The following is a 57,671-nucleotide window of genomic DNA, read 5'->3' on the forward strand; positions in this document are numbered from 1 at the left end:
TCAACCGGTTTCAGCACCTCAGGCCCGACTACGACCTGCAACAGGACGGTTTAAACGACTTTCTGGACGATGCCCGCCAGGTAAGTTCCCTGCAAAGTCTTTCCGAGGACCGGCGCCCCCACGCCGTGGCCCGCAAGCAGGTGGTGTATGACGAAGGCGACGTGGCTGCGCGGATTTACTTTGTGCAGGCCGGCCAGGTGAAAACCAGTAAAATCACCACCGCGGGCAAGGAGTTGATTACGGGGCTCTACCAGGCCGGCGAGTTTTTCGGCTACAAAGCCCTGCTCGAAGGCACCGCTCACTCCGACTCGGCCGCGGCTACGGAGAATTCGGTGCTACGCTACATCCCGGCCGACGACTTCACCCAACTCCTGCTGCGTAACCCCGAGGTAAGTCAGCAGTTTGTGCGCCTGCTGGCCGGCCGGGTGCGCGAGCAGGAAGTGCTGCTGCTGGACATGGCCTACAATTCCCTGCGCCGGCGCGTAGGCAATATGCTGTTGCGGCTGTATCAGAGAGAGTGTGAGCTGACGCCTGCAGCCCCGCACATCCATATCTCCCGCGACGATATGGCCGCGCTGGTGGGCACGGCGCCCGAGTCGCTCAGCCGCACCCTGAGCGAGTTTCGCCAGGCCGGCATCGTGGAGCTGACCAGCAAGTTTATCCGGGTAGTGCAGCCCGAAAAGCTGCGTAGTGCCAACTGGTAAATGGCGCAAGCTAGCAGCCTTCGGGCTACTAGTTTGCGCTTGAATTTAATAGTCTGGCCTCCGTTTGGGGTAGTACAGGAGCCTGATAAATCCGCATCATGTTCTGATAACCAGCTCATAGCGTTACTGCCCGGGTGGGTGGCCCGCTGCCGGCAAATCGGGAAAGCGACTCCGGAGCAGCTCTTCGAAGGTGCGGGAACGGTCGTGGGCGAAGATGGCGTGGTGAAAGTGGTCGAGTTTGAGCAGCAGGTACAGAAGCTGGCGCCGCTCCGCCGGCTCCAGGTTGCCGGCAATCATGTACGCTACCTGGCTCATCCGGCCGAAGAGCCCGAACAGCACCTCCCGGCCGCTTTCGGTAAGGGTCAGGAGCTTACGGCGGCGGTCCGTCTGGTGGCCTTGCTCGGCAATAAAGCCCTGCTTAAGCAGGCGCTTAATGATTTCGGTGCCCGTGGGCTTCTCGTGAATGTTGCGCTCGATAACCTCCGTCTTGCTTATAGGCTGGTGCCCATACACCGTCACCAGGTACGTGAAATCGTCGGACGTAATGAGTGGGGAGCCTGCTAGCGCCAGCCGCAGATAGGAGCGGGCATAGCGGTACATAAACGTGATAAGCTTGCCGATAACGGACTCATCGAACTCGCCGGGCTTGGCCGCCGACCGGGTTACCGGGGCCGTATCGGGCGCCGGAGCCGTACGGGCGTGTAGCCAGCTGGCAAAGGCGGCCATAGCATCGGGCTGCCCGGCGGCAGGGTGTTGAGCTTCGAAGGTTTCCGCCAGATTCAGCAGCTGACGAAAGAAGGCATAATTCATTACACAAAAATAAGGCAGCAACTGAAGCGGCAGTAAATGATACTAAAACATACAAGACATGAACATGTTTGCATGATTAAATAGTAAACGGCCTGGCTTAGATCAACCCATATGAAACTCCTTTACTTAGTGCTTTTCCTGCTGATCAGCTTCAACGGGCTGGGACAGTCGACGGGTATTCTGACCGGCGTGGTGCGTGACCGGAAAACCCAGGAGACTATTCCGGGGGCTACCATTGTGCTGGAAGGCACGAGCTTAGGCGTTTCCAGCGACGCGGAAGGTCGGTACCGGCTCAGTGAAATTCCGACAGGCAGCTACAACGTGCGGGCAACATTGGTGGGCTACGAGCCGTTGTTGCGCGCCAACGTGGTTATTACCTCCGGCAACGCGGCCATCATCAACCTGGAGCTGTCCGGCAGCAGCCAGCAGTTGGGCGAGGTGCAGGTAGTGGGCAGCCGGGCCATTCGGGTGGCCACGGCCGAAACGCCGCTTTCCGTGCAGCGCATCAACACCGAGGAAATCAAGAGCAACCCCGGCGGCAACTTCGACATCTCGAAGGTTATTCAGACGCTGCCGGGCGTGGGCGGGGGCGGCACGGGCGGCACCTCCGGCTTCCGCAACGACATCATCATCCGCGGCGGGGCACCCAACGAAAACGTCTATTACCTCGACGGCATTGAGGTGCCCGTCATCAACCACTTTCAGACCCAGGGCTCGGGCGGCGGGCCCACGGGCATTCTGAACGTGTCGTTTATTGAGGACGTGACCCTCAGCTCCTCAGCGTTTGAGGCCCGCTACGACAACGCCCTGTCGTCGGTGCTGCAGTTCCGGCAGCGCGACGGCAACCCCGACCGGGTGCAGGGCAACGTGCGCCTGAGCGGCACCGAGGTGGCGGGCACGCTGGAAGGGCCGCTGGCTAAAAATACCACGTTTCTGGCCTCAGCCCGGCGCTCTTACCTGCAGCTGTTGTTCAAGGCCATTGACTTGCCCATCCGGCCCAACTACTGGGATTTTCAGTACAAGGTCACCACCAAACTCTCGCCCAAAACCACGCTTACGTCTCTGGGGCTGGGCGCCATCGACCACTTCGAGCTGGCCGTGCCCCGCAAGACCAGCCCCGACAAAGAATACACCCTGCGCTCTACGCCCACCATCGACCAGTGGAACTACACCGTGGGCCTGGCTTTGCGCCAGCTGCTGCCCGGTGGCTACCTGAATGTGGCCCTGAGCCGCACCCAACTCGACAACAAGCTCGACCAGTTTGAGGACCGCACTACCACCGAGGAAGCCGACCGGGTGCTGCTCACGCGCTCCGGCGAAACAGAAAACAAGCTGCGCGTCGATGTAAACAAGTCGGTGGGCCGCTGGCAGTATGCCTACGGCGTGGTAGGCCAGTACGTGCAGTACGACAGCCGCTTTTTCAACCGCGTACGCAGCGAAGTGCGCGATGCCCAGGGCAACCTGATGTCGCCGCAGGTGAATGTAAGTTTCCAGACGGCTATTGACTTTGCCCGCTTTGGCGCCTTCGGGCAGCTCACGCGCACCCTGCTTCCCGACGACCGGCTGACGCTTTCGGCCGGTTTGCGGGCCGATGGTAACTCTTTCACCGACGGTGGTGCCAACCTGCTGCGCACCTTGTCGCCGCGGGTGTCGGCCTCCTACGCCCTGGCCCAGCGCTGGAACCTGAATGCCTCGGTGGGACGCTACTACAAGATTCCGCCGTCCACCATCCTGGGGTTTCGGGATGAGGCCGACCGAGCCGTCAACCAGAAAGCCCGCTATATCCGCTCCGACCATTACGTGGCAGGGCTGGAATTTCTGCCCGCCGCCACTACGCGCTTCACGCTCGAAGGCTTCTACAAGAAATACAGCCACTACCCGGTGTCGGTGCGCGACGGTATTTCGCTGGCCAACCTGGGCGGCGACTTTGCGGCCCTCGGCAACGAGGCCGTGCAAAGCACGGGCCTGGGCCGGGCCTATGGCGCTGAGCTGTTTTTTCAGCAGAAGCTGACGCGCAAAATCTTTGCGGTGGCCTCGTTCACGGCTTTCCGCTCGGAGTTTTCGGGGGTTAATGGGCATTTCCGGCCCACGGCCTGGGACTCGCGGTTTTTGGCTTCGGCCCTGCTGGGGCGCAAGTTCAGCAAGGGCTGGGAAATGGGCTTTAAGTACCGGTTTGCGGGCGGCTCGCCCTACACGCCGTTCGACCTGGAAGCCTCCCAGGCCAGCTACCTGGCCGTGGGCCGGGGCGTGCTCGACTACTCCCGTCTGAACACCGTTCGCCTGGGCAATTTTCAGCAGTTCGACTTCCGCCTCGACAAGAAGTTCAACTGGCGCCGCACCAGCATCGACCTGTTTGTGGACGTGCAGAACGCCTTCCTGATTGCCAACCCCGGCACGCCCAGCTACACCTTCCAGCGCACCGCCGATAACAGCGGCTTCCAGACCACCGACGGCCAGTCCATTCGGCCCGATGGTAGCAACGCCCTGCCCATCCTGTTGCAGGACAACGACCCGACCGTAACGCCCACTATCGGTTTTATCCTGGAGTTTTAGGCAGGCAGATGCAGTATAGTGGTCATCCTGCGGGTTGATTTCAACCGGCCACCGGCATAGAACTCATCAGGGACGGATGAGCACCTTGCGCGTGAGTACGCCGCCTTTGCCTTCCAGCCGAAGCATATAGAGGCCGGCTGCGGCGGGTAGCGCCAAACGCTGGCGCGGCTGGCCGTTCCAGGCCCAGGTGCGCACGGGGCGGCCCAGGGCATCCAGGAGCGTGAGCTGCCGTGCTGCAAAGGAGGCAGGTATTTCCACAACCAGGCTGCCAGCGGCCGGGTTGGGGTACACCTGCCATTGTACCACTGCCGCAGTTGAGCGCACGGGCGTAACCGTTTTGTCGTACTCTAGCCGCGCCACGTCGGCGGCGGCCTGCAGGCTGTCCAGGGAGCCGGCTCCCAGAATGGCAAAAGCCACCCGCGTGGAGTCGCCGGGCGCCAGCGCGGGCAGCTCAGCGCCCACCACGTGGGAAACATCGGCGCCAGCGGGTTGCTCGTTGATGGTATTTACCGCCGTGCCGCTGCTCAGCATCAGGTATTTCTCGGCATTGCTGAAGCCGTCGGCCAGCCGCACGGGGGCACCTTCCGGGGCACTGTTGTTGATGGCGTAGGTGGAAACCGGGCCGCCATGCAGGAGCTGCACGCCCGCGTGCAGGGTAGGGGCCAGCTGGTCGTACACGTACCCAAGCTGCCGCCCCGCGTCCCAGCCGGCGGCGTTGCGGTTGTTGGCCAGCGGCAGGTCCCAGTCCATGTACAATCCGACGTACAGGGGGCGAAGCGTGTCGGCAGTCGTATTGGTAAGGGTATATTCCACTACCACGTAGTTGCGCCGCCGCTCATCAGCCCAGGCAAACCCACGCTGCCGAACGCTCACACCCACGGTACTGTCGGAAAGCGTATCCCGAAAACGGCTCATGATTTCCTGGTCGGCGCCCCGTGCCGCTCCTACGAAGTGCAGTGGGCTAACGCTCATAAAGTCCTTGTCAACGCTTTTGGCCTCGTTCAGGAGCCGATCCGATACGCGCTCCGGCGAGGTAGCTACCAGCAGGCCGCCAATGGATAAGAGCGAAGGGCCATTGCGGTAGCTTACGCCCTCGCCCACGGCCGGGTTGATAGCGTCGTAGCCGATATTGCCCTGGCTGGTGACGGACACGTGCAGGTTGCCGGCCGTGAGCGTGATAAAGCCCGGGTTCAGCAATACCGGCACAAACTGGTCGGAGCTATAGCCGTTGTCCGCCTCAAAGTGAAAGCGCAGGATAGCCGTGGTGGCCAAGGGCGCATCCTCCGCCACCAGCACCGTAAACGGTTCCAGCGCGTTGGCCGCTTCGCTCAGCGTGAGCATGTCGCCCAGCGGCACCGAGCCGCGCACTATCCGCACGTAGGGAGAAGCAGTGGTAAGCGAAATGCGCACGTTGGAAACCGGCGCCAGCAGGTTCTGCAGCTCGGCCACAATGAGGGTGGTGTCACCGGGCTGAAAGCTGGGCACGGGCTCGTAGCGCACGTTGGTGAGCTGTACGGCGTACAGCGTCGGCTCGGCCAGGGCCCGGTGCATGTTCAGGCGGCCCGTGCCCAGCTTATGCCGGTAGGCCGCATTGCCCGTGATGGTGTACAGCGAATCGGCCGTCTGACGTACCCGCGCCATCACCTGCTCGGCCGAATAGTCGGGGTATTGGGCGCGTACCAGCGCCACGGCCCCGGCGACCAGCGGCGAGGCCAACGACGAGCCCCCTACCGTAGAGTAGGCGCTGTCGTGAGCAGAGCCGGTGGTTAGCATCTGCTGACCGGGGGCCGAAATATCGACGTGGTAGCTGTACGTATTGGTCTTTCCTTTTTGGTTGTTGGGCTCCAGCGCCGCCACCGACAGCACGTGCTCGTAGCTGGCGGGGTAGAAATCCAGCTCGGCGTTGGTGTTGCCGGCCGCCGCCACTATTACCACATCGTGGTTGAGCACTGCGTAGTTGATGATGTCCTGCTCGTACTGGGACTTGCCGCCCACGCCGCCCCAGGAAAGGTTGATGACCTGGCAGCCGTGGTCGGCGGCATACACAATGGCCTCGTAGCCGGCAAACACGCCGGCAGGCGTGCTGGGGTAGATTTTGATGGGCAGGTACTTGCAGTTGAAGCCGGCCCCGGCAACGCCTTTGCCGTTGTCGGTGCGAGCGGCGGCCACACCCGTGACTGTGATGCCGTGGCCGCGGGCCGTGCCCAGGTAGGCCGCGTCGGCGGTGGGGTCGTTGTCGTTATCGGCCATGTCCCAGCCTCGGAAGTTATCTACGTAGCCATCCTCATCATTGTCGATGCCATCCACCGGGTCGCGGTAGTTGCGCTTTTCCTGGTCTTTCAGGTCCTGATGCGTGAACCGCGTGCCCGTGTCCAGTACCCCGATAACGATGTTGGTGTCGCCCTTAGAGATATCCCAGGCGCGGTAGGCCCGCACGTTTTTAAGATAATACTGCACGCTTTTGACGCGGGTAGAATCGGCCGAGGGGTCGTTGGGCTGGTAGAGCGGCTCGCGCTGGTATAAGGGTTCTACGTACTCCACCAAGCCCGTTTGCAGCAGCAAGGCCCGGGCTTTAGCAAAGGGCAGGTGGGCCGGATACTGGGCCTGATACACCAGCCGCAAATCCACGACCTGCTTTTTGCGGGCCAGGGGGGCCTGTGCCTGCGGAAACTTCTGGGCAACGTTGGTGGCGCCAACCTGGCGGAGGGCTTTTTGCCAGGCCGGACCGGAAAGCCGGCGGGCTGCGGGCAAGGTGGCAGCGCCCGGCTTCAGGCGGAAAACCAGCAGGCCAGGAAGGGTAGAAGGAGCAGTCTGGGCTGTGGCCGGGCCGGCCAGCAGACAGCTGGCCGCGCATACCCATAACCAAAAGGCAAGTAACCGTTGGAGCATAGCAGGGGGTGGGTTCGGAAGAAGGGAGATGTACGCTCCAAGAACGGCACGTACTGCGGTGCTATACGGGATTTTCGTTGAAACAGCCTGCCCGGAGGTTGATTTGTTTCGGCCTCGCGTTAAGTGAGTTAGCGCCTGAGAAGTGCCAACGCATTGGGTGTAAAAAAATCCTGCCTCAGTACCATAGTACCAAGGCAGGACTTCGTCGTAAAGCAGGCTTCGACCAGCAAGAGTGCTATGGGTTTTTCGGCCGCTTGACGGTGCGAAATTTATTGGGATTGCGGGCGTTCAGGTCAATACCCAGGCCAATGTTCGATTCGCCGGGCTTGCGCTGAGCCTTCTTGTTGTGCGGGTTGCTCTTTTCCGTTTTGAAAGAGGAAGCAGAGCGTGCTTTAGGAGTGTGTAGGGCTTCGCGGTCCTGAGAACAGGAAGCCACCAGAAGCAGACAGCCGAGGAAAGGTAGAAGCAGTTTCATAAGGGGAAGCAGTACAAAAAACGCGCCAGCAAGGGTAAGGCTGGCTTTTAGAGCCGTGTACTGCCGAAGGGGCGGAAAAGATACAGAAATCTTACAGACTCAGCATCTCCCGGAAGCGCACTGACTGCTGCCGGGACACTTCCACTTCCGGGCCGCCGCGCAGCCGGATTTTCAGGGAGTTGCTAAACCAGGGCTCAATGCGTTCCACCCACTTCAGGTTGATGATCTGCTGGCGGTTGGCGCGGAAGAACACGCGCGGGTCGAGGCGCTGCTCCAGGTGCTGCAGAGTGCGTGGAATGAGGGGGCGGTGCTGGTCGAAGTAGATTTGGGTGTAGCTGCCATTGATTTCGAACAGGCGAATGTCGGCCAGGCGCACAAACCAGCACCGCTCCCCGTCCTTCACAAACACCTGGTCCTGCTCCGTGAGCGGGGACAACGCCGGCTCCTCCGGGGCGGGCGCAGCAGGCGCGGCAGCTGCTGCGGGACCAGTCATCTTCGCCCGTGCCTTGGCCAGAGCCGCGGCCAGCCGGTTTTCCTGGATGGGCTTGAGCAGGTAGTCTAAGGCATTCACCTCGAAAGCCCGCAGCGCGTACTCGTCGTAGGCTGTGGTGAAGATGACGTGGGGCGCCGTTTCCAGCGACGCCAGCAGCTCAAATCCCGTTTCGCCGGGCATATGGATATCCAGAAACAGGACATCCGGCGGCGTTTGCAGCAGCAAGGTGCGGGCCTCCCCGGCGTGGCGGGCCTCGCCCACGATCTGCACTTCGGGAAAAGCGCCCAGCAGGTGGCGCAGCTCGGTGCGGGCCAGGCGGGAATCATCAACTAACAGCGCTTTCATACAAGGGCAGTGCGGGGAATAGATAGGGGGCCACCCGGAGCAGCAGGCGGCGCGTTTACCGGCAGCTGCAGGCAGGCCACCACGGTATCGGGCTGGGCTGGGTCGTTCTGGATAGTGAGCTGGGCGGCGGGGCCAAATAGCAAAGCCAGCCGCTCCCGGGCATTGCGCACGCCCACGCCCGGGTGGTCTGGCTGGGGCTCATAGCGGCCGGTGTTGCGCACGCGCACATGCAGGGTACCGGAGTCGTTGAGCTGGGCCGTAAGCTGCACGAAGCCCCCGGCCGGCCGGGGCGCCACCCCGTGCTTGATGGCGTTTTCCACCAGCAGCTGCAGCGTCATGGGCGGGATGGGCACATGCAGGGCGGCCGGGTCCACATCCAGGGTGTAGTGCAGGCGCTCTTCCAGCTGCATGGCCTCCAGCTGCAGGTAGTGCTCCACAATTTCCAGCTCCCGGCCCAGCGGCACCTGCTCGGCGCTGTTGAGCTGGATGGAGTAGCGCAGCAAATCTGAAAGATGGGTAATCATGTCGCGGGCGCGGCCGGGGTCTTCCATCACCAGGGCGCGGATGTTGTTGAGGCCATTGAACATGAAGTGCGGGTTGATCTGGGCTTTGAGGGTGCGCATTTCGGCTTCCTGCACGGCGGCGGCCAGCTTCCACTTATCCACCTCGGCCTGCCGGAAGCTGGTGAGGTAGTGCCAGCCAAAGTAAAACCCTTCCCACAGCCACAGCAGAAAGTTTACGTTGAACACGTAGAACACAAACTGCCCCCAGCCGTGGGGCCGGCCATCAGCATCGGGCCGGATCAGGAAGTAGACAATGGACCAGATAATGACCTGACTGAGCACCGACAGCAGCACATTGAGCACCAGCAGGCGGCTCAGCAGCGGTACCGGGGCCAGCTTCACCCAGCCGCTGGCCCGCAGGTGGTAGCGCAGTCCGTGGCTGATGAGCACCAGCGGCCCCACAATAGCCAGCTGCATCAGCACCAGCTTGCCGGTGAGGGGTACGTTCAAGCTGAACATGGCCAGGTTCAGCAACATGTACAAGCCCCAGCCTAAGGCCTGCAGGCGCCAGTACAAACGACCCGGCGGGGGCACCGCAGTGTAAGAGAACATAGCGCAAAACTAAAGGTGAAACCCAAAGCGGAGCAGAAAAGCTTGCCTTTCCTGCTCCGGTCAGTTGTTGGGGGCTGCAGTCTACAAGAAACGGCTTACTTTTTTGCTACGGCCTGCTCCCGTAGAAATGCATCGGCTTGCTGGAAAAACCACTGGGTGTCGTCGTACATCAGGAAGTGCTTGCCGGCTTCCGACATTTCCACGCGGTGCCGGGGCAGCTGGGCGTACTGCTGCTCGAAAACGGCGCGCGTGCTTTCCTTGGTCGAGCCATAGGCCTGGTAGGCAGCCCAGGCTCCCAGTACCAGCACCGGCTGCTGCACGCGCGCCACTTCGGGGCGCAGGTCGGTGGTATACATGTCGTACATGGCCTGGGCCACGGTGGCGGGGTCGGAGGCCAGGCCCCAGCGCGTAACCTGCGTAATGCGGGCCGTGTCCGTCACCAGGGAGGACACCGTCTGACGCTGCTGGGCAGGGGTGGCTTTGCTCTTGCTCATCTGCTGGCGCATGCCCTCGGCCATGGGGCGCACCATGTCTACTGTGGCGGCAGGGTTTTGCACGGCACCAATGAACGGCAGCGAATCGACAATGACCAGGGGGCCGACAGCTTCCGGGCGGGTGCTGCTCATCCAGAGGGCCATGAACCCGCCCAGGCTGTGCCCGACAATGGTGGGCTTGCTGAGTTTCTGCGTTTGGATGTAGGCCAGCAGCTGGTCGCGCACGTTTTGCAGCAGGTGGTCGGTGCTGGCCGGAGCCGCCGTGCCGCCAAAGCCCGCCAGTGAAATGATGTGGCACTGGTACTGCTTCTGGTAGTGGGCCACGGTTTCGTCCCACACCGCGCCGGGGCAGGTCAGGCCCGGAATCAGGAGCATAGGCTGACCTTTGCCTACCACGCGCACCGTAAAGTTGGGGTGAGCGGCCGGGTTATCGGCCGTAGGCGCATTTTCTGTTGCGAAGCCAGCGGCCGAAGCGGCAATAGGAGCAGCAACCACGGTTGCGGCCAGCAGCAGGGCAGCGCAGAAGGGGCGGAGGGAAGAGACAAGTTTCATAGGAAAGAAAGTTAGGTTGTGGCGGTTGGATGCCTCAAATCTAGCCCTGACCTTACCTGCCTGAAACTACTTTTCCGCGAACGGTAAATCCAACCGCCGAGTGGCCATAAAACCCGGGCGAACGGAACCACGGATTCGCGCGGATTTTTCGGATTACGCGGATTTCGTAGATGGCGCGGTTTTCAGCCAGGCCACAGGCAAGAATAAAAAAGCCTCGCACACTGCGAGGCTTTTTGTTGCTAAAGAATCGTCTACAAAATCCGTGAAATCCGACCAATCCGCGCGAATCCGTGGTTCCGTCGTTAGATGAGGTTGCGCAGGTCGTTGCGCAGGTTCTCCACTCCCTGCCAGATTTCCTCCCAGGTAGAGCGGTTGGCCTGGTCAGGCTGGTCGGTGCCGGAAGCGGCATCGGCGGGGCCGAGGCGCTCCAGCAGCTTGGCGCGCTTTACTTCCAGGGCGGCTATGTGCTCGTGGTAGGTGTGCGAGGAGTTGGCGGTGGTGGTGTGGGCACGGTTGCGCAGGGTCTTGATTTTCTCGTCGAGTTCGGTCAGCGCCTGGCGCAGATGGGCGTCGGAGAGGTTTTCCGGTACGCGCATGTGCTGGGGGGAGGGAGTATGCGACATAGAGTAAAGCAGTTGAGCGGACCGGCGCCGCGGGTGGAAAAGCTGGATACATAAACTACTGCTTTTTGCCCGGAAAGGATACTTCAATATTACCAACACAACCGCAACACAACCATAACGCCGCCGTGAAGCGCTGCCTTATGGCGGCGTATACTTTTGCCCACGAACAATGTCTGCCCGCTTATTCTGCTTTTCATGAAACAGCTGCTACCCATGTTCCTGCTCAGTTTTGCCGGTTTCGCCGCCCGGGCCCAGCCTTCCGCTTCCATTGCGCTGGTAGAGCCGGCCGCCGGCCAAAGCATGGGCGCCGCAGTGCCGGCTACCAAGGTGAAAGTGTATGCCCTGGCCGAAGAGATGCCCGCCTTCAAAGGGGGCGACAAAGCCCTCCTGCTGTTCATGCGCGAGAAGGTGCAGTACCCCGCCGAGGCGCTTCAGCAGAACGTTTCGGGCAAGGTGTACGTGCGCTTCGTGGTGGATGAGCAGGGCCGCATCCGCGACGCGGAAGTGGTGAAAGGGCTGGGCCACGGCCTCGATCAGGAAGCCCTCCGCCTGGTGCGCATCATGCCCTGGTGGACGCCCGGCCGCATCCAGGGCCAGCCCGTGCGCGTGCTCTACACCCTGCCCGTCGCCTTCCGCACGGTTGAATAAAGGCGAAATGGTGAGATAGTGAAATAGGGAGTTGATATTCTATCCGCGCCGTTTGCGCCAAATGAGCGGTTTGAACATCAACTCCCTATTTCACCACTGCAAAGGCACGCCCAGCTCCCGGGCCAGCGGGGCGGCGGCCGACTGGTAGAGCTGCCCAAGCACTTCGTTTATGGCGGGCTGCAGCTCCACGTGGTAGTCTTCGTGCAGCTTACGGGCCTGGAGCAATACCTCGTGGGTGCGGCGGGCCAGGTGCTGGAGCAGGGGCTGGGTGGGGCCGTGCAGACGACCGGTAGCTTCGGGCTGGTGGCGGAATACGTTGCCAAGCAGGCGCACCGTCAGCTCAATTTCACCCTGCAGGTCATCGGTGATTTTGGTGTGGTAGGTGAGCCGCTGCTGCAGCTGGCGCACGATGTGGAGCAGGTCGTTGGGGGTTTGGTGGTAGCCGCGCACGGGGTCATCTACCTGCTGGCGCAGGCGGAGGCGGCGCTGTTCCAGGGCATCGTCGCCTTCCAGCAGCCGGAAGCTGAGCTGCTCCGTCAGCACGGCATCCTGGGCCACGAGGCGGGCCAGCAGCTGGTCTTTTTCTTTCTGGGGTAGGCTGAAAAGGGCTTTGCGAAGGTCGGGGGAGAGGGCCGGCACGGCGGTTAATGTGCTAATGTGGTGGAATGTGGGTAATGTGCTACCAGGGGCTGAATGTGTCATTGCGAGCAAAGCGAAGCAATCCGTCTTGGGCAACGCTCTAAACCCTGAAACGTGACAAGCTCTTGCCTGTGCGCAACCAGTAAGGACTTGCTGGTGGTAGAATGCGGCTGGTTTTGAAAAGGACAGATTGCTTCGCTACGCTCGCAATGACACCTGTCACCTCATCACCTGTCACCACTAAGCGCCGCCCGGTTTTTTTCCTCGTCGAACGCCCCTTCGCTCTTGGCAATGACGACGGTAGCCACCGCGTTGCCGATGATGTTGGTAATAGCCCGGGCTTCGCTCATAAACCGGTCTACGCCCAGCAGCAGGGCCATGCCTTCTACGGGAATGACTTTGGTAGCCGCCAGCGTGGAAGCCAGCACGATAAAGCCTGATCCCGTGACGCCTGCCGCACCTTTGCTCGTGAGCATCAAAATACCGATGATGGTGAGTTGCTGGCCCAGCGTGAGCGGCACGCCAAACGCCTGCGCCAGGAAAATACTGGCAATGCTCAGGTAAATGGTGGTGCCATCGAGGTTGAAGGAGTAGCCTGTGGGCACCACCAGCCCCACCACCGGCCGGGCGCAGCCAAAGGCCTCCAGCTTGTCCATCAGCCGCGGCAGCGCCGACTCCGATGACGACGTGCCCAGCACAATCAGCAGCTCTTCTTTGATAAAGCCCAGCAGCCGCCACAGGCTGAACCGGTAGTAGCGCGCCACCGCGCCCAGCACCCCAAAAATGAACAAGGTCATGGTGCCGTATACCGTGAGCATGAGCTTGCCCAGCGGCAGCAGCGTATGGAGGCCGTACTTGCCAATGGTGAAGGCCATGCCCCCGAACGCGCCCAGCGGCGCCAGCTTCATCACCATGCCCAAGACCGCGAAAAACACGTGACTGAGTTTTTCAAAGGTGCTGATGAGCGGCTGGCTTACGGCCGGGGCTACGCGGGTGAGGGCCAGCCCAAACAGCACGGCCGCCAGCAGTACCTGCAGCACGTCGCCCTGGGCAAAGGCCCCCACGAAGCTTTCGGGGATGATATGGGTGAAAAAGGCCACCCAGTCCATGTGGGCGGCTTTGTCGGCGTACTGCTGGGTTTCGGCGGCCTTGGCGGCCACGCCCCGGGTATCAATGCCCGCGCCCGGCCGGGCTAGGTTGGCGGCGGCCACTCCAATGATGAGGGCAAACGTAGTTATCAGCTCAAAGTACAGCAGGGCCTTGCCGCCCACACGCCCCACTTTCTTCAGGCTGCCCATGGAGCCGATGCCCAGCACCACCGTCAGGAAGATGATGGGCGCAATCAGCATCTTGATGAGGCCGATGAAGACGTCGCCGAGGGGCTTGAGGGCAGCGCCCACGGCCGGGAAAAGCGCCCCTACCGCTATGCCCAGCGCAATGGCGGTGAGTACCTGAAACGTGAGGTTGCGAAAGAGTTTGGGCATAGCCAGGAATTAGCCCGTAAGGTAGCCAGCTGCGCTTTAGCGATTCTGGTTGTCTGTCACCCTGAACGCAGAGTAGGACCTTTCCACGTTGGTACAATCAGGCGCTGTCTGCAAAAATCAAGAACGGTCATGCTGAGCGCAGCCGAAGCATCTCTACCGCTTCGCTGAAGTAGTAGTCCAACGAAGCGGTAGAGATGCTTCGACAAGCTCAGCATGACCAATATCAAGGGGAATGGACTTTTTAGACATATCTAGTTAAACCGTGATAAGGCTTTCGCTTCGCTCAGGATAGCAGACATTAACAGTAACTGCTACCCCTTCTTCTTGCCCGGCTTGGCGTCCTTACCACCTGCCGCGTAGGCCACCCGGTAAATCACGCCGTTGGCGTCGTCGGTGATGAGCAGGGAGCCGTCGGTATGCTGGGTGATGCCGCACACCCGGCCGAAATGGGCCTTGTTGTTATCTACCAAAAAGCCGGTTAGGAAGTCCTCGATGCCGGTGGCCTGGCCCTGCTCGTTGTAGCGCACCCGCACCACGCGGTAGCCGCTGGGCTGGGCGCGGTTCCAGGAGCCGTGCATGGTCACAAAGGCGTCGCGCTGGTACTCCTTGGGGAACTGGCTGCCGGTGTAGAATACCATGTCCAGCGGAGCGGCGTGAGCGGCGTAGAGCTGCACGGGCTTCACGGTGTGGGCCGCGTACTGCTCGGGCGTTTCGTCGGCGGGCTGGGGGTGGGGCGGGATTTTGCCGTCGGCGTACACGTAGGGCCAGCCGTAGTCGGCGCCTTCCCTGATTTCGTTGAGCTCCTCGCGCTGGTCCTCGTCGCCCAGCCAGTCGATGCCGTGGTCGAAGCCCCAGAGCGCCTTGGTGGCGGGGTGCCAGCCAAAGCCGATGGTGTTGCGCAGGCCCTTGGCCACCACGCGGCGGCCCGAGCCATCGGTGTTGATTTGCAGGAGGGTGGCGTTTTCCTTGTTGCGCTCGTCGCAGGCGTTGCAGGTGCTACCCACCGAGAGGTAGAGCTTGCCATCGGGCCCGAAGTGCAGGGTACGGTTGGGGTGCTGGCCGGCGTCGGGCAGGTCATTGTACACGGTTTTCAGCTCGCCCAGGGAGCCGTCGGCCTTGATGTCGGCCACCAGCAGCTCCCGGATGGTGGTGAGGTAGAGCTTGCCGCCCTGCAAAGCCAGCCCGTGCAGATCGGGGCGGCGGGCTACTTCGCGCGTCACGTCGGCCTTGCCGTCCTTGTTCGTGTCGCGCAGCAGGGTGATGGTGCCCTTGGTGCGGTCGGAGAAATACACGTCGCCATTGGGGGCTACCGTGAGCATGCGCGGGTTACCGGTTTTCTCGGCAAACTTGCTTACCGTGAAGCCAGCTGGAGCTTTCAATTGGCTTACGCGGGCGTCGGTGGCCTCTACCTGCTGGGGCTTGAACACGTTCACGGCGTAGCCGTCTTTCACGCTTTGCTGGTAGTCGTTCTGGGCCAGGGCGGCGGAAGCGGAAAGCAGACCCAGGGCCAGGAAAGAAGGTCGGAGTAGATACATGGTTGAAGAGCTGAGGAGCCTTCTTCAACTGCCGATGCGGGCCTGGGGTTGCGGGGCCGCGTAGCTGCCTAACGGTATGCAGCGCCTGGCAACGCATGACCGCCCACGCCACCCGAATCCTCACCCCTGGTACCCGAAGGTCTTTCCACAGCAACCGAAGGTCTTTCCTTAGCAACCGAAGCTCCATCCACAGCACCTGAAGGTCCTTCCTTCGCAACGGAAGCTCCGCCTACAGCAACCGAAGGTCTTTTCTTAGCTCCCGAAAGTCTTTCGTTAGCTTCCGAAGGTCTTTCCTTAGCTAATCATGCTGTTTCGGTCGTGGTAGGCGGTGCTTCGGGCGCTGAGCGGGCCGCTCCAGCTACTAAAGCCGGAGCGTTGGGCGAGGTAGTGGGCGGTTCGGGCGGGATGGATGGAACCCGGGGAGCCGGGGCCGCCGCCTGGGAGCCAGTTGCCGGGGCGTGGCGAGCCGGGTAGTCGCCGCGTATCAGGGCTAGTAGCAGCGTATTTCTACTTAAGGAAAGGTAAAAGCCTGGAAAAATTATCAGCGGGGTACCCCAGCCGGGAGCCTGGCTGAGGTAGCCAATGCGCAAGGCATACGGAAGGAATATTTGTTGCCGACGATGTACAGCGTAGTAATGGTATCCTGCCGTAAGTCGAGCCAGTAATTGCGCAGGTTGTGCTGCTGCAAATGATCAAGCAGACGAAATAGCGTAGCGTAGCCGGTGCTTTTATGTAGTTGAATACGCAAGCAAAGTGCATCGTCGAAGGAGGTTTTGAGCAATGGGTACTCCGCTTCTATCCTTCGCAGCAAAGGGTAATCGGCAAAAGTATTTCCCGAAAGCTGAAACGTCTGCCACGGCAGCATCCGGGCTACTGCCTTATCAGAGTAACATGAGCAGTCGAAACTTGTGTGGGACTCTGGTGCCGAGGAATTGCAGGCGGAAAGCGGTATAGTCAATTGAGTAACGCGCTCTGAGGAATCTATACGTGCTAGCACCACCCCGCACCCCAGCCACAGCAGCCACGCCAGGGCTAGCAGCCCTGGCGGGAAGAACAGGCGGCGCCGGTGGCGGCGAGGGAAGCGTAGCTGGTATAGCATAGCGAACATATTTATAGCACGTTTAGCCGTCGCAGCTTCCAGGAACCCAGCAGGGCCATCAGCAACAGGAGCAAGGTAGAGGCGCGCCAAGGAGCGTGGAGGAGCGGAGAAGAGTCAGTTGAAGTTATCCAGCCTCGCGAGCTTCGCCTAAGGGCATTCCCTGGGTATATAATCAAACGACGCCTATAGCGCTGAAAAACGGGTACTACGTCCAGATCAGTAGGAGAACGACCATTGGGAAAGACATAAATGGCCTCGGGTTTATGGGTCCAGTCAATCCAGAGTCTGAATATTTGGTATTCATCAAGCTGGTTTATAACCCGAATAAAACTGCCGTAAGTAGCCATTGGGGAGAAGTACACGCGGTATCCGTATTTTTTTCGGGTTGTTCTTAAATAATAGCTGGCTTCCTGGATCTGACGCAGGGTAAGATAATCGGCCCACAGATTTCCGACGAGCGTGAAGGTTTGCCACTGTCGAAAGTTCTCGAGTTGCACTTCTGAGCTGTAAACAGGGAAATAAGGTGGCGAACCATATTCATAGCGCAGCGGAGTAGTTTTGAAAATAGGGAAAATAGGCAACAGTATTTCCGGTTGTTTGTGCACATAGATTCTTGGCAGCATTACACATCCCAGCCACAGCAGCCACGCCAGGGCTAGCAGCCCTGGCGGGAAGAACAGGCGGCGCCGGTGGCGGCGGGAGTAGTGAAAAGCAGTTATCATAGCTGATAGCAGCGCCTGATAGAAAGCGCCCGGGTAAGATACGTTCGCCCAACTGGTTTTCGTATGCGAGCGGGGAGGCGCGGCCAACTTCTGGGCGTCGGGGCGGTTAAGGTGGGGCCAGGCAGTATCTTGCGGGCGCTGACCGGCGCCCGGCTAGCTGTCCGGCCACGTCGCCTTTTTCGTTTGCCCTCGCCCGTAGCTTTCTATATGACCAGTCTTCGCCCTACCCCCGATGCCGCCATGCTGCGCGACATAGACGCGTTTGCCCGCGTGCTGGGCCAGGACGGCCTGCACGCGGCCCTGGAGTTTCTCAACCGCCGCACCCCGCACCGCTACACCGGCATCTACCGCTTCGATGCCGAGCTGCTGCGCAACGAGGCCTTGTACGACCGATATCAGCCCACCCCCAAGCAGGTGGGGGCCGTGCCGCTGTCGGTTACCTTTTGCTCACTGGTTGGCAAACAGCAGGTTCCCCTGGAGGTGCTGGATGCCACCACCGATGCCGCCGTGCGGGGCCTGATTGAGACGCCCGTTGTCTCCTACTGCGGGGTGCTGATCCGCGACGCCCAGGGCCGGCCCTTCGGCACCCTCTGCCACTACGATACGGAGCGCTGCCAGGAGCGCACTACCGACCTGCCGCTGCTGGAAGCCGCCGCCAGCCAGCTCTACCGCTACCTGCAACCGTCGCGAGGGGCGTAGCGGCGGGCCAGGCCAACCCCCGGGCCGGCTTCCGCGTTCGGGAGTCTACACTGATTTCGCCGAATGCTTTTACGCTACGTCTGCCTGCCGTTGCTGCTCTTGCCCCTGCTGCTGCGCGCCCAAACGCCTCCCGATACCCTCCGCACCGTGCGCCTGCCCGAAGCCACCGTGACGGGCTACGGCCAGCAGCTGCCCCTGCGCCGCACCGCCGCCGCCGTGGGTGTGGTCGATGCCGCTACTGTTACCCGGTTTAGTCCGGCCAACCTCACCCAGGCCGTGAACACGCTGCCCGGCGTGCGGCTGGAGGAGCGGGCCACGGCCAGCTACCGCCTGAGCGTGCGGGGCAGCACGCTCCGCTCCCCGTTTGGGGTGCGCAACGTGAAGGTGTACTACAACGGCCTGCCCTTCACCGAAGCCAGCGGCAGCACCCCGCTCAACCTGCTCGACGTGGGCACGCTGGGCCGGGTTGAAGTAATAAAAGGGCCGGCCGGCTCGGTGTACGGGGCCGGCACCGGCGGCGTAGCGCTGTTTTCCACCCGCCAGCCCACGCCCGGCACCACCCGCGCCGAGGCGGGCTTCACGGTGGGCTCCTTCGGGCTGCGCCGGGCCACGGTAGCTCTCGAAACGGCCGACTCCGCGCACAGCCTGCGCGCCCAGTACGTCCGCCAGACCCTGGACGGCTACCGCCAGCACAGCGCCCTGCGCCGCGACGTGCTGACCCTGGACGGGACGTGGCGCCCCGACGCCCGCCAAACGGTTTCGGCACACCTGCTGTATTCCGATATCAACTACCAGCTGCCCGGCTCGCTCACCCGGGCGCAGTTTGAGGCCAACCCCCGGCAGGCCCGACCCGCCACGCCCACCGCACCCGGCACCGTGGAGCAGAATGCCTTTTATGCCTCGCGCACGGCCCTGCTGGGTGGTACCTACGAGTACCGCTTCAGCGAGCAGCTCACGCTTACGAGTACGCTCTACGGCAGCGGCAGCGCTATCCGCACACCCTTTCTGGTCGATTATGAGCGCAACACGCAGGTGGGCGGGGGCGGGCGTACGGCCCTGAGCTACCGCACCCGGCTGGCGGGCCGCGTGCTGCGCCTCGCGGCGGGTGCCGAGGGGCAGACCTCCTTTGAAAGCTCCCGCAACTACCGCAACCGCGGCGGCCAGCCTGACACCCTGCGCTACGACGACGAAATTCGGACCAGCACCGGCTTCCTCTTCGCCCAGGCAGATTGGGAGCTGCCTGCCGGCTTCCTACTGACGGCCGCTGCCAGCTACAACCGCCTGCGCTACCGCCTTGGCCGCCTCTCGGGCCGCGCCCGCACGCAGGAGGAGTACCAGCTTACCCGGAGTTTCCGACCCGAAGTGTCGCCGCGCCTGGCTTTGCTGAAGGAACTGACGCCGCTCGTTTCTGTGTACGCCAGCGCGAGTGCGGGCTTTTCGCCGCCCACGGAAGAGGAAATCCGGCCTTCGGACGGCTCCCTGAACCAGGCCCTGCAGGCCGAGCGGGGCACCAGCTACGAGGTGGGTGCGCGCGGGCAGCTGTTTCAGAAACGTCTGTCGTTTGATGTAGCGGCTTACGATTTCCAGCTGCGCCAGACCATTGTGACGCGCTCCACCGCGCAGGGCGTGCAGCTGTTCTACAACACCGGCCGCACCCGGCAGCGCGGGGTAGAGGCAGCCCTCAGCGGCTGGCTGTGGCGTGAGCGGCTTGTGCGGAACCAATATTTCCGGGGCGGTAGTCATCAGCAGAATTCTTACCAATATGGCCTGCGCGCTTGGGCCAGCTATGCCTACAACCACTACCGCTTCGGGCAGTACGAGTCGGGCGGCAACGACTTCAGCGGCAACCGCCTCACCGGGGCCGCGCCCCACACGCTCACGGCCGGCCTCGACTTCTCGGAACGCATGGGCTTTTATCTCAGCCCCACGCTCAGCCACCAAGCCCGCCTCCCGCTCAATGATGCCAACACAACCTACGCATCCGGCTACTGGACGTTTGGGACGCGGGGTGGGTGGCGCCGCCCGCTGCCAGGCCACCTGGAGGCCGACGTGTACGCGGGAATCGACAACGCCACCAACCGGCGCTACAGCCTGGGCAACGACCTGAATGCGTTTGGCAACCGGTATTTTCAGCCCGCGCCGGGCCGCAGCTACTACACCGGGGCCCAGCTGGCCTGGCGCTGGTAGAGAGCAAGTAACCATCTGAAAAACAACGGCACGAAGCCGGACTGGCTGCTCTTTGGGGAGTGGCTGGTCCGGCTTCTCCGTGCTGGTACGGAGAGAGGCTACGGGGTGGGGGGTAGGGCAAAATGCCGCATGGCCCGGATTGCGCACGGGGGGGCGGAATGCCCACTTTTACCCCCGGCAAAGTGTCGGTCAACGCGCTGATCAACCTGCCTCAAGCAAGCTGTCTACAACTCACTTTTTCGCTGTTTTTCTATGCACCTGCTGCCCCACACTTCCCACCTGCTACGCCGCGCCCTGCTTCTTGTGGGCCTGGCCCTGCTCCCCGGCCTTGCCCTGGCCCAGAACCCCGACGACGAAGGCGGCCCGGCCCCAGCCAGCCCCACGGCCGTGCCCATTGACGGCGGCGCTTCGCTGCTGCTGGCCGCCGGCGTAGGCCTGGGCGTGGCCCGCCTGAAAAAGCGCCGCGCCTAGCGCCCAGCCGCTGTCTTTCTACACACCTTTCATTTCCTCTTTTACGACCATGAAAAAACTGTACGCTTTTCTGCTGTTGGGCCTGAGCACTCTTCTGGCTGCGTCGGGTGCCTTCGCCCAGACTATTCGCCGCGTAAACAACAACGGCATCACCGGTACCAATATCTACAGCACTATTCAGGCGGCGCACGATGCTGCCGCCGCTAATGATATTATTCAGGTGGAGCCCTCCACTACCAGCTACGGTAGCCTTACCTGTTCCAAGAAGCTTACCATTGTGGGGCCCGGCTATTTTCTGGATATGAACACGGGGCTGCAGGCCAGCCCAATCCCCGCCACCGTTTCTTCCGTTGATTTCTACACGGGCAGCGCGGGCTCATCGGTTTCGGGCCTCACTATTTCCAATGCCTACCTGCGGGCCAACAACGTGACCATCAGCCGCAATAAAATCGACTACCTCTACGTGGGCTACTACGGCGAGAGCAACCAGTGCGTGGTGCGGCAGAACTATATCTACTACATCACCACCTATGGGTATACCGCGAACGATCTGCTGGTTACCAACAACATCTTCACTTACTACGTGGGGTTGAGCAACAGCGCTACCAAGGGCGAGTTCAACAACAACGTAGTGATGGGCAACAGCGCTTCGTTTGATGGCTTCACGGTGAAAAATAATTACTTCGGCGTCTCATTCACGCCTACCGGCAACACCACCTGGAGTTACAACAAGCTGGCGCAGGCTTCCTTGCCTGCCAGCGGGACCCAGAGCAACAACACCGCCAACGTAGCCTACACCTCTATTCTGGCCTGGGGCTCGGGCACGCAGTACGATGCTTGGTTTAAACTGAAGGCGGGTGGCCCCGGCATCGGTACCGGCGAAGGCGGCGTGGACATTGGCGCCTTCGATTCGCCCACGGGCTATGACTACAAGCTCTCGGGCATTCCGGCTGTTCCCAGCATCTACGAGTACAACCAATCGGTGAACGGCAACACGCTGAACGTGAACCTGAGCACGCGCTCCAACAACTAACCGGCCCCTCCTTATGCAAACCGCACAACCCACCAACCGGTGGGGGCGGGCCGGATGGGGCCGGTGGATGATGACGCTGGGGTTGCTGCTGAGCAGCTTTCTCCCGGTGCGTCTTCTGGCCCAGAACATCACGCAGGCTGAGTACTACCTGGATGGCGGCCCCGGCAACGGGACGGCCACGGCGGTACCTATTGCCGCGCCCGCTCCTAACCTAAGCAACCTGGCGTTCAGCCTCAACCTGAGCAGCCTTTCCGCCGGCTTCCACTCCCTGGCCGTGCGCACCAAAGATGCCAACGCCCACTGGAGCCTGGTAACCAGCCGCTCGTTTTACTACGAGCCACTGGCGGCCACGGCTGCCAACCTCAGCCGCATTGAGTATTTCGTCGACACTGACCCCGGCTTCGGAAGTGCGACCAACGTGCCCTTCACGGCCGGTGCTACCGCGAGTGGCGTCACGTTTGCGGTGAATTTGAGCAGTCTGTCGGCTGGCTTTCACTCGTTGGGTATTCGCTCGAAGGATGCCAATGGCAAATGGAGCCTGACGCAGCAGCGTACCTTTTACTACGAGCCGACGGCCAGTGCTACCCTAGCCAACATTACCCGGGTTGAGTACTTCGTTGACACCGACCCGGGCTTTGGCAGCGCGACCAGCGTGCCCTTCACGGCGGCCAGCAACGTCAGCGGCATCACGTTTTCGGTGAACCTGAGCAGCCTCAGCCCCGGCTTTCACTCCCTGAACATCCGCACCCGGGATGCCAGCGGCAAGTGGAGCCTGGTAACGAGCCGCACCTTCTACTATGAAACGCAGGCGGCTACGGCGCCCAACATCACTAAGGTAGAATACTTCCTGGATGCGGACCCCGGCTTCGGCAGCGGCACCAACGTGCCCATTACGGCCGGCACCAACGTCAGCAACATCTCCCTGAACGTAGCGCTGGGCAGCTTGTCGGCGGGCTTTCATACCCTGAGCGTGCGGGCCAAAGATGCCAACAGCAAGTGGAGCCTGACCACGGCCCGGACGTTCTATTATGAGCCCGTGCTGGCGGTGGCGCCTAACATCAACCGGGTGGAGTATTACTTTGATACCGACCCGGGCTTTGGCAGCGGCACCAACGTGCCCATTACGGCCAGTGCCAACCTCAGCAACCTTGCCTTTGCGGCCGACGCCAGCGCCCTGGCCGATGGTACCCACCGCCTGTTTATTCGTTCCCGCGACGCCAACGGGAAGTGGAGCCTGGTGACCAACCGCAGCTTTCTGAAAAACGGCTGCGCTTCCTCGCCCAATTTTGCGGCGGGGCAGCCGGCCGGCAACTACAACTACGGCGGCAGCACCAACGGCCTGGCCGAAACTGCGTTCAACACCGACCCGGCCTCGCCCAACACCAGCAACACGTTCTACGGCTACAACGGCAGCCTGCTCCAGGCCGACCTGGGCAGCGCCCAGACGGTGAGCGAAGTGCGATACAAGCTCACACCCAGCAACTCCAGCAATTTTACCCTGCTGGTGCAGACGGCTCCAAGCTTGGGCGGTACGTACACGACTGTGGATACCTATACGGCCAGCTTCGTGGTGAATACCACTACGCTCGTGACCCGTACCCTGGCTACGCCCGTCAGTGCACGGGTGCTGCGTTTAGTGGTACAGAATGCCAATGGCCAGTACGCCGTAATTTCGGGTGTGGGCGGATACTACTTCAACTGCGCCGGGCCCACTATCGTCTCCTTCACGCCCCCGGGCGGGGCGGGCGGCACCAGCGTAGAAATTACGGGCACCAACCTAACCGGCGCCACCGCCCTTAAATTCAACGGGGTAGATGCGCAGAGCTTCACGGTGAATTCGGCTACCAGCATCACGGCGGTGGCCCCCGCGGGCGGCTCTACCGGCCAGATCTGCGTGACCACGCCCAACGGTACGGCCTGCTCGGCGGCCTCCTATACCTACCCGCCCACCATTGTCACGGGTACGGTGTCGCCCAGCTCGTTCTGCAGCACCACGTACATCTCGGTGCCGTTCACGACCAACATGGCCTCGTACACGGCCGGCAACCAGTTCCACTTCCAGCTCTCCGATGCCAGCGGCAACTTCACCGACGGCAGCCGTCTGTACGGCTACCTGAGCAGCCAGAACGCCAACGGCGGGGTGCTCACCGACTCCATTGCCTTCCGCACGCCGGCCGGCACGGGCTACCGCGTGCGCGTGGTGGCTTCGAACCCGGAAATTACCGGCACCAGCAACAGCCAGAACCTGACGGTGCGGGCCCTCCCTCTGGCTACGGCCGGCGCGGCCCAGACCACAGTGGCCTACAACGGCACCATCCAGCTCACGGCCGGCCCCACGGGCCAGAGCAGCTACCAGTGGTACGTGCGCTACGCTAACGGCGGGGGCACGGGCTACGTGGGCAGCGGCCAGACGCTGAACATTGCTAACGCCCAGCCTTCGCAGAGCGGCCTCTACTTCGTGCACGTGCAGAACAGTGGGGGCTGCCAGGACTCGGCCTCGGTGCGCGTGACGGTGCAGCCCTCGGCTCAGCCTATTCTGAGCATGGCCCAGTTTGGCTACTCGGGGTGCGCAGGTCAGCAGTTCAGCTTCGGCTTCACGGTGCAGGGCAATAACTTCCAGCCTGGCAACGTCATCACGGCCCAGCTGTCCAACGCCAGCGGCTCGTTTACCACGCCTACCAGCATTGGCACGGCTAATTTCGAAGGGCAGGGGAATGGCTCGATTTCCGTCACCATTCCGGCCGGCGCGGCTACGGGCACCGGCTACCGTATCCGGCTGGTTAGCTCCAGCCCGGGCGTAACCAGCCAGAACGACAACGGCTCCAACATCAGCCTGACGACCCAGCCCACAGCGGTACCTTCCTCGAACTCGCCAGTGGCGTATGGGGGCACCATTCAGCTCACGGCTCAGTCGGTTCCTGGGGCTTCATACATCTGGACAGGGCCGAACTTCTACTCCACCCAGCAGAACCCGACCATTACGGGCGCCTCGCAGGGCGCCAACCAGGGCACGTACACGCTGTACGTGACGGTGGGCGGCTGCCAGAGCGTGGGCGTGGCTACGCAGGTGACGGTGAACCCCTCCACGGACCCCATCCTGACGATGACAAGCCAGCCGAGCGGCGCGTTCTGCGGGAACAACGGCATCAACCTGAGCTTCTCGGTAACGGGCAACTCCTTCGCGGCGGGCAACACCATCACGGCCCAGCTCTCGAATGCCAGCGGCTCATTTGCTGCGCCTACCAACCTGGGCAGCGTGGCTTTTGTGGGTCAGGGCAATGGGTCATTCGCCATTTCGCTGCCGGCCAATACGCCGGCCGGCACGGGCTACCGCCTGCGCCTCATGGGCTCTAACCCGGCCGTAACCAGCATCAACGACAACGGCACGAACCTAACCATTAACCCGGCCCCTGCGGCCGTGGCTTCGAGCAACTCGCCGGTAGCCGACAACGGCATTATTCAGCTCACAGCGCAAACGGTAGCCGGGGCCACCTATGCCTGGAGTGGCCCGAATGGCTTCAGCTCCACGCAGCAGAACCCAACCATCAACTTCGCCGGGCAGGCCAACGCTGGTACCTACACCCTGACGGTGACGCTGGGTACCTGCGCCGCGAAAACCAACACAACCGTGACCGTGCAGCCCGGCGCGCCCACGCTTACCCTCAACAGCAGCACGGCCCGGCAGATCTGCGCCGGCAACTCCGTGAACCTGAGCTTTACGGTAGGCGGCAGCGGCCTGGCTTCGGGCGGCTCCGTAACGGCTCAGCTGTCCAACAGCAGCGGTGCTTTCACTTCGCCTACCACCATTGGCTCGGTGAGCTTCACCGGCGCGGGCAGCAGCTCGGTGAGCGTAACGGTTCCGGCCGCTACTACTGCTGGCACGGGGTACCGCGTGCGGCTCGTAAGCACCAACCCCGCGCTTACTTCAACCGAAAGCGGCCTGTGGAGCATCACCAACCTGACGAGCGTAACGGCTTCCTCGAACTCGCCGGTAACGGCGGGCGGCACCATCCAGCTAACCTCGGGGGGCGTACCCAACGGCGCTTCGGTGCAGTGGACGGGGCCGAACGGCTTCAACTCCACGGACGCCAACCCAACCATCAACTTCGCCGGCTCGGCCAACGTGGGCACTTACACGCTGACGGTAGGCCAGAACAACTGCTCAGTGGAACGCCAGGTGGCCGTATCGGTCAGCAACCCCGTGGCTTCCGTCACGACGGGTTCGGTGTCGGGTGGGTTCTGCCCGGGTTCGGGTTTGAGCGTATCGTTTACCAGCAGCGGCACCTTCGCCAGCGGCAACCAGTTCCGGGCCGTTCTTTCGAACAGCAGCGGCTCATTTGCCGCGGGCACGCAGGTGATTGGCACGCTCAGCCAGAGCGGCGCGGTTACCAGCGGCACCATTGCGGCGACCATTCCGGGTAGCGCGGCGGCTGGCTCCAGCTACCGCATCCGGGTAGAAGCTACCAACCCAAGCGTAACCAGCACCAACGACAACGGCAGCAACCTGACGGTGCAGGCCGTGAGTTATACCTGGACGGGCGGCTACAACACCGACTGGTTTGACACGCGCAACTGGAGCTGCGGGCAGATACCCACCAGCACCAGCATCGTGACCATCGGTATCGGTACCTACTATCCGGTGATTGTGGGCTCAGGCGCGGTGGTGCGCAACATTACTGTGGTGTCAGGGGCTTCGTTCCGGGTATCGTCGTCGTTCACGATTTACGGCAACGTGGTGAACAATGGCACCTGGACCAGCGGCGGCTCCTACGTCTTCGCGGGCTCGGGTACGCAAACCGTGGGCGGCTCCTCGGCGGTGTACTTCGGGGGCGTGACCATCAACAGCGGGGTTAGCCTGAGCTTGGGCACGGGCATTTACGTGGCCGGCAACTGGGTAAACAACGGCGGCTTCGTGGGCGGCACCTACTTCGTGAACTTCAACGGCACTGTGGGCCAGATCATCGGCGGCTCGGTGGTGACGAACTTCTACCATGTAGTCGTCTCGAATACGGTAGGCCTGACGTTGAATCAGAACATCTACGTGCTGGGCAACTGGACTAACAATGGCGTGTTTGTGGCTGGTACCTATGGGACGACCTTTGGCGGCTCGGTGGTGCAGGTTATCGGCGGCACGAGCCTTACCAACTTCTATGGCCTAACCATCCTGAACAACGTGGGTGTGACGCTGAACGCGGGCATTGGCCTGGGCGGACCGTTCGTGAACAATGGCGTCTTCACGGTGAATACGCAGACGGTGGTCTTCAACGGCACGGTGCTGCAAACCATTGGCGGTACCACCGAAACCACCTTCTACGACGTCATCATCAACAACACGGTGGGCGTGAAGCTGGTGTCGAGCATCCTGGTGCTGGGCGATTGGATCAACAACGGACAGTTCTTGGCCAACTCGTACTCCGTCATCTTCGGCGGTACGCTGGCTCAGATTATCGGCGGTACGCAGGTGACGAACTTCTACGACGTGACCTTCCAGAACCCCGTGTCGGTGACTTTGCACCAGAACATCTACGTACTCGGCGGCTTCGTGAACACGGGCGTGTTCTACGGCTACTACACGGCCGGTGGGGTGACCAGCGGCTACTGGGTGCGCTTCGGCGGCACGGTGGCCCAGGTGATTGATGTGAACAGCACGACCTACTTCTGGCACTTCTACGCCGATAACGCGGCCGGCATCAGCCTGGCCTCGCACATCTACGTGGCGGGCAACTTCTACCTGTACTCCGGCACTTTCGCGCCGGGCGCCTACACCGTGTACTTCAACGGTACGGGCGGCGTGGTGCAGACGGTAGGCGGCTACACCGGGCTGAGCTTCTACGGCTGGAACATCGTGAGCGGGGCCTCGGTGCGGCTGCTGCAGAACGTGACCTTGCTGGGCGGCTTTGTGAATGCGGGCACCTTCTACGGCTACAACCTAGTGGGCGGGGTGTACACGGGCTACACCTTCGTGTTCGGCGGCTCGGCCGCGCAGATTCTCAGCGGAGCCGGCACCTACAACTTCTGGCACGTCACCTGGAACAACGCCATTTCGGTGACGCTCCAGCAGAACATCTACGTGCTGGGCAACTGGGTGAACACGCGCGGCTTCGGGCACGGCGGTTACACGGTGTACTTCAACGGCACCACGGCCCAGACCATCGGAGGCGCGGTGAATACCACCTTCCATCATATCAGCATCGGCAACCTGGTGAGCGTAACGCTGAACCAGCAAATTGCGGTGCTGGGCAACTGGCTGGGCACGGGCAAGTTCCTGGCCGGCCTGTACGCGGTGTACTTCCAGGGCACCACGGCCCAGACGATTCTCACCGGCTCGGCCACGCGCTTCTACCACCTGTACTTCGACAACCCCACGTCGGTTACCCTGCTCTCGAACATCTACCTGAATGGGAACTGGGTGCATAACGGCGGCTTTGCGGCGGGCACCTACGGGGTATTCTTCACGGGCACCACCCTGCAAACCATCGGCGGCACGGCCCTCACGCGCTTCCATCACATCAGCATCGGCACGGGCGCCAACGTGCGCCTCGACCGGGCGGTGACCGTGCTCGGCAACTGGACCACCAACGGCACCTTCGGGGCCAATGGCTACGTGGTAACCTTTGGCGGCACGGTGAATCAGCTCATCGGTGGCTCGGTAGTGGTACCCTTCTATGGAGTTATCATCGACAACACCACGGCGGGCGTCACGCTGGGCAACGACATCCGCATTGTGGGGGGCAACTGGGTAAACAACGGCGTGTTCTCACCGGCTACCTACCGCGTCATCTTTGAGGGCACGGTAGCCCAGCTCATCGGCGGCACGGCCACCAGCACCTTCCACGGCCTCACTATTCTCAACAACGTGGGCGTGAGTTTGACCGGGCCTATCTTCATCAAGGGCAACCTGGTGAATGACGGCGTGTTCAGCTGCGCGGGCTACCTGGTGACGTTCAACGGCTCGGCCGCGCAGAGCATCGGCGGCACGGCGGTAACGGTGTTCGGCCACCTCACCTTCAACAACGCAGTAGGGGTGAGTTTGCTCCAGGACATCCGGGTACGGGGTGATTTGCGCAACCTGGCCGTATTCGCGGCGGGTGCCCGCACGGTGTACTTCGACGGCACGGCGGCCCAGGCCATCTACTGCCCCTCGGGTACACTCACCTTCCACCACGTGGTGTTCAGCAACGCGCTGGGCGTAACGCTGCAGGACAACATCTTCCTGACCGGCAACTGGCTCAACAACGGCGGCTTCGCGCACGGCGGCAAGCTGGTGACGTTCAAGGGCTCGGTGCTCCAGACCATCGGCGGCACGGTGAACACGGTGTTCCACCACCTCACGCTGGCCTCGGGTGCCAATGTGCGCCTCGACCGCGCCATTACCTTGCTGGGCAACTGGCTCAACAACGGCGCCACCTTCGCGGCCAATGCCTTCACGGTGTTCTTCAACGGCACCGCCCTGCAAAGCATCGGCGGCACGGCCATCAGCGTGTTCCACCACCTCACCCTCAACAACACGGTAGGGGTGAACCTGGACTTCGACATCGACCTGACCGGGAACTTCGTGAACAACGGCAAGTTCTGCGGCTGCGGCCACCGCACGCGCTTCCTGGGCACGCTGGCGCAGACCATTACCTGCACCTCCGGCCAGACGCGCTTCCACGACGTGACGTTTGCCAACGTGGCCGGCGTGACTTTGCTGGATAACATCGGGGTGACGGGCAACTGGGTCAACAACGGCGGCTTCGTGGCCAACGGCTACCTGGTGCTGTTCAGCGGTACGGCCCTGCAAACCATCGGCGGCACGGTGCTGTCGGCCTTCCACCACGTGCAGATTACCAACGCCGTGAACGTGCAGCTGCTGCGCGACATCACGGTGGGGGGCTACTGGCTGAACTCGGGCATCTTCTCCGGTAATGGCTTCGGGGTGACCTTCAACGGCACCACCCAGCAAACCATTACCACCACGGGTGCCTCGGCCAAAACCACCTTCCACCACGTAACCTGGGCCAACCTGGTCGGCTGCCTGCTCGGCGGCGACATCTACGTGGCTGGCAACTGGCTCTGCAACGGGCCCTTCAACCCGGCTACCTACACAGTGTACTTCACCGGCACCACGGCCCAGACCATGGGTGGCTCGGCCACGCTGCGCTTCCACGGCCTGAACGTGCAAAACACGGTGGGCCTGACCTGCAACGGACCGGTGTATCTTTACGGTAACCTCACGAACGGCGGCCTAGTGAACGTGGGTACCTACCCCTGGTACTGCGTGGGCACGAGTGCTCAAACTTTGGGCGGCACCACCACCACGCCTATCCGCTTCTACGACCTGCACGTGCAGAACGGCAGCGGCGTGGGCTGCACCTCGAACCTGGGCGTAACGCATATGCTCACGCTCACAACCGGCAACCTGGCTTCCGACGGCCACCTGACCCTGCACTCCAACGCCTCGGGCACCGCCATGGTGGTGAACCCCGCCGGTGGCGGAACGGTAACGGGCCGGGCTACGATGGAGCGGTTCATTACTGGTCTGGGTGCTCCCGGCTACCGCCACTACAGCTCGCCCATGCAGCTTGGCACGGCCACCGTGCAGGAGTTTGCCGACGACCTGCCCGTGTTTGAGCTGAACCCGGCCTATAACACCCGCGGCAACACCGTAACGCCCTTCCCAACCTTGTTCCGCTACGAGGAAACCCGCCTCACGGCCGAGAAGAATACCTTCACGCAAGGCTGGATGGTGCCCTCGGCCAACGAGAACCTGGTGCCCGGCCGCGGTTACTCTGCCCAGACGCTGCCTTCCACGGTGGTGGATATTTCGGGCGTGCTCAGCAACGGCAACGTGAGCTACTCCATGACGCGCGGCGCTCAGCTGGGCGCTGGCTGGAACCTGGCCGGCAACCCGTACCCCGCCCCTATGGACTGGGACGTGGTGCGGAAGACCGGTGGAATGCTCTCCGGCGTGGACGATGCCCTCTACGTGTTCGTGCCCTCGGGCAAGTACACGGGCGCCTACTGCGGCTACGTAAACGGCGTGGGCCAGAACGGCGGTAACAAGGACGTGGCGGCCATGCAGGGCTTCCTGGTGCGGGCCTCTTCGGCCTCGGGCAGGATGAACCTGACCAACGCCGTGCGCCACACCTCCTACACCAGCCCCGCCTACCAGCGCGGCACGCAGGAGAAGCGCCCCGTTGTTCGCCTTGAAGCCCGCAGTGCCCAGGGTCTGGCCGATGAAGCCGTATTCTACCTGCAGGAAGGCGCCGGGGAAGGTTACCAAGCCAACTTCGATGCCTACAAGGTGACGCAGAACGGGGCGGGCCGGCCTACCATCTGGAGCCAGGCCGGAGCCGATGCCCTGTCCATCAACGGGCTACCCGCGCTGCCGGGCCAGGCCATTCCGCTGGGCGTGCGCGTGAGTGAGGCCGGCCGGCACACCCTCGTGCTTACCAGCCAGCTGAACCTGCCCGCCGGCACCCGCGTGCTGCTCGAAGACCGCCTGCTCAACCGCAAGCAGGACCTCTCGCTCGACTCGGTGTACGCCTTCACCCTGCACCCCGATTCCGTGCGCCAGCGCTTCTACCTCTGGCTGGGTGCGGGCTCGGTAACGGCTACCGCTCCGGCGGCGCTGCAGGCCGGCACCGCCCTGTATCCCAACCCCACTACAACCGGCTTTGCCACGCTGGAAGTGCACGGGCTGAAAGAGCAGGGCCCAGTAACGGGTAGTATCTACAACAGCATAGGCCAGCGCGTGCAGCAGCTCACGCTGCGGCCTCACCAGGGCGTCGTGCGCCAGCAGCTAGACCTGCGGACCCTGCCCACCGGCGTGTACACCGTGCATCTGCAGGCGGCCGAAGGCACCGTTGTCAAGCGCCTGGTGAGAGAATAGTTACCCGTTTTTTTCATGTACGCAAGCACCCCGGTGGGCTTCCTGCCGGGGTGCTTTTTTGTGTAAGCAGCCGGACCGACTACTCGACCAGAATTCAGGGCCGAGCTAGCTTGTAGCTTCTCAGGAAAAATAATATTTGATAGAAAGAATATATTGGCATTCTTGGGTAAAATTGATTTTTGGCTTCAGATAATGTTGGGTTCACGCTGGTTGATTTTATGCATGTTGGATTCTACTCTTCTGAGTATCTGGAGAGTTGCGTTGGTAGCTGCCGGGCTGCTGGCGTCAGGCCCTGTGGCTTCCCAGGCGCAGGCAGCCACTCCACCCGATAGCCTCGATCGGCGCCTTGCTGCTGCTCCCGACTCGGCCCGCTTGCGCCTGCTCATGGCGGATGCCAGTGCTCTGCGCGGCACCGACCCCGCCCGGGCTATGCAGCGGGCCCAGGCAGCACTGCAGCTGGCCCGGCAGCAGCGCCGGTCCCCACAAACCATGGAAGCACAATTCCTGCTCGGGCGCCTGCTCAACAGCCAGGGAAACAGTAAAGAAGCCGTGCGCTACCTGCTGGATGCCCTGCAGTTGGCAACCCAACACCACGACACGCTGCGGCTGGCTCATGCCCACCTGTACTTGGGCACGGCCTATAAAAACCTGAAGCAGTACCCGGCCGCGCTGGAAGCCGCGCAGCAGGCGCGGTTATTTTATCAGCGTGCCTCTCAGGCAGGCAATGCAATGGCGGCCCGCGGCGTAGTTGTTGCGCTCAATAATACCGGTACGGCCTATCTGGAGCAAAAGCAGTTTCCAGCAGCCCGGCAGAGCTTCCAGCAGGCTTTGCACAGGGGGCGGGCCCTCGGCGACTCTGGGGTATTGGTACTGGCCCTCTATAACCTCGGCGCTATTGCCCTGCAAACAAACCAGTCGGCGGCGGCACACCGCTACTATCAACAAACGCTGGCTATCGACCAGGCGGAGGGCAACGTGCAGGGTCAGGCTGAATCGTGGCTGAACCTGGGGGATGCGCTGGCCCAGCTTAAACGTACCGCCGAGGCCGAAAATGCGTACCGTCACGCCCTGCAGCTAGGTCGGCAGGCGCAGGTCGGGCCGCTGCTACGAGTGGTATATGATGGGCTTTCTACGCTCTACGAAAACACCAACCGGCCTGCCGAAGCTCTGCACTGGCGCAAGCAGTTTCAGGCGCTCAACGATTCGCTCTACGAAGCCGAATCCGCCCAGCAGGTAATCGAAATGCGCACCAAGTACGAAACCGAGCAGCAGCAAGCGCGCAACCAGCTACAGGCCGCTCAGCTACGCACCCAGCAGCAGCAGTTGCAGCAGCGCAACGTGCAGCTGGTAGCAGGTTTGGTCGTGATGGGCCTGTTGGCGCTGGTAGGCTGGCTGCTCTACACGCGGCAGCGGCTGCGCGAGCAGGTGGCCCACGAGCAGGAGCGCCAGCAGCAGGAGCGCCAGCGCGTGGCGGCCGTATTGGAGGCGGAGGAAAACGAACGGCGCCGCATTGGCTCCGATCTGCACGACGGCATCGGCCAGTTGCTGGCTACGGCCAAGCTCAACCTAGAAGCCCTCGATCAACGAGTAGGGCCTAGCCTGAACGGACAACGCGAGCTACTGCACAATGCCGTGGCGGTAGTAGATGAGTCGTGCCGGGAAATTCGGACTATTTCCCATAACCTCATGCCCAACGCGCTAATGCGGCAGGGGCTGGGGGCTGCGGTGCGTGAGTTTTTAAACAAGCTGCCCGAAAATGCCGGACTGCGGGTGGAAATAAACACATTCGGCCTCACTAGCCGCCTCGATGCTACCACCGAAAGCGTCGTGTTTCGGGTAATTCAGGAGCTGGTCCACAACGTTATTAAGCATGCTTGCGCCAACCAGCTGACGGTACAGCTGGTGCAAAACGAGCGGGAGCTCACGGTACTGGTGGAAGACAATGGCCGCGGCTTCGATGCGGCTGCTCTGCCTGCAAACGAGGGCCTGGGTCTGCGCAACGTTTGCAGCCGACTAAGCTTTCTGAGTGGGCGGGCGCATATCGATGCCACTCCCGGGCACGGCACCACTGTCACGCTGGAGGTGCCCCTGGCCGCGCGCGCTGCCTCACAGTCTATTTCTTCTGAGTTCGTTCCTGCCCTATGAGAAACGGCTACATTCTTATGGGCTGCTGGGTGTTGAGTTTGCTGAGTACCGCCTCGGCGGCCGCGCAGCCTGCTGGCCGCAACGCCCGCCTCGATTCCCTGGAGGCGCGCCTGCCCCAGCTGGCCGCGCCCGACACCAACCGGGTGAATACGCTCAATGAGCTGATCTGGGAAAACCGGGACAGCAATCCGCGCCGCGCCCTTGCGCTGGCTTCCGAAGCCCTGCGCCTGGGCGGGCAGCTCAACCACCGTCGGGGCCTGGCCAAAACCTACATTCTGCGCGGCATCATCTACGCCACCACCGGCCGCTACCCCGAGTCCATTGCTGATTTTGAGGCCTGCCGCCGCCAGCGCGCCGCGCTACAGGATTGGCAGGGCGTGGCGGGGGCCATCAACAACGTGGGCGAAGTGCTGGCCATGCAGGGCCGCTACCAGGAAGCCGTGCGCCAGTACATCCGGGCGCTGAAGCTGGAGGAAAAGTACGGCACGCCCGAGCGCATTGCCACCGACTGGGCCAACATTGGCATGGTGTACCAGCAGATGGGCCGCTACCGCGAAGCCCTGCGCTACCACCTGCAGTACCTGCACCTGCCCGGCCGCACCCGCGACGCCCACAACGATGCCCAGGCCCACAACATCGTGGGGCAGGACTTTGCTAAGCTCAACCAGCCGGATTCGGCTCAGGCTCACTACCAGCACGCTTTGCGCATCAGCCAGCAGGCCGCCGACCGCCAGAATGAGGCTCAGGCCCTGGCCGGTCTGGGCACACTGGCCGGCACTCGCCAGCAGCCGGAATTGGCGCGCTCCTACTTTCTGAGCGCCCTCACCCTGGCCCGCCAGCTCGACGACCAGGCGGCCGTAGCCACCAACCTCAACTCTTTGGGTGAGCTGGCCCTGCGCCAGCGCCAGCCGGCGGCGGCCGTGCCCTATTTCGAGGAAGCCCGCCGCCTGAGTCGGCGCATCCAGGCGGCGGAGGCAGTTCGCACGGCGCTGCAGGGGCTGGCCACGGCCTACGCCCAGCTGAGCCGCTACGCCGAGGCCTACCAGTTTCAGCAGCAGGTGATGCAGGTAAAGGATTCTTTGCTGAATGAAGCCAGCGCCCGCCAGATAACCGAAATGCAGGTGCGCTACGATACGGAGCGCAAAGAAGCCCAGAACCAGCTGCAGGCCGCTCAGCTACGCACCCAGCAGCAGCTGTTGCGCCGCCGCAATGTGCAGCTGCTGGCCGGCCTGGTGGTGATGGGGTTGCTGGGGCTGGTGGGCTGGCTGCTGTATACGCGGCAGCGGCTGCGCGAGCAGGTGGCCCACGAGCAGGAGCGCCAGCAGCAGGAGCGCCAGCGCGTGGCGGCCGTATTGGAGGCGGAGGAAAACGAGCGGCGCCGCATCGGCTCCGATCTGCACGACGGCATTGGGCAGCTGCTCACAGCAGCCAAACTCAACCTACACGCCCTCGACCAGCGGGGCTCCCGCTCTGCTGAGGACCAGGCCACCCTTTTGCACAACGCCATTGATGTAGTAGACGAGTCCTTCCGGGAAGTGCGCGGCATCTCGCATAACCTCATGCCCAACGCCCTCATGAAGCAGGGGCTAGCAGCGGCCGTGCGCGACCTGACCGCCAAAATGACTACCTACCACAATGGCCCCACTATTCAGGTAGAGGTATTTGGGCTGGACGAGGAGCGGCTGCCGCCCACGATGGAAAGCGTGCTGTTTCGCGTAATTCAGGAACTGATGCAGAACGTTATCAAACACGCCCAGGCCCAGCATGTTACCCTGCAGCTGGTGCGCAACCCAACCGATCTGACCGTTGTTGTGGAGGATGATGGTGTCGGCTTCGACCCGCTGGCTCCGGGCAAAAGCGACGGCATCGGGCTGCGCAATATACAGACGCGCCTGACCTACCTGGGCGGGCAAGCCCACATCGACGCCACACCCGGGCACGGCACCACCGCCACACTGGAAGTGCCCCTGCCTACCCAAGTTGGGCAGCTTGCCCCCATGCGTCTCAGCCAGTCTGCCTGATGGCGTTAGGTTGAGCCTCGTACAAACAAAGGCGGAGCCGGCGCTTCTCGTAAGCTGACGTCTGATTATTCCAACGTCAGCTTACGAGAAGCGCCGGCTCCGCTTTTGCCTGGTGGGCAAGTAAAGCACAGACCATCTGGCTACACTGAAATTAGCTTGTAGCGCAGCGCGTACTGAATCAGACCCACGATGGACTTGGACTTGGTTTTGGTGAAGATGTTCTTGCGGTGGGTTTCCACTGTCCGCTCGCTGATAAACAGCTTGTCGGCAATGTCGGCGTTGGAGTATTCGCCGGCAATGAGCTGGAGGATTTCCTGCTCGCGGGTGGTAAGCGGCACGGGCCGGTCGGCCTGCTCGCGGGTCACGGGCACATCGAGGTGGTCGAGGAGAGTGGCGCCCACTTCGGCGTTAAAGAAGGTGCGGCCGGCCGCCACGCGCCGGATGGCGGTGCTCAGCTCGGCGGCGTTGGTGTTCTTGAGCAGATAGCCCGAGCCCCCGGCGGCCAATACTTCCTGCACCGAGGCATGGTCGTGAAACATACTCAGGGCCAGCACGTGCACCTGGGGGTGTGCCTCGCGGATAGCGTGGGTAAGCTGCACGCCCGACATCTGGGGCATGTTCAGGTCTACCACGGCTACCTGCACTTCCGGGTGGTCGCGCAGGCGGCGCAGGGCCTCGGCCCCGGAGTTGGCAGTGGCCACTACGGGCAGGTCGGTTTCATCCTGCAGCAGCACCCGCACACCTTCCAGCACCAGCTGGTGGTCATCGACCAGCAGGACGGGAATACTCGGGGCAGCGACGAAAGCAGAAGCGGGATACATAAGCACTCAGAAATAGCAAAGGCCGAAAGTCTAGGGCACAGTACGTAAGAAACGCCGGTGGCGGCGAAAAGCTGCACCGGCGCTTCTGATGAGCAATTCCGTTATTCCAGGGGCATCTGGGCAAACCACATGGTTTTGCCGGATTTATTCTCCCCAAAATATACGATTTGCTTGCGGCCGTCGCCAATATCGAGAGTCTGGTAATGGTTGTTGACGTAGTACTTGCCTTCCTTGGTCACCCCAAATGTTTTCTGTGGGCCAATGGTAGCCTTGGCCAGCTCAATGCGCGTGACGCTGGGGTACATAATGGTTTCTTTCTCAGTGATAGTGAAGAGCCCTTTCTGGGTTTCATCCACAGTGCGCCACCCATCAATTTCGAATACGCGCCAGTAAATGCCCTGCCCGTTGGCGGTGGGCGTCAGAAACTGGGACGTAGGATTGGCGGAAGCAGCATCGTTGTTTTCGGCGCGGCGCAGGCCATACTGGCTGCGCAGCTGGCCTTGCCCGCTGAACTGGAACAGCAGCAGGTCGGCGTAGGAGCGGGTGGGCTGGGCCGGTCCAGCCGGTGAGCCCCCGGCCAGGGTGTTGAGCATCTTGTTGCCCGCCAGCCCGCCGCCGTGCACTTTAAAGTTCTGGCCGCTGATGAGGATGTCACCGTTGCCGGCCTCCAGGGCCTGCCTCACCATAAAGCGCTTGCCCGTGTAGTCGGGGGTGCGTTTCTGGCCGGCCGGCACCTGCTGTTTGTCTTCAAATTCCTTGAGCGGGGTTTTGGTAATCCAGGCTACGGCACCTTTCTGTATCTTGCCCAGCAGAAAGTTTTTGGCTTTGAAGGCTTCTTCCGGCGTCATGCCATCTTTGGCGTCGGGCAGGGCATCGGCGTAGTGCTTATCGGGCGAGTCGTTGGCCGGGCCGTAGGCCAGCACGCTGCCATCAGTCATCGGAATGAAGCCGCTTACCAGCCAGGCTCCCACGGGCGTATCCACCCGGATTTTCTCCTTCACCTGCCCATCGGCGGAAGTGCGCAGGTACTGGTACTCGGTGGCGGGGTGCTTGTCTTTTTCCTTGCCGGCTCCTTTCGGGTACGTGAGCATAATAGCCACGTCGCGGGCGGGCTGCTGGCTGTCGTCGGCTTCCTCATCCTGGTCGAGGCCAATGGCGTCCATTTGCACAAAGGTCTGGGCCGTGAGTCCGTCCGGCTCCAGGTAGGTGTCGCGCACCAGCTCCAGCTGGCTGTTGAAGTACAGCAGGTGGTAGCCGGGCTTGGTCTGACTCATCTTGCTGAGCTTCATATTTTCCGCCGCCAGCACCAGCACGCCGCCATTCACGTCGTCATCCACGTGGGCAATGTGGCGGTAGCCGGCTCCGCTTTCAGTTTTGGGCTTCTCGGTGCCCAGCAGCTTTATCTTTTTGCGGTAGCCGCCACCCAGCCAGCTCCACTTGTAGTCGATGCGCTTGCGCTGGAGCAGCAGCGTACCGGCCGGGTTTTTCAGGGCATTCACCATTCCCAGCATCGGAATGGCGCCCATGCCCGCGCTGGGGTCACTCAGGGCTAGCGTCACGCCTTCCTTGCTGTAGTTTTCGCCCCGGTAGCCCTTCACTTTCTCCACCGGGATGGTGTTTTCGTCCACGCCCAGCAGGTTGTACTTCGTGTCGAAATGGTAGGTCTGCGTTTTCACCTGCTTGTCGGTGCTCTTGGTGCAGAACTCCAGGTCGATGCGGTTGGCGGCCTCGTTCACGCGCACGTCGGAGAGGTAGCCGCGCCGGGCCTTGCCCGATACATCGTGGGTTTTTTCGATGTCGAGGCGCTGGGACAGGGCAGGGGCACTTAGCCCGGCCAGGAGGGCCGTAGCAAACAATAAACGGTAAGTAGGCATGGGGCAGAAGATGAGGCCGGATCAGCAGGATTGCTTTCTACAAAGAAACCCTGGCTGGGGCCCGCCGTCAATCCGCGCCAGAAGGCATATTGTCTGCCCGCTACCCCGCACTCGGTCCTCCGTGCTGGTACGGAGCCGCTCACCCGCATTAGCCGGTCAATGCCATGTTTGCCTACTCTCCGGCCGGCAATACCAACATCGGAACAGTGCCGCGCAGAATGGATGCTGCCGTTACGCTGCTATGAAACAGGCGGCCCAGCACGCTGTGCCGGCGGGCCAGCAGCACCAGCAGATCCGCCTGGGTTTCGACGGCGGCCTGGGCAATGCCTTCCGGCACGCTCAGGTGGCGCATCCCGTAAGGCCGGATCTGCTCAAACCCCTGGAGCAGGCCGGTTTGCTGCACCGCTACGTGGGCTGAAGCGCAGGAGTCACTTTCCTCGGGCTCCACTACGTGGGTAAGGGTAAGTCTGGCCTGCGGGGCCAGCTGCCGGGGCAGCGCCGCTATGGTTGGCTCTACGTGTAAGGGAAGATTGTCGGCCGCCAGCAGCAGGTGAGTGGGCGGCACGGTGGCATTGCCATGCAGGGGAACAATCAGCAAAGGCACCTGGCACTCACGCAGCAGCTCCAGCGAGGTGGTGTGCACCAGCGCGTCAGGTGTTTGCTCCGTATCAGGCTTGCCTACCACTACCAGCAGGGGCCGGTGCTGCGCTACGGCCTGGCAGGTAGCGGGCACCACCTGGTCGGCAGCGGCTTCTACCCGCACCGGCACGCGCAGGCGGCCGGCGCGCTCCGCCAGGGCGGCGGCAATTTCTCCCTCGCTAAAGTGCGAAATCCGGCCGGTAAACGCTTCGGGGTCAAGCCAGGAAGAGCGCCGCACGTGCAGCAGTACCAGCGAAGAATCCAGGTGAGCAGCCAAGGCCTCAGCGTAAGTCAACGCTTTATCGGCGGCGGGTGAGAAATCGGTCAGAACCAGCAGGGGAGAGGCCATAAGCAAAGGAGCGGTGGAGAACACAACGGAAACGGCGGATGACGAGCCTCAGCTCAATACGGGCAGAAGGTAAGCGGTAAGCCGGTAGCATGCAACCTAGACGGGCCGCACACGACAACGCCGCCCGGCATGTACCAGGCGGCGTTGTTTCAGGTGGCTGCAGGCAGCAGACTAGCGGTTGTTGTCGTCGATAGGGTTGTTGAAGTCCGGCTGCAGCAGTTCGTCGGTCTGGCTGCCGGTGTCGGGGTCGGGACCGGTGGTGGAACTGCCCGTTGGGATGCCGGTGGTTTCGTTTTCCAGCCGGGCTGAGGTGTCCAGCGTGCCTTCTTCGTCGCGCTGGTAGCCGTACAGCTCCTCCCGGTGCTTGCGCTGCTCGTCGGTGAGGTGGGCGCCGGCCTTCGGGTCGAGGGCGCCGGCGGGGTCCTGGGAAGTGTTATCCTGGGGTTTAGTAGCCATAGTGCTGGGGTAAGAAGATCAGAGAGAAATGACCGGCTTACTTGCCGGGAATGCCCTTGCCTTTGTCAGAGCGCAGGGCGCTGAACTCGTCGGGGTTGTCGTTGCTGCCGTCGTTGGGGTTGTCGAGGCGGTCCTCGGTTTTTTCGGCCGGGCCGGTGCTTTCGTTGGCGGGCTCAGCGGTTTCCCAGTTGCGGGTACCGCTGCCGTAGCGGGGGTCGTCTTTGGCCCAGCCTTCGCGCTGCTCGGTGTAGTCAGATTCGGAAACGGCGCGTACTTCGCCGGGGGCCTGGTTCTGGGGTACGCTGCCGCGCTGCTCGGGTGCCGCCGTGGAAGGAGCCGCTACGCCACCGGGGTTGGCGCCGGCCGCGTGCTGCACCGGGGTGGTAGTGGGTGCCGCCGCGGCGTGGCCAAACTCGCCGTACTGCGGTGTGTGGTTGCCGGCGGCTGCCTGCTGGGAAGCATTTGCGTCGTCGGAGCTAGGTGTGGTGGGCTGGTTTTCGAGGGAGTCTTGCATGGGAGAGAAACGTAGGGAAGTACAGAACTATACAGAAGGTACGCGGCCGGGCCTCCTCCCGTTGTGCTTAGGTCGGGCGGGGCAGCCCCGCGGCCACTGCCTGCGTATACGGGCAGCACCCGACCGGCGGATATTTTTGCCGGCGCATTTCTCCCAGCTTCCTTTTTATGTCTCAGGCCACCATTCAACATCATCCCCAGGATCAGGAATTCACCGCCGAGCTAAACGGCGCCACGGCCGAGCTGGCCTACAGCCGCCCCGACGACCAGACCATTGACTTTGCGCACACCTTCGTCGATGAAGCCCTGCGCGGGCAGGGCGTGGGCGAGCAGCTGGCCCGGCACGCCCTGGCCTTTGCCCGCGACGAAAAGCTGCGGGTGCTCACTTCCTGCCGCTTTATGCAGGTGTTCGTCAAAAAGCACCACGCGGAGTACGCTGACTTGCTGGCCTAGCAGCCCAGGTTGGACACAAAAAAGCCGGCCCGACCTTCTCTTCCTGCTGAAACAGGAACGAGAAAGTCGGGCCGGCTTGCGTTGCCGAATTTTCGGCTGCCGGTTAGTGGCGCACCACTACGCGGCCCGTGTACTGCACGCTGCCGGCCTGTACCCGCACGGAGTACAGCCCCGCGGGCAGATCGGACGTGCGGAGGCTGGTAGCGGCTCCATTGCTGGCGGCAGGCTGGCGGCGCACCAGCTGGCCCACCGCGTTGAACAGGCTGATTTCTCCAGCCTGCGCCGAACGGGGCACACGAACCAGCACGGCCTCAGCCGCCGGGTTGGGGTATAGCTCCAGCCCGTTGCGAACGGTAGTGGGGCGGGTGCCGGTGGTAGTGCAGGCGGTGCTGGTATAGCTGCCCACGCCGCTGAAGCTGTTCGTGCCAACGGCCTGCCAGGTGGCGGCAGCCGCCTCATTCCAGCGGGTCGAGCCTACGCTCACCGTGGGCAGGCGCACCAGCGTGTTGTTGAGCGTAGAGCCGCCCGCAACCGTCCAGCCCACCGTTTCGCCGGGGTCCTGGCCGGGCTGGCCAATTACGTCCAGCGTATCGGTACCCGAGAATAGTACCAGGGCATCGTTGCCGTTGAAAAACGCTACCTGGGCCGTGGTGTTATCGGCCTGGGCCAGCACGGCAGCATCAGAGCCGCCATTGGCAATTACGTACACATCGTGCGCGGCCAGCGTGCCCTTCAGGTCAAAGGAGTACTGCGGCGTTTTGCCGCCGTTGGAAAACAGCTCCACACGGTGGCCGGCCAGATCAACGGCGTTGGCCGAAGGGTTATAGATTTCCAGCACCTTGGTGTTGCCGCCCGACGACTCGATGTACTGCGAGAAATACAGGGAGGCGCAGGGCGTGCCGCCCGGCGTCTGGTCATCGTTCACGATGGTGAGCGTGTGTGTAGGGGTAGCGCCAATGACGGCGTTGCCACCCGTGGGCGTACCCAGGCGCAGCACCAGCGTTTCGCCGGCTTCGGGCAGCAGGTCGCCCTTCACAATCACGCCCAGGGTCTGGCGCTGGGGCACAGGGGCGTTGGTGAAGGTCAGCGTCGATTTTTCCAGGGTGTAGTCGTCGGTGCCGGCGGTGGTGCCGGCCACGTCTATCGTCACGGGAACCTGAATTTCGGAGCTGGGCGCCGCGCCGCTGAGAATCACCTCAATGGTGTACACGGTGGTGCCGTCGTTGCCTTCCGTGATGGTGCCGCTGCCGGTCTGGAAGCTGATGGTCGGGATGTCACCGTCGTCGTTGGTGATGGTAAGCGTGTGCGTGAGGCTGGTGCCCGACGACAGCCCGGCCGACAGGCTGCGCAGCTGCAGCTGCACGGTTTCGTCGGCTTCGGCCGTAGCGTCACCCTGCACCGTAATGGTCACGGGAACCGACGTAACGGTGGGAGAGAAGGTGAGCGTCTGGGTCGAGAACGTGAAGTCGGTTCCGGCCGTGGCGGTGGAGCTGGCAGCCAGGGCTACTTCCACCGTTTGGGTGGCGGTTGGGGCCGGGCTCACCGTTACGTTCACGGTGTATGTTTTCGTGCCGCTGTTGCCTTCTGTAGTAGTGCCCGTAGCTGAGGCAAACGACACTTTCGGGTTTTCAGTCTGCGCAAAGCCCCAGGCCCGGGCAACCAGCTCGGGGTAGGCAATGTAGGGGTTGAAGTTGCCCTGGGCCTTGGCGGCGCGGCGGTTGCGCTCCAGCTCGTGCTTGTCCACTGGGTCCTGCAAGTGCCATTTGTAGAGCGTTTCCAGGCTGGCTGCGGCCGTAATCACGCCTTTGCCGGGGTCGAAGCTCTGGCCGGCGTGCATGGTGTAGAAGTAGAATACAGCGCGGGCCAGGTTGCCTTTGTGGTCTTCACGGGGCTCAAACTGGGAGCCGGTGTCTTCGCTGTACTCGTCGATGTTGCTGGTAGGGATAGAGCTCTGGCTTTGCAGGCCCCGGATCCACTTCTGCGTGACGTTGTCCGGAATGTCGGCAAACGGGTCGGAGCCCCGGTCGCTGTTCCACTTGTCGTATGCCGGGAACAGGTGATGCACGTCGGAGCGCATCCGTACCGCCTCGTTGAACCACGACTGCGGCACAGTATGCTCGCAGTTGATGGGAGCAGCCCCTGAGGTGCTCGTGCCGCTGGAGTCGAGCTTAAATGGCTGCTGGAAGCCGGAGTACACGCACGTCAGCTTGTTGTCGAAGTTGTCGATGTAGTTGTACATGCGGCCCCGGGCTTGGTCGTAGCCCAGTACCTGGCGCTTGCCGTCGTACCAGTTTTCGCGCAGCCAGGTGCGCAGCTCCTCTCCCCGCAAGGTAGCCGACGGAGCGGGTGGAAGCTTGGTTTGGGCCTGGGCTACGCCGGACAGCAGCAGTAAACCGGTCAGCCACGAAGCGAAAAAGTGTTTCATGCGCAATGGTGAGATGAAAAAAACAAAAGGCAGATTCTGCAAATATGGGGAAAGACAGCGGGGAAACCGGCAGGCTGCTTCACAAAAAAAAGCCTGGCGAAATACATTCGCCAGGCTTTTTTTTGAGTTGACCTTTTAAGTGCTTAGCGCGTGGGCATCAGCACCGTGTCTATCACGTGCGTCACGCCGTTGCTGGATACCACGTTCGGAATGGTTACGTTGGCCTTGCCGCCTTTTGCGTCGTGCAGCATCACGGTGCTGCCGGTGCGGTGCACGGTCAGCACTTCGCCTTCCACGGTGGTCAGCTGCTGGCCGTCTTTCAGGTCGGCGGCCAGGTAGCGGCCGGGCACTACGTGGTAGGTAAGAATGGTGCTCAGCTTGGCTTTGTTTTCGGGCATCACCAGCGTGTTTACCGTGCCGGCGGGCAGCTTATCGAACGCCGCGTTGGTGGGGGCGAAAACGGTGAACGGCCCGGCACCTTGCAGCGTGCTTACCAGGTCGGCGGCTTTTACGGCCGCTACCAGCGTGGTGTGCTCCGAAGAGCCCATGGCGTTTACTACAATGTCCTTGTCAGGCGTCATCATGGCGCCGCCTACCATCACCCCGGCCGAGTTGCCCATGCTGGCGTTGCTCATGCCGTTGCCCATATCGGTGCCGCCTTTCATCGGCTTCGTGGTGGACTTCATTTTGTCGCCCTGGCCCGATTTGCCTTTCATCTTGCTTTTACCATCCCTGGCTTCCTTGGTCTTCATTACCATGTCGCCATCCTTGGTTTTGGTTTTTTCGTCGTCCGATTTCGTGGAAGTCTGGGCAAAAGCGGGAGCGGTAAAGGCGGTGAAAGCCAAACCCAGGGCCAGCGTGGAAAAGAGGTTCTTTTTCATGTTTACTGAGAGAAACAGTGAGGGGTGAGAGAAAGTGTGTGGCCTACATACGACAGCCAACCCATTCTGGCTTGCCCGGGCATACGGCGCAGCCTGCTGCCGGCCGCGGCAGCAGGCACCGTAGTCTGGTCAAAGGCCAGAAAGCCAGTTCATCGTGCCCGCCGGCAAAGACGGGGGACTACCGGTTTTCGTTTAGCGGACAGATAAGGGCAGGGCTCTGTAAACCGGGTAGGCGGTCGGCGCTACCGAAGTGCCATGCCGGAAGCTGCGCAGGCATCTTGCTAGGAACCGGCCAGAGGGTTCCGCAGGTTTAGCAAGAGGTTCATGGCTTAGAACGTCATCCGCTGAATGCGCACCGCGTTGAGAATAGCCAGCAGGGCCACGCCTACGTCGGCAAACACCGCCTCCCACATGGTAGCCAGCCCGCCGGCCCCCAGCGCCAGCACGATGCCTTTCACAATAAAGGCCAGCCAGATGTTCTGCCACACCACCGTGTGCGTGGCGCGGGCAATGCGCCGGGCCGTGGCAATCTTGCTGGGGTGGTCGGTTTGAATCACGACGTCGGCCGTTTCAATCGTAGCGTCCGAGCCCAGGCCGCCCATGGCAATGCCTACGTCGGCCAGGGCCACCACGGGCGCATCGTTCACTCCGTCGCCCACAAAAGCCAGCTTGCGGCCCGCGTCGAGGTACTGCTGCACGTAGCGGGCCTTGTCTTCGGGCAGCAGCCCGCCGTGGGCCTCGTCGATGCCCAGGTTCTTGGCCACGCGCTGGGTGATGCTGTCCTTGTCGCCGGAGAGCATCACGATTTTGGTGATGCCGTCGGCCCGCAGCTCGCGCACGGTTTGCTCGGCGTCGGCCTTGGGAGCGTCGGCCACGGTCAGGTAGCCGGCGTACTGGCCGTCAATGGCGGCTACCACAATGCTGTCGAACACCTGGTCGACTTCCGGTGGATAGGGCACGCTGAACCTGGCGAGCAGCTTGGTGTTACCGGCCAGCACGTCGCGCCCGTCTACGCGGCCGCGCAGGCCGTGCCCGGAAATTTCCTCCACGTTTTCCACGGATACCCCGGCCGCTGCCGTGCCCACATGCAGCACCACGGCTTTGGCAATGGGGTGGGTGGATTTGGTTTCCAGCGCGCCCACCAGTCGCAGCAGCTGGGCCTGGTCTGTGCCGGGGGCGGGCTGCACCTGCTGCACCGCAAACACGCCCTGGGTGAGCGTGCCCGTCTTATCCATTACCACTGTGTCGATTTCCCGCAGCACGTCCAGGAAGTTGGAGCCTTTGAAAAGGATACCTGCTTTGGAAGCTGCCCCGATACCGCCGAAATAGCCCAGCGGAATGCTGATAACCAGCGCGCAGGGGCAGGAAATCACCAGGAACACCAGTGCCCGGTAAAGCCAGGTGCGGAACACGTAATCATCGACCACGAAGAAGGGTGCCAGCACCAGCAGCACGGCCAGGGCCACCACGATAGGGGTGTAAACTTTGGCAAACTTGGTGATGAACTGCTGGGTTTTGGCCTTGCGCCCCACCGCATCCTGCACCATCGCCAGAATCCTGGCCAGCTTGGTATCCTGGTACGTGGCTGTCACCAGCACCTGCGCCAAGGATTCCTGGTTGATCATGCCGGCCAGTACCACCTCGCCGGTTTGCTTGGTCTGCGGGGCCGACTCGCCGGTGAGGGCGGCCGTGTTGAAGGAGGCCGGGCCATCCATCAGGGTGCCGTCCAGGGCTACCTTTTCGCCGGGTTTCACCTCAATGGTGTCGCCGAGCTGCACCTGCTTGGGGTCGAGCACCAGGGACTGGCCGCCGCGCCGCACGGTGACTTCGGTGGCCTGAATTTCGAGCAAGGCGCGGATGCTGCGCTTGGCGCGGTTCACGGCCGCGTCCTGGAACAGCTCACCCACGGTGTAGAACAGCATCACGGCCACTCCCTCCGGGTACTCGCCGATGGCAAAGGCCCCGAGCGTGGCGATGCTCATAAGCAGAAACTCGTTGAAGATATTGCCCGAGGGCACGCTCAGCACGGCAGCTTTCAGCACCTTCCAGCCCACCAGCAGAAAAGCCACCCCGTACCAGAGCAGGCGCGCGTAGCCGGTGAAAAAGCCCGCGTCGAAATAATCCAGCGCGATGCCGGCCAGCAGCAGCGCCAGGCTTACTGCAGGCCACAGGTAGGGGTAGGCTCCGGCCGGGCCGTGGTCGTGGTCGTCGCCGCTGGCGTGGTCGTGGCCGGCGTGCTCGTCAGCCGGCTTTCCGGCCAGGTCCACTACTTTCTTGCCCATCGGATGGTTGTGGTCGGCATGGTCGTGGCCGGGTACATCGTGGCCTTCAGGCGCGGCGGCTGCTTCGGGCGTAAGCTGGTCGCGGCTGAGGGCACCCACATTTTCGGGCATCACCTGCTTGGCGGTGTTCAGATCTTCGTCGGTATTGGCGGAAGTTGGGTCAGGCATCGGAAGCGGATTATCGGGATACGGAAAAGAGAATCGGCCGGCGTGGACTGCGCCGGTCAACTACCTCGGGCGGTCAGGCTGCCGGTTGAGAGGACAAACCTCGCTCGCCGGACGATGCAATGCTATTGCATTGTTTCAGCTGATACTGGTCGGGATGCCGGCGCAGCCCGCACACAGGCCCTTCATCACCAGACTGGTTTCCTGCACCTGATACGCAGCTGGCAAGGCTATGGTAGGCACCGCTACTGTGGGCAGGCAGGACGTTTCCCGGCAGCGGGTACAGAAGAAATGCACGTGCAGATCGTGGTGCTGCTCCGGGGTGCATTGGGGCTCGCAAAGAGCGAACTTTACGGCCCCGCTGCCATCCTCGATGCGGTGCACGAGGCCCTTCTCGGTGAAGGTTTTTAGCGTGCGGTGCACCGTAATGCGGTCGGCGTGTTCCAGCAGCAGCTCTACGTCGGCCAGGCTGAGGGCGGCCGGGTGCCGCTGGAGCACGTCCAGCACCAGCAGGCGCATGGGCGTAGGCGCAATCTGCCGGGCAATGAGTGTCTCTTCGAGGGGGTGGACCATGGTCTATACTTTCTCTTCGGCGTTTTTTATCCTGGCTAGCAACGAGTAGGCTCCCGTCGTGACAAACGTAGCTGTGGCCGGCACGGCTTCAGGCAATGTGACTTCCGTGAAGCTGTCCTCATTACGGCCGAGAATAACCACTTAAAGCAAAAGCCGACGGCTGCGTTTGCTGTCAAAGTCATTATTGGGCTGCAGAACGGCGAAACCGATAGGCTACGACAGAACCTGTCAAGATTCTATAACCGGGTCCGGGTACGCTTGCTGCAATGAACAGGGCATACATCGGGAGGGCTGGCTACTGGACTTCAGCCATACCGCCCACAAGCAGAAAGCGCAGTTTACTCTGCTGGCTTGTCGAGAGTTCAAGGAATTCTCGACAAGCCAGCAGGGCAGCACCGATTTGGGAGCGTCAAATTGAATAGGCAACCACGCAAAAACGCCCTTCCAGCCGTGTAGCTGGGAGGGCGTTTGAATTTTGGGTAAGGCAAGGTCTGACACCAGACTTTTTCCAGGATTGCAGCAGGAAAGCTGCCCGGCTATGGTTTTACCCTTACGTACCGTTCGATGTTGACTCTGTCTACGCCAATACTTGCGACTTTTTCCACGCCGCTTTGCGTGAGGGTATCGTTTTTCAGGGTAACGGTGAAGACAAAGTCATTCCCTTCCCAGTTTCGGGCGCTGCAGTACTCCAAATGCTCGGTGTACTTACCGTCTTTGAGTGTATACCGGCCGCCCCCTGCCGCAAAGACCGCCGTAGAACCCTTGCCTTTGCTTATATCGTGATGCAAAAAGGCGAAGTGGCTGTCATTGATGATTTTAACGAAAGATTCAGTTTTATTGCTCACGGCAGATACTGTGTCACCTTTCTCAATGACCATGCTGCCAATCAGCCGCCAGGTACCCATTATCGGTATATCATGGGCTTTTGGGGCTTTCTCCGTTTCTGACGTGCATGACCCTAAACTGCCGAGCAGCAATGCGAGGGCGGCTGAAGTTAGTATTCTCACTTTGTCAATTTTCCCGATAAAGCCCAAAACGGAGCATTGAATGTTCTGCCGGCACGAGGCCTCTTCAGTTGCAGAATAGCCAGTAGCCACTGCTAAGGTAGTGGTGAAGTAGTATGTGATAACGCTAACCGCTCGCGTGCAGGCTGAATTTACCTTGCTGGTCTGTCGGAGGCGTTGTTGCAGGCGCTTAGTTCGCCCGGCGTATGAAGCCTTTTAGAATAACTGGTTGTAGCTCGAAAAAGCGCGCATCATGGTGGTGTCGCCGAAACGGCCGTGACAGGGGGGCTTGCCACGGCTCACTTGCCGACTGGATCGGCACTCAAACAGCTTGTTCAGGTTCGAGGGCCTGGCCGCGCACGTTCATCCGGCCCCGGCCGTAGGGGTGTAGCCTACAGCTTGTAAAACAGCTGTTGACATTCAACCTGTTTGGCTGCTGAGTCGGAGGTTTTTCCTGGTTGTTTAACACCCCCTCCCCATACCGCTAAAACGCAGCAGAGGCTAAAGCTCCATAAGCTTCAGCCTCTGCTGCGTTGAAATAAAAACTGGTGCCGCGTTACAGTACCTCCCAGCCAATAGGCTGCTTTGCCCTTTGTGCGAACTTATTCGGAGGTTTTACCCGCTTGGCGGCGGGTGCGCAGCTTATTCAGGCCATAGCCCACGCCGGCGGCCAGCAGCAGGGAAGCGCCCCCGTCAATGGGAACAGCGGTGGGGTCCTCGGGCTTGGGCCCCCCCTCGGGCGGCTCTTCGCTTTGGGCGTGGACCAACGTGGTGCAGCAGAACAGGGCCACCGTGAGGCCGCAGGCGCGCAGAAGGAAGGGAAATCGGTTCATCTGAAAAATCTAAGGCTAAGTCAAAGAAAAAGCAACCCGGTAGAGCCGCCGCCGCCGGAGCGCCGGCCGCTCGCTGGGTTTATTGTACTACCAGGCGCTTGGCAATCAGGCCCTGGGCCGTGCGCAGCTGCACGGTGTATACGCCCGGGGCCAGGTCCCGCAGGCTCAGGCTGCGCTGGTCTGCGGCTACGGTCTGCCGCCGGACTGTCTGGCCCAGGCTGTTGACCAGCACGGCTTCCACCGGCTGCTTGCTCAGGCTGGCGGGCAGCAGCACGCGCACGGCGTCGCGGGCGGGGTTGGGGTAGAGGGCTACCTGCTCACGCAGGGCGGCCGGGGCCGCGGCCAGCACACTACCGGCGCTGAGCACCAGCGTAAAGCGTGGGGCCTGCAGGCCGTCAGTGGCGGTGCTGAACGCGTAGCGGGGCTGGGCATTCAGATCCGTCAGCTGGCCGGTCTGCGCATCGCGCAAATAAGCTTTCATGCCGGCGGGCAGGTTTAGCAGCTGAGCGGCGTGCAAAGTGTAGGTGCCGGCCGCGGGCACGCGCACCGTCAGGGGCAGCTCCGTGGTAGTGGCCGCGTTCAGGGCGGGCAGGCCGCTGATGCTCATTTCCTCGGTGCCGGCCAGCAGGGCCAGGGACAGTCCCGAGCGCACGGGGAACTTCACGGCGTCGAACCTGGCGTCGAAGCCGGGGGTAGCGCCCTGCTCCCAATAGGCGTAGGCAGCATCGGCCTGGTTCTGGCCCAGCAAGTCGAGCTGCACGAGGGGGCGCTGCTCGCCGGGGCCGCGCTGGAAGGCCGGGTTGGCATAGGTCGTCAGGCGGGCGGCATTGCTGAAGGTAAGCGAGCCGGTCGTGCCGGGCGTGGTCACCCGCACAAAGAAGCCCTGGGCGGCGGCAATGTTCTGACCGCCGAACGGTACCCCGTTGACGAAGGAGCTGTAATTGCCGCTGTACTGGCCCGAGGAGGCGAAGATGTACACGGATCCGTTCAGGCCCGACGCTCCGCTCTGGTAGAGGGCCGACCAGTCGATGGGCGAGGGATAGGGGTTGCCCAGCAGGTGCCAGCCGGAGCTGGCCGCGTCGGTGGTGGTGCGGGTCAGGCCGGTTTGGGCAATGGGGCCATTGTTGAGCGTGCCTTCGAAATCAACCAGGGCCGTGCCGGGCAGGTTCACGGTATAGCCGCGGCCGCGCTCCAGGGAGCTAGCCAGGCTGGCCGGGGAAAACCAGCCCTTGCTGAAGGGCGCCAGCGCGGTAGCCGGGCTGGTGTCGAGGCGCTGTTCGTCGTAGCCGAACACGGTGGGGTAGGGTTTGGCATCGCCCGGGGTCGGGTCGGCGTTGTAGCCGTTGTTGACCACGGGCGTGAAGCCGGCCGTAGCCAGATCAGCTACCGTGGTGCTCACCACCGGGGAGGAATAATGGCGGTAGCCCAGGCCGTTGTTGCCGGACAGGATGTAGCGCTGCACGGTGGCCGTGCCCAGTACCGCGCCGCTGCCGCTGTTATCGACCATAGCCGTGCCCGCCGCATCGGACAGCAAGGTCAGGGTGCGGCCGTTGGTGGTGAGGTTGCCGGTGGCCGGAGTCAGCACGCCGTGGATGCTCACGGCGCCGCTTTGCAGGGCCCCGTTGGCGTTGTTCACGCGCAGGCTCCAGAACTGCGTGCTGCCGCTGCCGCCGAGCAACTGGGAATTAGTGCCGCTCATGCTCACTATGCCAGCGGTGGCGCTGACGGTACCGCTGTTGTTCAGGTTCCCTTTCAGATCGAGGCTGCCGCCGCCCTGCGTGAGGCTGGCGTTGGCACCAATGGTTAGGGCCCTGGCAGCGGCCGTGCCGCTGTTAATCACCGGAAACGGCGACCGACCAGTGCCCACGATGGCATCGACCGTGCTGGTGGGTACCCCGGCCGACCAGTTCGCAGATTTAAACCAGTCGGTATCGACGCCACCCAGCGCAATGCCCAGCCACGAGGTAAACGTGACAACGGGTACCACAACCACGGTCGGCAAGCTGGCGTTGTTCGTATCAATGGTGATGGCGCCGCTGCGCGAAAGGCCGCGCCCTGTCAGTTGGGCGCCCTGAATCATGTTGATGGCGCCATCAACGAGCAGCGTGCCTACCATCACCGAGTTTTGCCCCAGCGTGACCAGCCCGCCAATCTGCCAGTACACGTTGTCGGCGCTGGCCCCGTTTTGCAGCAGCACCACCGAGTTGGCCCCTGTCGTCAGGGCACCGGATACTGACAGGTAGAATTTGGCGTTCGGGTTGCCCCCCGCGTCCAGAATCAGGGTGCCAGCCAAGGTGGTGGCCCCGCCCACGCAGTACGAGCCGGGTAGTAGCGTCACGGCTGGCGTGCCGCCGTATACGGCCAGCGGCGTGACACACGGAATATTGGTGGAGTAGTAGCCGTAGGCCGTTTGCACGGCCGTGGCGGCCTGCGTCGAGCGAGTATCGGCCACGTGGATGTTGCCGTTGACCACGCCGGGCGGAAAGCCATTGAAGGCGCCGGCATTAGTGCCAATGTCGCCGTTGATGAGGGTGGGGCCGGAGTTGTTGATGGCACCTACCGCGGTGAATAAGGTAAAGTCGGCCGCTGCGCCTAGGGGCGGCGGGGCCTGCCCGAAACCAACCTTTGGCAAAATCAGCAAGGTAGCAGCTAAGAATAAGGGTACTCGAAGTTTCATGAGCTGGGAGTTAAGATGGATGTTAGATTCGTATTGTACAAATCTAATACCTTCATACTCTCATTATATTACATAATCACTTAAATTATTTACATAATTCACAGGGATTAAACTGCGTTTTTTTTGCTCTTTAACCCCTTAAAGAAAGTAGGAGTCAGACCAGTTTCTTTCTTGAACTGCCCCGACAGGTGGGCGATGCTGCTGTAGTTCAGCTTAGCAGCAATTTCGGTTAGGTTCAGCTCGTCGTAGAGCAAAAGCTCTTTCACCCGCTCGATTTTGTGCCGGATAATGGAACGCTCGATGGTGACGCCGGTCGCCTCCGAAAACAAGGTAGAGAGGTAGGGATAGTCACCCTTGAGCTGCTGGCTGATGTATTCGGAGTTTTTGATTTTCGGCAGCGTATCGGCGTGGCGCACCAGCTGGACGATGCAGGCCTGAATCTGTTCAATCACGCTGCCTTTGCTGTGGTCGAGCAACTCAACGCCCAACTCCTGTAGCTCCTGCTGCAACTGCTTGTGCTGCTCGAGGCTGATTTCCTGCTTGAACTCCACTTCCCCCAAATCCACCTGGCCGTAGTGCAGCCCGAGCTTGTCGAGCTTATCCTGCACTTGCGTTTTGCAGCGCACGCTGACCATATATTTAATGTAGAGTTTCATGCAATTGAAGTAAAGTCATTATGCCCGGTCTTGACAAGCCAAGACCGGGCATAACAGCCAGTGAATAAGCAAAAAGTACCGGCAAAGGGAGGAAAGCAGGTCAGTTATGCAGGGGAGGAGAAATAGGCATAGCACCCTAAATATAAAGGGAAAAGGCCTGGCAACGGACTTGGTACCGGGGGTAAAATGCCCACCAAGCTATAATCGCAGGAAACAGATGGCTAATTAAAAAATAATAAGTTCCCAAAGAGGGATAAGGAGGCGCATAATCGTCGGCGGCTCTTAGGCAATGGTGTGCCCCGGTTTACGGCCCAGCCGGCTCCTGCACGGCCTGAAACAGCCGCTCGCATATGTCGGCGCCCAGCGACGGAACCGTCGGGCGACGCTATTCCACGGGCCAAACCGCGTCGGTAAGTCGCGCCACGCACAACCCGTACGCACGCGGTACACCACCGCGTTAACAAAGCGCCGGTTGTTACGCCCCGTACCACCGGCCGTACCCGCTTTGCCCAGTACAGGCGGCTGAATCAGTTTCCATGCACGATCCGTGAGTTCATGTCGACGCATTCAGCAAAATTACGCCTGACTGTCCACGGACTCTAGGAAGAATACCAACAAGGGTTTAAGGAAAGCGAGTATTATGCGGATGGGGTTATTCTTCCTCTTCGGCGTTTTTCATCTTGGCCAGCAGGGAGTAGGCGCCCTCGGTGACGAATGAGGTGGTGGGTGGCATAGTTTCGGGCAAGGTGACTTCGGTGTAGCCGTCTTCGCTGCGGCCGGGGGTGACGGGCACCATGCGGTAGCGGCCCGGGGCTTCTACGGCGTAGGCGTAACTTTTGCCCTCGAAGCGTACCAGGGCCACATCGGGCAGGCTGGGGGCCTGGGAGCGGCCGGTTTCAATGGTAGCACGCACGAAGAGGCCGGGCAGTAGGGCGCGGTCCTGCTCGTTGTCGAGGTGGCCGTGCACGCGCACGGTGCGGTCTTCTCCGATGGTGCGGCCCACCAGGTACACGCGGGCGGTGCGCTCGTGCCGGTTGCTGGTGGAGTCGCTGGCCAGGGTGAAGCGGATGAGCTGGCCTTTTTGCACCCGGGCCACGTCGCGCTCGAACACCGTGAGCTCAACGTGCAGGTGCTCGGGGTCCACGATTTCAAATAGCGCGTCGGTAGCCGTGACGGCCTGGCCCACGGTGACGTTGACGGTGCGCACAAAGCCCGCGCGGGGCGAGCGTAGGGTGGCGGTGGTGACTATTTTGCCGCCTACCGGCAGGCCGGCGAGGCGGAGGCGGGTGGCCTGCGCCTGAGTCTGTACGTTGAGGGCGTTGTAGTCGGCGCGGGCCCGCTGGTAGTTTTTCTGGGGGGCTACTTCCTGCTCGTACAGTTCTTTCTGGCGGGCCAGCTCGGTGCGGGCGTATTCGAGGCGTCCGCGGGTTTCAAGGTAGTCTTGCTGCAGCGTAACAAACTCGGGGTTGCGGATGACGGCCAGCACCTCACCCTTGCGGACGCGGGTACCTTGCAACAGCTCGGTGTTTTCGACGAAGCCCCCGAGGGGGGCCGTGATGGAAACGGTGCTCTCCGGCGGCACGTCAAGGGTGCCTGTCACGGCCAGTCCCGCACCCATGGGGCGGTCGGTTACCTGGCCGGTTTTGAGGCCGGCCGCCTGTTGCTCCGCGAGCGAGAGGGTGACGAGGTCGGAAGCTTCTTCGGGTTCACCGGCAGCAGCGGTGGCGGTATCCGTTTCGGGGGGGGCTTTCTTATCGGCGCTACAGCCGGCCAGGGTCAGGCTGAGCAGCAGCACCAGGGATGCACTTCTATACATGGTGGAGGAGTCGAGGTTGAAGGATTACTGCGCGGAGGAGCCGAGCAGGTAGTCCAGGTCGATGACGGTTTGGTTGTAGGCGAGCACGGCGTCGAGGTAGGCCGTGCGCACGCTCAGGGCGCGCTCGAGGTTGAGCAGGAGCTCGGAGTAGGAAGTTTCGCCGGCTTTGTAGGCTCGTTGGCTCAGGCGCACGATGACGGCGGCCTGGGGCAAGCCAGTTTGCTGGTAGAACTGCACGCGATGCTGCTGCTCGGTGAGGCGGGTGCGCAACTCATCGAGCTGGGCACTGGCTTCGGCTTGGTAGCGCTGGTAGGTGGCAGTGGCCGCCTGCTCCTGCAGCTTGGCGCCCTGCACGCGCGCGCGCTGCGGGCCGCGCAGCAGCGCGATGGCCACGCCGGCCTGCACGCTCTGGAACCGGTCGGCCACGCCGTAGGTGGTGGTGCGGCCGTCGAGTTCGTAGGTGCCGCGCAAGGATTGGTTGGTGTAGCCCACGAGGACCTGGGGCAGGCCCTGGGCCTGTTCGAGCCGGGTTTCGGCCTGGCGAGTGGCAATCTGCTGCTGCAGCGCCTGAGCCTGGGGTGTGACGGCCAGGTGGGCGGTGTCGACATTGAGCGTGGGTGGGGCCAACAAGTGCAGCGTGCTATCAGCTACGGCGATGGGCTGGGACGCCTGCAGCAAGGCCTGCAGCTGGCGCTGGGCGATGGTGAGGTCGGCGCGGGCCTGGGCGAGCTGGTTGCGGATTTCGCCCTGTTGCAGGATGGCGTTGGCGGGTTCGAGGCGGGCCACTTCGCCGGCTTTGAAGCGCAGCTGGGCAGCCCGCAGAAACTCGGAGTAGATGCTGTCCTGGCCGCGCAGGGTACGCAGGCGGTGGCGAGCGTAGACGGCCTGCTCATAGCTGCGGCGCACCTGGCGCTTCAACTCGGCCTGCACCTGAGCCAGCTGCTGCTCCTGAGTGGCCACCCGGGCCTGGCTGACGCTGGCCTGAGCACGGTAGTAGCCGGGTAGCGCCAGCGACTGGCCGATGCTCAGCACGTTGTCGCGCAGCGGGGAATTGACTTGGCCGTAGGTGCCGAGGATGGTGGTGCGGCCCACGTCGTAGGCGGTGCGGCGCAGGGCCTGCTGGGCTTCGAGTAAGCGTTGGGCGGTCTGGACTGTGCCATTGGCTTGCAGGGCTTGCCCTACGGCTTGGGTAGACGTAATGGGACCTTGGGCTTGGGCTGGCGCCCCAAAAAGCAAGCCGCCAAGCAGCACCAGCAGGCTGGCCGTGGCTGGTATTGCCGCTGGCTTGGGCTGCTCGTCGGGTTTGGGGTTGGCGTTGCGCTCAGACAAAGCGTAGAGCACGGGCAGCACCAGCAGGGTAAGCAGCGTGGCTGTGACCAGGCCGCCGATGACGACGGTGGCCAGGGGGCGCTGCACTTCGGCCCCGGCGGAGTTGGAAAGGGCCATGGGCAGGAAGCCGAGGGAAGCCACGGTGGCCGTCATGAGCACCGGGCGCAGGCGCACTTGGGTTCCTTCGAGAATGCGGGTGTACAAGTCGGTGTGGCCTTCTTCTTTAAGCTGGTTGAAGTAGCCGATGAGCACAATGCCGTTGAGCACGGCTACGCCAAACAAGGCAATGAAGCCCACGCCAGCCGAGATGCTGAACGGCATGCCGCGCAGCCACAGGGCCAGCACGCCACCGATGGCCGAGAGCGGAATGGCTGTGAAAATCATAACCGACTGCTTGAGCGACTTGAAGGTGAAAAAAAGTAAGACGAAAATCAGCAGCAGGGTCACGGGCACGGCAATGCTGAGGCGCTCGGTGGCCTGGCGAAGGTTTTCAAACTGGCCGCCGTAGGTGGTGTGGTAGCCCGGAGCCATCTTCAGTTGCTGGTCGACTTTGCCCTGCAGCTCGTTTACTACGGTTTCCACGTCGCGGCCGCGCACGTTGAAGGCCACCGTGATGCGGCGCTGGGCGTCGTCGCGCTGAATCTGGTTGGGGCCTTCTTCCAGCTCCACGGTAGCCACTTGCTCCAGGGGAATCTGCTCGCCGGCGGGCGTGGCCACCAGCAGCTGGCGCACGTTGGCGATGTTTTGGCGCAGGGACGGGGCCAGGCGCAGGACCACGTCGAAGCGGCGCTCCTGCTCGAAGAGCTGGCCGGCGGTCTGGCCGGCGAAGGCGGTTTGCACAGTGCGGTTGACGTCGTTGGCGTTCAGGCCGAAGCGGGCCAGGCGGTTGCGGTCGAGCTTTACCACGATTTGGGGCAGACCCGTTACGGCTTCCACGTACACGTCTTCAGCCCCTTCAACCTGCCGCACTAGGCGGGCGGCCTGCTCGGCGTAAGTGGCCAGTTGGGCGAGGTCTTCGCCGTAGATTTTTAGCACCACGTCCTGCTTGGCCCCGGAAATCAGCTCATTGAAGCGCATCTGGATGGGCTGCTGAAAGCCGAAAGTGACGCCGGGAATGACGCTTACGGCTTCGGCCATTTTCTCGGCCAGCTCTTCGCGGGAGTGGGCCGACGTCCACTTGTCGGGGTCTTTTTCGAGGATGACCATGAGGTCGGCGGCTTCGACGGGCATGGGGTCGGTGGGAATTTCGGCGGCTCCGATTTTGGCTACCACTTCCTTGACTTCGGGAAACTGCTTTTTGAGGATGGCGGCGGCCTGCTGGCTGCGGTCGACGGTGTAGCTGAGCGAGGAGCCGGTGAGAGTGCGCATCTCCACGGCGAAGTCGCCTTCGGACAGCTGGGGAATAAACTCGCCGCCCAAGGTGCGGTAGAGCAGCAACGCGCCCGTAAACAACCCCACTGCGGCGCCGAGCACCCAGCCTTTCGCCTGCAGAGCCCACTCCAGCACCGGCCGGTAGCGGGCTTCGAGCCAGCTCATCATGCGGTCGGAGAAGTTGCGCTCGTGGGTGGTGCGGCGGCTCAGGCCGAGTGCGGCCATCATGGGCACGTAGGTGAGGCTGAGGATAAAGGCCCCCACGATGGCGAAGGCCACGGTCTGGGCCATGGGCCGAAACATCTTGCCCTCGATGCCGACCAGGGCTAGCAGGGGTAGGTAGACGATGAGGATGATTATTTCGCCAAACGCCGCCGAGGAGCGGATTTTGGAGGCGGCCGTGTAGGTTTCGGCGTCCATCTGCGCGGTGCTGAGGCGCCCGTTGGCGGCGTTGAGCTGGCCGCTGGTGTGCAGGCGGTGCACAATGGCTTCGACGATAATCACGGCGCCATCCACGACCAAGCCGAAATCAATGGCCCCGAGCGAGAGCAGGTTGCCCGACACGCCAAACAGCCGCATCAGGCTGATAGCAAACAGCATGGACAAAGGAATGACCGAGGCCACGACAAACCCGGCCCGCCAGTTGCCGAGGAACAGAACCAGCACGAACACGACAATGAGGGCGCCTTCGAGCAGGTTGGTTTTGACGGTGCCGATGGCCCGGCCCACGAGTTCGGAGCGGTCGAGGTAGACGTCAACGGCCACGCCTTCGGGCAAGGACTTCTGCACGGTGGCCATGCGGGCTTTCACGGCCTGGATGACTTCGTTGGCGTTGGCGCCTTTGAGCATGAGCACCACGCCGCCGGTGACTTCGCCCTCGTCGTTGCGGGTCATGGCGCCGTAGCGCACGGCCGAGCCCAGGCGCACGTCGGCCACGTCGCGCA

38 protein-coding genes (1 of these 38 running past the window's edge) are annotated in these 57,671 nt (G+C 62.2%); 11 read left to right on the forward strand and 27 right to left on the reverse strand.

Features of this window, described 5'->3' with window-relative positions; genetic code table 11:
• Nucleotides 1-704, forward strand: a 704-nt coding sequence (locus I5L79_RS20080) for a Crp/Fnr family transcriptional regulator (RefSeq protein WP_196956870.1), incomplete at its 5' end; no start/stop codon positions are given.
• Between the two features lie 123 nt (nucleotides 705-827).
• Here I5L79_RS20080 and I5L79_RS20085 read toward each other — a convergent pair.
• Nucleotides 828-1,514 carry a MarR family winged helix-turn-helix transcriptional regulator gene (locus I5L79_RS20085; RefSeq protein ID WP_196956871.1) on the reverse strand — a complete coding sequence of 229 codons (687 nt, stop codon included), beginning with the start codon at nucleotides 1,512-1,514 and terminating at the stop codon, nucleotides 828-830.
• Nucleotides 1,515-1,625: 111 nt separating this feature from the next.
• Between I5L79_RS20085 and I5L79_RS20090 the strand changes: the two genes are divergently transcribed.
• Nucleotides 1,626-4,067 carry a TonB-dependent receptor gene (locus I5L79_RS20090; RefSeq protein ID WP_196956872.1) on the forward strand — a complete coding sequence of 814 codons (2,442 nt, stop codon included), beginning with the start codon at nucleotides 1,626-1,628 and terminating at the stop codon, nucleotides 4,065-4,067.
• 66 nt (nucleotides 4,068-4,133) lie between these two features.
• Here I5L79_RS20090 and I5L79_RS20095 read toward each other — a convergent pair whose 3' ends face one another.
• The 6 genes from I5L79_RS20095 to I5L79_RS20120 form a co-directional block, all read right to left on the reverse strand.
• Complete coding sequence (locus tag I5L79_RS20095; protein ID WP_196956873.1) at nucleotides 4,134-6,956, reverse strand: S8 family peptidase; 2,823 nt, start codon at nucleotides 6,954-6,956, stop codon at nucleotides 4,134-4,136.
• Between the two features lie 235 nt (nucleotides 6,957-7,191).
• Nucleotides 7,192-7,431 (reverse strand): hypothetical protein, encoded by a 240-nt coding sequence (locus tag I5L79_RS20100; RefSeq protein ID WP_196956874.1) that lies wholly within the window; start codon nucleotides 7,429-7,431, stop codon nucleotides 7,192-7,194.
• 91 nt (nucleotides 7,432-7,522) lie between these two features.
• Complete coding sequence (locus I5L79_RS20105; RefSeq protein ID WP_196956875.1) at nucleotides 7,523-8,269, reverse strand: LytR/AlgR family response regulator transcription factor; 747 nt, start codon at nucleotides 8,267-8,269, stop codon at nucleotides 7,523-7,525.
• A complete protein-coding gene (locus I5L79_RS20110) occupies nucleotides 8,266-9,384 on the reverse strand; it encodes a sensor histidine kinase (protein ID WP_196956876.1) in 1,119 nt (372 codons plus the stop codon). Before I5L79_RS20110 ends, I5L79_RS20105 begins: the two co-directional genes overlap by 4 nt.
• A gap of 95 nt (nucleotides 9,385-9,479) precedes the next feature.
• Nucleotides 9,480-10,430 (reverse strand): alpha/beta fold hydrolase, encoded by a 951-nt coding sequence (locus tag I5L79_RS20115; RefSeq protein WP_196956877.1) that lies wholly within the window; start codon nucleotides 10,428-10,430, stop codon nucleotides 9,480-9,482.
• 302 nt (nucleotides 10,431-10,732) lie between these two features.
• On the reverse strand, nucleotides 10,733-11,053 hold the full coding sequence (locus tag I5L79_RS20120; protein ID WP_196956878.1) for a hypothetical protein: 321 nt from the start codon (nucleotides 11,051-11,053) through the stop codon (nucleotides 10,733-10,735).
• Between the two features lie 195 nt (nucleotides 11,054-11,248).
• Here I5L79_RS20120 and I5L79_RS20125 point away from each other — a divergent pair, with 195 nt between their 5' ends.
• On the forward strand, nucleotides 11,249-11,701 hold the full coding sequence (locus I5L79_RS20125) for an energy transducer TonB (protein ID WP_196956879.1): 453 nt from the start codon (nucleotides 11,249-11,251) through the stop codon (nucleotides 11,699-11,701).
• A gap of 90 nt (nucleotides 11,702-11,791) precedes the next feature.
• On the opposite strand, the gene I5L79_RS20130 is transcribed toward I5L79_RS20125, so the two are convergent.
• The 4 genes from I5L79_RS20130 to I5L79_RS20145 form a co-directional block, all read right to left on the reverse strand.
• Nucleotides 11,792-12,340, reverse strand: coding sequence for a hypothetical protein (locus tag I5L79_RS20130; protein ID WP_196956880.1), 549 nt, complete (start codon nucleotides 12,338-12,340; stop codon nucleotides 11,792-11,794).
• A gap of 227 nt (nucleotides 12,341-12,567) precedes the next feature.
• Nucleotides 12,568-13,824: a dicarboxylate/amino acid:cation symporter gene (locus I5L79_RS20135; protein ID WP_196956881.1), complete on the reverse strand. Its 1,257-nt coding sequence runs from the start codon at nucleotides 13,822-13,824 to the stop codon at nucleotides 12,568-12,570.
• 311 nt (nucleotides 13,825-14,135) lie between these two features.
• Nucleotides 14,136-15,359 carry a PQQ-dependent sugar dehydrogenase gene (locus tag I5L79_RS20140; RefSeq protein ID WP_196956882.1) on the reverse strand — a complete coding sequence of 408 codons (1,224 nt, stop codon included), beginning with the start codon at nucleotides 15,357-15,359 and terminating at the stop codon, nucleotides 14,136-14,138.
• A 1,110-nt stretch (nucleotides 15,360-16,469) separates the two neighbouring features.
• Entirely contained in the window at nucleotides 16,470-17,180 is a 711-nt protein-coding gene (locus I5L79_RS20145; protein ID WP_196956883.1) for a hypothetical protein, read from the reverse strand.
• A 207-nt stretch (nucleotides 17,181-17,387) separates the two neighbouring features.
• On the opposite strand from I5L79_RS20145, the gene I5L79_RS20150 reads away from it, so the two are divergent.
• From I5L79_RS20150 to I5L79_RS20180, 7 genes are all read left to right on the forward strand, one after another.
• Entirely contained in the window at nucleotides 17,388-17,879 is a 492-nt protein-coding gene (locus I5L79_RS20150) for a GAF domain-containing protein (protein ID WP_196956884.1), read from the forward strand.
• A gap of 63 nt (nucleotides 17,880-17,942) precedes the next feature.
• A complete protein-coding gene (locus tag I5L79_RS20155; protein WP_196956885.1) occupies nucleotides 17,943-20,066 on the forward strand; it encodes a TonB-dependent receptor family protein in 2,124 nt (707 codons plus the stop codon).
• Nucleotides 20,067-20,318: 252 nt separating this feature from the next.
• Complete coding sequence (locus I5L79_RS20160) at nucleotides 20,319-20,537, forward strand: PID-CTERM protein-sorting domain-containing protein (RefSeq protein WP_196956886.1); 219 nt, start codon at nucleotides 20,319-20,321, stop codon at nucleotides 20,535-20,537.
• A 49-nt stretch (nucleotides 20,538-20,586) separates the two neighbouring features.
• The gene (locus tag I5L79_RS20165; RefSeq protein WP_196956887.1) at nucleotides 20,587-21,570 is read left to right on the forward strand and encodes a right-handed parallel beta-helix repeat-containing protein; all 984 of its coding nucleotides are present in this window, start codon (nucleotides 20,587-20,589) and stop codon (nucleotides 21,568-21,570) included.
• 13 nt (nucleotides 21,571-21,583) lie between these two features.
• Entirely contained in the window at nucleotides 21,584-31,444 is a 9,861-nt protein-coding gene (locus I5L79_RS20170; protein WP_196956888.1) for a T9SS type A sorting domain-containing protein, read from the forward strand.
• Nucleotides 31,445-31,666: 222 nt separating this feature from the next.
• Nucleotides 31,667-33,589, forward strand: a complete 1,923-nt coding sequence (locus tag I5L79_RS20175) for a tetratricopeptide repeat-containing sensor histidine kinase (RefSeq protein WP_196956889.1) — start codon at nucleotides 31,667-31,669, stop codon at nucleotides 33,587-33,589.
• Nucleotides 33,586-35,610: a tetratricopeptide repeat-containing sensor histidine kinase gene (locus tag I5L79_RS20180; RefSeq protein ID WP_196956890.1), complete on the forward strand. Its 2,025-nt coding sequence runs from the start codon at nucleotides 33,586-33,588 to the stop codon at nucleotides 35,608-35,610. The genes I5L79_RS20175 and I5L79_RS20180 overlap by 4 nt, the downstream gene beginning before the upstream one ends.
• 140 nt (nucleotides 35,611-35,750) lie before the next feature.
• Here the strand turns inward: I5L79_RS20180 and I5L79_RS20185 are convergent, their stop codons facing one another.
• The 5 genes from I5L79_RS20185 to I5L79_RS20205 form a co-directional block, all read right to left on the reverse strand.
• A complete protein-coding gene (locus I5L79_RS20185) occupies nucleotides 35,751-36,431 on the reverse strand; it encodes a response regulator transcription factor (RefSeq protein WP_196956891.1) in 681 nt (226 codons plus the stop codon).
• Nucleotides 36,432-36,532: 101 nt separating this feature from the next.
• The gene (locus I5L79_RS20190; protein WP_196956892.1) at nucleotides 36,533-38,305 is read right to left on the reverse strand and encodes a hypothetical protein; all 1,773 of its coding nucleotides are present in this window, start codon (nucleotides 38,303-38,305) and stop codon (nucleotides 36,533-36,535) included.
• 172 nt (nucleotides 38,306-38,477) lie between these two features.
• Nucleotides 38,478-39,293, reverse strand: coding sequence for a universal stress protein (locus tag I5L79_RS20195; protein ID WP_196956893.1), 816 nt, complete (start codon nucleotides 39,291-39,293; stop codon nucleotides 38,478-38,480).
• A gap of 171 nt (nucleotides 39,294-39,464) precedes the next feature.
• Nucleotides 39,465-39,749, reverse strand: a complete 285-nt coding sequence (locus tag I5L79_RS20200) for a hypothetical protein (RefSeq protein WP_196956894.1) — start codon at nucleotides 39,747-39,749, stop codon at nucleotides 39,465-39,467.
• 37 nt (nucleotides 39,750-39,786) lie between these two features.
• Nucleotides 39,787-40,263, reverse strand: coding sequence for a hypothetical protein (locus I5L79_RS20205; RefSeq protein WP_196956895.1), 477 nt, complete (start codon nucleotides 40,261-40,263; stop codon nucleotides 39,787-39,789).
• A gap of 167 nt (nucleotides 40,264-40,430) precedes the next feature.
• Between I5L79_RS20205 and I5L79_RS20210 the strand changes: the two genes are divergently transcribed.
• On the forward strand, nucleotides 40,431-40,715 hold the full coding sequence (locus I5L79_RS20210; RefSeq protein WP_196956896.1) for a GNAT family N-acetyltransferase: 285 nt from the start codon (nucleotides 40,431-40,433) through the stop codon (nucleotides 40,713-40,715).
• A gap of 103 nt (nucleotides 40,716-40,818) precedes the next feature.
• Here I5L79_RS20210 and I5L79_RS20215 read toward each other — a convergent pair whose 3' ends face one another.
• The 11 genes from I5L79_RS20215 to I5L79_RS20265 all read right to left on the reverse strand — a co-directional run.
• Nucleotides 40,819-43,140 carry an endonuclease gene (locus I5L79_RS20215; RefSeq protein ID WP_196956897.1) on the reverse strand — a complete coding sequence of 774 codons (2,322 nt, stop codon included), beginning with the start codon at nucleotides 43,138-43,140 and terminating at the stop codon, nucleotides 40,819-40,821.
• Between the two features lie 143 nt (nucleotides 43,141-43,283).
• Entirely contained in the window at nucleotides 43,284-44,021 is a 738-nt protein-coding gene (locus tag I5L79_RS20220) for a fasciclin domain-containing protein (protein ID WP_196956898.1), read from the reverse strand.
• Nucleotides 44,022-44,350: 329 nt separating this feature from the next.
• Entirely contained in the window at nucleotides 44,351-46,471 is a 2,121-nt protein-coding gene (locus I5L79_RS20225) for a heavy metal translocating P-type ATPase (RefSeq protein ID WP_196956899.1), read from the reverse strand.
• Between the two features lie 135 nt (nucleotides 46,472-46,606).
• The gene (locus I5L79_RS20230) at nucleotides 46,607-47,041 is read right to left on the reverse strand and encodes a Fur family transcriptional regulator (RefSeq protein WP_196956900.1); all 435 of its coding nucleotides are present in this window, start codon (nucleotides 47,039-47,041) and stop codon (nucleotides 46,607-46,609) included.
• A gap of 536 nt (nucleotides 47,042-47,577) precedes the next feature.
• Nucleotides 47,578-48,138: a lipocalin-like domain-containing protein gene (locus tag I5L79_RS20235; RefSeq protein WP_317191400.1), complete on the reverse strand. Its 561-nt coding sequence runs from the start codon at nucleotides 48,136-48,138 to the stop codon at nucleotides 47,578-47,580.
• A gap of 509 nt (nucleotides 48,139-48,647) precedes the next feature.
• The gene (locus I5L79_RS20240) at nucleotides 48,648-48,878 is read right to left on the reverse strand and encodes a PID-CTERM protein-sorting domain-containing protein (RefSeq protein WP_196956960.1); all 231 of its coding nucleotides are present in this window, start codon (nucleotides 48,876-48,878) and stop codon (nucleotides 48,648-48,650) included.
• A 79-nt stretch (nucleotides 48,879-48,957) separates the two neighbouring features.
• Nucleotides 48,958-51,555, reverse strand: a complete 2,598-nt coding sequence (locus I5L79_RS20245) for an ice-binding family protein (protein WP_196956901.1) — start codon at nucleotides 51,553-51,555, stop codon at nucleotides 48,958-48,960.
• Between the two features lie 107 nt (nucleotides 51,556-51,662).
• Entirely contained in the window at nucleotides 51,663-52,211 is a 549-nt protein-coding gene (locus I5L79_RS20250) for a helix-turn-helix domain-containing protein (protein WP_196956902.1), read from the reverse strand.
• Between the two features lie 282 nt (nucleotides 52,212-52,493).
• A complete protein-coding gene (locus I5L79_RS23825) occupies nucleotides 52,494-52,778 on the reverse strand; it encodes a transposase (protein ID WP_196956903.1) in 285 nt (94 codons plus the stop codon).
• An 85-nt stretch (nucleotides 52,779-52,863) separates the two neighbouring features.
• Nucleotides 52,864-54,027 carry an efflux RND transporter periplasmic adaptor subunit gene (locus I5L79_RS20260; protein ID WP_196956904.1) on the reverse strand — a complete coding sequence of 388 codons (1,164 nt, stop codon included), beginning with the start codon at nucleotides 54,025-54,027 and terminating at the stop codon, nucleotides 52,864-52,866.
• Between the two features lie 24 nt (nucleotides 54,028-54,051).
• Nucleotides 54,052-57,671: the 3' portion of a CusA/CzcA family heavy metal efflux RND transporter gene (locus I5L79_RS20265; protein WP_196956905.1), read on the reverse strand. 787 nt of this gene lie beyond the right edge of the window; only the last 3,620 of its 4,407 coding nucleotides appear in the window; the start codon falls outside the window, past its right edge; the stop codon is at nucleotides 54,052-54,054.

The sequence above is a fragment of the Hymenobacter guriensis genome, assembly GCF_015773195.1.
In the GTDB taxonomy this organism is placed as follows: domain Bacteria; phylum Bacteroidota; class Bacteroidia; order Cytophagales; family Hymenobacteraceae; genus Hymenobacter; species Hymenobacter guriensis.

Coding starts and splice junctions, on each gene's coding strand:
- I5L79_RS20085 (WP_196956871.1), bottom strand. CDS start 1,514: ATGAATTATGCCTTCTTTCGTCAGCTGCTGAATCTGGCGGAAACCTTC.
- I5L79_RS20090 (WP_196956872.1), top strand. CDS start 1,626: ATGAAACTCCTTTACTTAGTGCTTTTCCTGCTGATCAGCTTCAACGGG.
- I5L79_RS20095 (WP_196956873.1), bottom strand. CDS start 6,956: ATGCTCCAACGGTTACTTGCCTTTTGGTTATGGGTATGCGCGGCCAGC.
- I5L79_RS20100 (WP_196956874.1), bottom strand. CDS start 7,431: ATGAAACTGCTTCTACCTTTCCTCGGCTGTCTGCTTCTGGTGGCTTCC.
- I5L79_RS20105 (WP_196956875.1), bottom strand. CDS start 8,269: ATGAAAGCGCTGTTAGTTGATGATTCCCGCCTGGCCCGCACCGAGCTG.
- I5L79_RS20110 (WP_196956876.1), bottom strand. CDS start 9,384: ATGTTCTCTTACACTGCGGTGCCCCCGCCGGGTCGTTTGTACTGGCGC.
- I5L79_RS20115 (WP_196956877.1), bottom strand. CDS start 10,430: ATGAAACTTGTCTCTTCCCTCCGCCCCTTCTGCGCTGCCCTGCTGCTG.
- I5L79_RS20120 (WP_196956878.1), bottom strand. CDS start 11,053: ATGTCGCATACTCCCTCCCCCCAGCACATGCGCGTACCGGAAAACCTC.
- I5L79_RS20125 (WP_196956879.1), top strand. CDS start 11,249: ATGAAACAGCTGCTACCCATGTTCCTGCTCAGTTTTGCCGGTTTCGCC.
- I5L79_RS20135 (WP_196956881.1), bottom strand. CDS start 13,824: ATGCCCAAACTCTTTCGCAACCTCACGTTTCAGGTACTCACCGCCATT.
- I5L79_RS20140 (WP_196956882.1), bottom strand. CDS start 15,359: ATGTATCTACTCCGACCTTCTTTCCTGGCCCTGGGTCTGCTTTCCGCT.
- I5L79_RS20145 (WP_196956883.1), bottom strand. CDS start 17,180: ATGATAACTGCTTTTCACTACTCCCGCCGCCACCGGCGCCGCCTGTTC.
- I5L79_RS20150 (WP_196956884.1), top strand. CDS start 17,388: ATGACCAGTCTTCGCCCTACCCCCGATGCCGCCATGCTGCGCGACATA.
- I5L79_RS20155 (WP_196956885.1), top strand. CDS start 17,943: ATGCTTTTACGCTACGTCTGCCTGCCGTTGCTGCTCTTGCCCCTGCTG.
- I5L79_RS20160 (WP_196956886.1), top strand. CDS start 20,319: ATGCACCTGCTGCCCCACACTTCCCACCTGCTACGCCGCGCCCTGCTT.
- I5L79_RS20165 (WP_196956887.1), top strand. CDS start 20,587: ATGAAAAAACTGTACGCTTTTCTGCTGTTGGGCCTGAGCACTCTTCTG.
- I5L79_RS20170 (WP_196956888.1), top strand. CDS start 21,584: ATGCAAACCGCACAACCCACCAACCGGTGGGGGCGGGCCGGATGGGGC.
- I5L79_RS20175 (WP_196956889.1), top strand. CDS start 31,667: ATGTTGGATTCTACTCTTCTGAGTATCTGGAGAGTTGCGTTGGTAGCT.
- I5L79_RS20180 (WP_196956890.1), top strand. CDS start 33,586: ATGAGAAACGGCTACATTCTTATGGGCTGCTGGGTGTTGAGTTTGCTG.
- I5L79_RS20185 (WP_196956891.1), bottom strand. CDS start 36,431: ATGTATCCCGCTTCTGCTTTCGTCGCTGCCCCGAGTATTCCCGTCCTG.
- I5L79_RS20190 (WP_196956892.1), bottom strand. CDS start 38,305: ATGCCTACTTACCGTTTATTGTTTGCTACGGCCCTCCTGGCCGGGCTA.
- I5L79_RS20195 (WP_196956893.1), bottom strand. CDS start 39,293: ATGGCCTCTCCCCTGCTGGTTCTGACCGATTTCTCACCCGCCGCCGAT.
- I5L79_RS20200 (WP_196956894.1), bottom strand. CDS start 39,749: ATGGCTACTAAACCCCAGGATAACACTTCCCAGGACCCCGCCGGCGCC.
- I5L79_RS20205 (WP_196956895.1), bottom strand. CDS start 40,263: ATGCAAGACTCCCTCGAAAACCAGCCCACCACACCTAGCTCCGACGAC.
- I5L79_RS20210 (WP_196956896.1), top strand. CDS start 40,431: ATGTCTCAGGCCACCATTCAACATCATCCCCAGGATCAGGAATTCACC.
- I5L79_RS20215 (WP_196956897.1), bottom strand. CDS start 43,140: ATGAAACACTTTTTCGCTTCGTGGCTGACCGGTTTACTGCTGCTGTCC.
- I5L79_RS20220 (WP_196956898.1), bottom strand. CDS start 44,021: ATGAAAAAGAACCTCTTTTCCACGCTGGCCCTGGGTTTGGCTTTCACC.
- I5L79_RS20225 (WP_196956899.1), bottom strand. CDS start 46,471: ATGCCTGACCCAACTTCCGCCAATACCGACGAAGATCTGAACACCGCC.
- I5L79_RS20230 (WP_196956900.1), bottom strand. CDS start 47,041: ATGGTCCACCCCCTCGAAGAGACACTCATTGCCCGGCAGATTGCGCCT.
- I5L79_RS20240 (WP_196956960.1), bottom strand. CDS start 48,878: ATGAACCGATTTCCCTTCCTTCTGCGCGCCTGCGGCCTCACGGTGGCC.
- I5L79_RS20245 (WP_196956901.1), bottom strand. CDS start 51,555: ATGAAACTTCGAGTACCCTTATTCTTAGCTGCTACCTTGCTGATTTTG.
- I5L79_RS20250 (WP_196956902.1), bottom strand. CDS start 52,211: ATGAAACTCTACATTAAATATATGGTCAGCGTGCGCTGCAAAACGCAA.
- I5L79_RS23825 (WP_196956903.1), bottom strand. CDS start 52,778: ATGCGTCGACATGAACTCACGGATCGTGCATGGAAACTGATTCAGCCG.
- I5L79_RS20260 (WP_196956904.1), bottom strand. CDS start 54,027: ATGTATAGAAGTGCATCCCTGGTGCTGCTGCTCAGCCTGACCCTGGCC.